The organism is Massilia varians (genome assembly GCF_027923905.1).
Lineage (GTDB): Bacteria > Pseudomonadota > Gammaproteobacteria > Burkholderiales > Burkholderiaceae_D > Telluria > Telluria varians_B.
Genome location: NZ_AP026966.1, coordinates 791,772 through 847,396 on the forward strand (window position 1 = coordinate 791,772; position 55,625 = coordinate 847,396).

Below are 55,625 nucleotides of genomic sequence, written 5' to 3' on the forward strand. Positions count from 1 at the left end.
CGCCGGGCCGCTGGCCCTGGCCCAGATCGGCGCGCAGGGCTTGCGCGCGCAGGACATCGCCATCGTGCCGGCCGCAGCCGGCGGCCCCAAAGGATTGATCTTCCAGGCGCTCGACCAATGGATGTTCGGCGAATGGCTCCCCGGCGCGCCGCGCGAGCGCGTGCTGATCGGTTCCTCGATCGGCGCCTGGCGCATGGCCGCGGCCTGCCAGCGCGACCCGGTCAAGGCCTTCGCGCGCCTGGGCGAGCTGTACGCGGGCCAGCGCTACACCAGCAAGAAGCCGACCCAGCAGCAGATCAACGAGGTGGTGCAGGGCCTGCTGGCTGAATTCGTGCGCGGCCACGAGGACGACATCGTCAGCCACCCGCACCACCGCCTGCACCTGCTGGCGGTGCGCGGCAAGGGCAGCTTGGGATCGCCGGCGCACGCGCGTGCCGAACTGCGCGGCTTCGCCGCGGCGGCGCTGCACAATGCCTGCTCGCGCGCCTGGCTGGGCCGCATGATGGAACGCGTGGTGATCGGCGATGCGCGTGCGCAGGCGCCCTGGCTGCGCGAGCGCTTCGACGCCTTCACCACGCATTTTTCCTCGCTCACGCGCCAGAACCTGGCGGCCAGCCTGCTGGCCTCGGGCACGCTGCCGCTCATCATGAAGCCGGTCACCGGCATCGCCGAGCTGCCGCCGGGCTGTTACTGGGACGGCGGCATCATCGACTACCACCTGGCCTTGCCCTATGCGAAAGCGGCGGGGGAGGGAAAGGGCAACCTGGTGCTGTACCCGCACTTCACGCAGCACATCGTGCCGGGCTGGCTCGACAAGGGCTTCCCGTGGCGCCGCGCGGGACGCGCGCACCGCCATTGGCTCGACAATGTGCTGATCGTTTCGCCATCAAGCGAATTCCTGCGCACCCTGCCGCGCGCCAAGCTGCCGGACCGGGCGGACTTCAAGTTCTATGGACTCGACCATGACGAGCGTATTCGCAACTGGCAGCGCGCGATGGGGGAGGGGCAGCGCCTGCGCGACGAGCTGGCCGCGTTCGTGGCCAAGCCCGACCTGTCATTGATCAAGCCGATCTAGGACGCGCAGCCCTCGTAATCGGTATCGAACCAGCCGTCGGGCGTGCAGCTGCCGAGCAGCAGCGCCTGGATACGCGCCGCGCGCTCGTCCAGCGCCGCCGCGTTGCGCGAGGGATGGTAGTGGTTGGGCGCCTTGATCATCGCTACCAGTCGGATGAATTCCTCGTCCGTCGTCGCATCGAGCGGCTTGCCCAGGTAGCTGCGCGCGGCCTGCATCAGCCCCTTGACCTGCTGCCCTTCATGCGTGCCCATGTAGACGGTGGCGGTATAGCGCTGCAGCTGTTCGCCTTTGGACATCCTGGCGTCCAGCACCAGCGCCATCACGTCGCGGCCCAGGTCGATGCGCTTGCAGCAGTCGAACACGCCACGATAAAACGTCTGCATCAGGCCGGGCACACCGTCGAGCCGGTCCTTGCCGAGGAACAGTTCACGCGCGAGCGCCGATGAAATGGTGGCCAGGCCCTGGCCCTGGCCGAGGCTCAATCCATGATGTCCGTAGAAATCCGGGTCTTCGACGCGCAGCAGGACTGCTGCCTGGCGGTTGGACAGTTCGATAGTCTCCGTCAGCGGAGCCTGGCGGCGCGCGTCGTCGAAGGCGCTCCATGCCCAGCTGGCGGCCACTGCCAGGTAGGCCAGCAGGAGCAGCGCCAGCAGCATGGGCAGGCGCCACCAGGCCTTGCGCATGCGACTCACCGTAGCACTCCCGATGCGGACAGGGTAGCGGTGATGCCTTGCCATGCTTGGAGCGACATAAGATTCCAGAAAATGTGGGTTTTTGATCTTATCAGCTATAAACCCGGCAAAAATACGCGCTTTTACACGCATTCCTCCCTGTAAGCGGACACAACAGCAGGGGCGAATCACGCCGTTTTTTTCGGCAACGTGGCCCGTCCGAGGTTACAATGTGGGGTTTTGGAGCAGGCATCAATCACGCTCCGCTTTCACCGAATAGAAAGAGTTCCCATGAGTCTCCAATGCGGCATCGTCGGCCTGCCGAACGTCGGCAAGTCCACCCTGTTCAACGCCCTGACCAAGGCCGGCATCCCGGCTGAAAACTATCCGTTCTGCACCATCGAGCCGAACGTCGGCGTGGTCGAGGTGCCGGATCCGCGCATGCAGGCGCTGGCTGACATCGTCAAGCCGGAACGCGTCGTGCCGGCCATCGTCGAATTCGTCGACATCGCAGGCCTGGTGGCCGGTGCGTCGAAGGGCGAGGGCCTGGGCAACCAGTTCCTGTCGCACATCCGCGAGACCGATGCGATCGTCAACGTGGTGCGCTGCTTCGAAGATGACAACGTGATCCACGTGGCCGGCAAGGTCAGCCCGATCGACGACATCGAAGTCATCCAGACCGAACTGGCGCTGGCCGACCTGGGCGCCGTCGAGAAAGCGATCCACCGCGAGAACAAGAAGGCGCGCTCGGGCGACAAGGATGCCGCCAAGCTGGTGGCAATCTGCGAACGCATGCTGCCGCACCTGAACGAAGGCCAGCCGGTCCGCACCCTGGGCCTGGACGCCGACGAGATGGCCTTGATTCGCGAACTGCACCTGATCACCGCCAAGCCAGCGATGTATGTCGCCAATGTGTCGGACACCGGTTTCACCGATAACCCGCTGCTGGACAAGCTGACCGAGTTCGCGAAGAAGCAGAATGCGCCGATCGTGGCCATCTCCGCCGCGATCGAATCGGAAATCGCCGAGATGGACGACGCGGACAAGAAGGACTTCCTGGCCGACATGGGCATGGAAGAGCCGGGCCTGGACCGCCTGATCCGCGCCGCCTACAAGCTGCTCGGCCTGCAGACCTATTTCACCGCCGGCGTGAAGGAAGTGCGCGCCTGGACCGTGAAGGTCGGCGCCACCGCCCCGCAGGCCGCGGGCGTGATCCACACCGACTTCGAGCGCGGCTTCATCCGTGCCCAGACCATTTCCTACGACGACTACATCACCTACAAAGGTGAAGCCGGCGCCAAGGAAGCGGGCCGGATGCGGGCGGAAGGCAAGGAATACGTCGTCAAGGATGGGGATGTGTTGAACTTCCTGTTCAACGTCTGACTGTTTGCAATGGACCGCACTGGACCTTCTGGACATAATTTTGCTATAACTTATTGTAATTCAAAGAGATTTTTGGATGTCAATGGTCGAGGAAGGTCCAAGAGAGATTCCAGTGTTCCAATAAATTTGGGGGTAGAGGTTGGGGTACGTTTACTGTAGAGTGGGGGTATGTAACCCTCTACCGAAGACGCTCATGCCCAAGGACCTCCTCACTGACGCCAAAATCAGAACAGCGAAGCCTGCCGACGCCGCCTACAAGCTAGGCGATGGTGGCGGGCTTTTCCTTTTGGTAAATAAATCCGGTTCCAAGCTATGGCGCCTCAAGTTCCGCCTCGGTGGAAAGGAGGGCCTGTTCGCCATCGGGACTTACCCCGCCGTCGGCCTCGCCGAGGCCAGAGCGGCGCGCGACGCCGCCAAAGAACTGATCAAGCAAGGGATCAACCCATCCCATCACCGGAAAGACGAGCGGCAGAGAAATATCGACGAGGCCGCAGCCCGGAAGCGCGCCATGAAGAGCTCGTTCGCCAAGGTGTCTGCCGCCTATCTTGCAGACGCCAAGCCTCACTACACCGAGGGCTCGTATCGAACGAAGGAGTCGCGGATCAGGAAATTTCTGTCACCCAAGCTCGACGCCCTCCCCATGAACGAGATTGGACCCAATGAAATCAGGCCGATCCTGCTGGCGTGCAAGGAACATGGCGCTTGGGCTGGTATCCACGTTAAGGGTGATCTCTCGGCGATCTTCGAGTACGCCGTCGTCCATGGTCTGGCCGATTTGAATCCCATCCCTGGGCTGAAAGGGCTGCTGCGCATTCCGGCCAGTCAAAGCAAGGCGGTGATGACCCCGGCTCAGATTCGCGAGTTCTACCACAAGCTGCGCGCCTATCGTGGCTACCCTGAAACCGCAATCTGTCTTCGGCTGATCGCACTGACGGCTTGCCGTCCCGGTGAGGCGGCGGACGCAGAGTGGTCGGAATTCGATCTCGAAGCCCGTTTGTGGCGGCGTCCGGCCGAGAAGATGAAAGCGCGCCGTGATCATGTCAGTCCACTGTCCGAGCCCGTCTTGCGCCTGCTCGACGAGCTTCGCCCGATTACCGGCAATGGGCGCTATCTGTTTCCCCATCGAAGCGGCGAGGGCTTCACCACACCCAACCGGTTGACCTATGCGATGCGGGACATGAACCTCGGTCCGCAAACCACTCCGCACTGCTGGAGGACGACCTTCTCGACCTGGGCCAACGAACAAGGATTCAGGCCCGATGCGATCGAGCGCCAACTGGCGCACGTCGAGAGCAACAAAGTCCGCGCGACGTATAACAAGGCGCTTCTGGTAGAAGAGCGACGCAAGATCATGGATGCCTGGGCGGAGAATCTACGTGCGGCTGAGGAGCATCGGCTCACTTGAAGAAGCCGAAAATGGAGCGTTCACATTCTTCGAACTCCAACTCGAAAGCTTCTCGCTCATTTTTCAGCCGGTCTCCCAGAATTAGCTTTCTACGCAAAATACGATGGCACGCCTGCCATGCGGCAATAATGCGTAATTGCGCCCAAAGTGCGGATCGATGTCGGTTGATCATACGCTCGAGACGTTGAGCGTCACCTTTGCAACGTTGTTGGTTATGGGCGGCAAGCAGTTTGTGGGCCTGGAAGAGTACTTCAAACAAGCGGCCAAAGGACATTGGTGATCCATCTGCCTTGTCATTCGATGCATGGGATGGCAGCAATCCCTGGTCCGATAAGCACGAGCCATCGGAATCGATACATAACCAGCCGGCGGGTGAATATCCAATTGCTGAGAAAGGCAACCCTTCGGCAGTGAAGAAAATTTTTCGAGGTATCCATCCGCTGCGGATTGGCGCATCTATCTCAGAAGAAATTACTTCACGATCACTCGCTGTCGCTGGTCGCGCGGGTTGAATAGCAACAATTTCCAGTAGTTCGTTTCCGGACACACTACTTCGCAGCTCCTTGGCCCTTCGATCTGCGGCTACCTCTTGTCGGGCCATTTGCCTCCGCGTTGCTGCCCAGCGCTCCCAGCGCAGAGCCTCTCGCCCGGTTCGGGCACGAGCCACGGTATATTTTCGCCAATTAGCGCCGTTTTGGTCAGTCTCAAGGATCAAGCTTTCTAGCTGGCATCGGGACAAATGAGGAAGGATCGCCTCGATATACCAGAACACTTCCGCGACCAAGGCACCAGGAACTGACGGTTCTTGATCGCGCAGCCGCGTACGCCCTTCCGCAAGCAGCGCTACCGCGTATCGTCGCGCCTGATCATATAAAGATTCGTCGATGGGCATGGCCAGTTACTCGTTCTAATTCTCCTTGTTCGGCAGCCTTATTGTACGTGCCACTGGTTCACAGATGAACATGGAGGCACAAGAATGGCTCAACAGGATCAACAGACATCCCGAGTATTGCGCAGGCCGAAGGTCCAAGAGCGCACGGGCCTTTCCAAGAGCGGGATTTATTTAGCAATTCAAAACGGGGAGTTCCCCCGCCCCATCCAGATTGGAAAGCGGGCCGTTGGGTGGCTCGAATGCGACATTGAGGCTTGGCTACGGGAGCGGATCGCACGGCGGGCTGAAGCGTAAGCTGGGGACGCGTCATGTCAAATCGTTTCCTCGTGGGCGATCCGCCCGGTGTCTTGCTTTTGTGGCGCGAGGGTTACCGCCATTATCTGATCAGCAAAGGCATGCCGCCAGAGGTGGCGTCCGCTATTGCGGCCAGGATGCCATATCGGGTCGATCTGTACCCTGTTCTCGACCATGATGGGCGATCGCCGGCCAAAAGCTGCGACGTTGGCTCGAACACCGTTCAGCACGCTACCGGAAAAACCTCTGCAACCGCTTCATGTTCCACGACTGCACGTATGCGCCGTTTGTTGGAGGCCGCGTCCGAAATCGCGGTCGAACCACCCAGCGGCGATAACATCGTGTTCCTCCATTCGACAATGTGCCAACTTGGGCTGCCCAGATCGGAAGTCCAGGGCTCAGTCTTCGAGCGGCGGTGTGGTAACAAGGCGCTCCGCGTGACTGCAGGCTGCCTTTGGGATGGTGAGCGCTTTGTGCAACAGCCCGTTCCATATGGGTCTTTCCCGCGCTTAATACTTTCAAGGATCAATGCGGCGGCGAAGCGCCTCGATTCCCCGGAAGTATCACTTGGCAGAAGCGGGCGTGAGCTCCTGCGCACGCTCGGCAAGGACACGTCCGGCGGCAAGAAAGGGGCGTACACGATGCTGAAGCGCCAGATGCTCGCGGTCGTCGCGAGCCGCTTGATGCTGGGCTTCAATGCTGGCGAGAAAGCGATTACCAGAGACAGTTCGCCGTTCGAGCAAATCGAAGCATGGCAGGTGAAGGGTGAGCAGCCGCTCGAATGGCCACAAACCATCATCCTCTCCGAATCCTACTTCACGGAGCTGGCCGAGCGCGCTGTGCCACTCGACTGGCGCGCGCTGAAGGCGTTAAGAGGATCAGCCCTTGCTATGGATGTATACACGATGCTCGCCGAACGACTTCACCGTATTTCGGGGCGGTCGTTAGTCTATTGGAGCAACTTCTTCGAGCAGTTCGGTCAGGAGTATCAAGGAAAGCATCCGCTCGAAGATTTCAAGAGGGCATTCCGGCTGGCTCTGCGAGATGCGCTTACCGTCTATCCACAAGCGCGGGTCAAAAAGGTCACGGGTGGCTTGCTGCTGCTACCATCGCCCCCTCCGGTACCGTACAAGGAAAAGTAGCATACAGGTGGATGCGGCAGTTGTGGATAACCCTGTGAAGGGCCGATGTTATCCACGCGGAATCACCCCGCGTAACTTCGCGGAATTACCCCGAACGGGCACGCAGAAATCGCCGGACGAGCACGCGGAATTCACCCGTCGGGCGCGAGGAATCACCCCTCCCTAACCTGTAAGGTGCCTTTAGCATTTGCCTTTAGTCTCTTTACTCATTGCTGATAATGAGGTGTCTTGGCTGGGGATATCGTCTTGAGGTCAATGATAAGGATCATGTGCGAGCCTTGTTCGCGTCCATCCACGCCAGCCAACCGGCGCGATGCGCTCTGGCGTCGTGCAAGGAGTGGTGCCAGTGGCTACCCGGCCGCTCGTGATAGCGGCATGCTGCCGCGTGGAAGGTGGTCGTGTCGATCAGCGGACGCACATCCTTGACACCGGCCAGATTGGGCGGGATTTGTCCATCCAAGGCGTCGATCAACAGTTCGTAGTCGGTGCGGTCGTCGCAGGCGACAACGACACGGCGCGGCAGCGCCGTGAACCAGGTGCGGAGCCGGATCGCCAGCTCCACCCGGCTCAAGACATTAGCGGGCGGTGCATCCAGCAATGGCAACACGACCGACTTCACGAAGGCATTACAGTCATCGGTCCGGTAATCGCTGCGCTCGGCGTAGAACTCCACGCTGCCATCTTCGGACACCATACCGATGCTGATGAGATCGATCTGAATCGGGTCGGTGTATTCGGTGTCGAGAAAGATCAACATGATGCCTTACCTTTCTGCTCGGCCAGGCACAGACGAAAATCGCGGGCGGTGTCGCGCAGTTCGGTGGCGCGCCGCGCGGCGTCGAACGCTGGCTTCATGATCTCGCCCCCGTCGCAATTACCGGTTCACGCACCCCGGTCGCGGCGTGCACCAGGGCGCGCGCTTCCGACGGAAAGACTAGCAACTCGCTGCCATCGTCGAGCTCAATCCGGCACAAGTCGTTGCCGGTGCATAGCATTTCGCGACGCGCGTAACTCGCCAGTTCCGCCAGGTCGTGTAGAGCGACTTCGGGTAGCGGCAGCGGCTCGCGTGGGGTGCCGAGCGGCGTCAAGTACACGAGTTCCAACCCGGCACGCTGAAACACTCGCGCTAGCAATGTGCGTGGCAGTGGGCTGCCCAGGCAGCCGGGCAGGCCCGCCATGATCTGCTCTAGTCGCAACGGCCGGCGGCGGGCCATGATAAAGTCGCGTAGCCGATCGAACACGTCGGCGAGCGAATTCAGGCCACGGGCGTCCACGTCGCGCTCGCCGTTGAGGTCCAGGTACGCCTCGCTGCTGAGCCAGGCGTGGCGGGTCATGGTGTCCACTACGCAATGCAGGATGTTGCAGGTCGCCCCGTCCACGCGTTCGGTCAGGCCGAACTCGATCACTGTCGAATCGTTCAGCGCGACCGTAGCGGTCAGACCATTGTCGGCGTCGCCACGCAGATACTGGCGGGCCATGCCCTGGAAAGGGATGACGAAGCCGAGCTCTTCCAGCTTGCCCGGCAGTAGTTCAGTCAGCGAATTCATGACGACCTCCAGTTCGGGTTGCTGCGTGGATGGCGTGGGTGTGGCCGGCTCTTCCAGCGAGGGCAGCGCGCTGCCGAAGCGCGCCTCGTACCAGCGTTCGAGGATTTCCGCGGCGAGCTGCGACTCGCGGATGCCGCGAGATTTCGCCTCTTCCTGAATCGCATCGGTGAGGCGCGCGTCCAGCATTAAATTGGTCTGCGCCAGCGCCTGCTGCGCCTTCTTGCGCTCGCGGTAACGGCGCTGGTACTCGGCGGGGGTCTGTCGTCCAGTACAAGGGCGGGCCATGTTCGTTTCATTAAGATCACTAGTTGAATTAACTATTGTCCAAAAATGGGTCGCAGATGCAAGGGCCGACGTGCGGCGGCTGCAGTAATTACGGATCACGATAATTACCGTAATCGACCGGTCCCCGGCTCAACTTCGCACGTGGCTCCGACCGCAGGTGTGGCAGAACCAGGTGTTTTGCCACTGCCGCTTGGCGGCGTTGTACGCCTGGGCTTGCAGGTACCAAGCCTTCATCAGCAGCCAACCCACCGCGATGACACCCAGGCCGACAGCGGCCTGTATCCAGTTGTGGCGCAGTGCAGCCGTACCCACATAAACGCATTCACGAGCCAGCAAGGGGCAAACCGTCATCGCCATATAGATCAAGACGCCGCCGATACCGTAGGCGATGACGAACGGCATCGGCGACGGCGGTGCTGGCGGCGCGCAATGCTGGGCCAGCGCCGTGGTCTGGGTGCCGTAGCTGGTGACCTGTGCGAATTCCCCGCCGACGGTGCCGGCATGATTGAGCCGGATGCGCTGAGTGCCGTCCGCATGCGCGACGGCATGCGGCTGAACCTGGGTGCTGCCACAAGAAGGACACTGCAATTGCATGTTCAGCCCTCCGCGCCTTCGGTATCGACCGTGCAGGTCAGCGTGGTTTCACCGTTCTCGTTCCCCAGGATCAGCACGCCCAGCTTGGTCGCGCGGCCGTAACTCTTGCCGTCCTTGCCGAGCTTCAAGGATGCCGCCTTGACCACCTGCTGCGAATTCACACCTGGCAGGAAACTGCGATAGGTCTGCTCGCCGCCGTCGCGCGAGATGGCGATTTTCGATGTGTTCAATCCGTAGACCTTGAGGGGTTCCGGGAGCGCAATCGGCGATACGCCCTGCTCGGGCCGCCAGCCCGCCTGTTTGAGCGCAGCTTCGGCGAAGTTGAAGCGCTTGCTGATGGCCGTGCAGGCGAGCGCCTGTTCCAGCAGCGCTCTGGCCTTGCCGCCCAGGGACTTGTTCGATGCCACCGTCGTCGCGTCGGCAGGTGCGGCCTTGGCGGCGCTCGGGTCATAGCCGACCAGCCAGAGATTGGTCGGCGCGCCGGCCTGCCAGCCGGTATCGAGCAAGAGCTGCTCGATGAAGCCCTGGAAGGCGAGCTGCTTGCTTTCACCGAACGGCTTCCTTTCCGGGATAGCAAGCATCGGCGGCTTGGGACCGGTGGTGCGCACGTTGCCGCTGTGCTCGACGGCCATCTGTTGCATGAATAGGTGCAGGTTGGCGGCATTGTTGACGGCGAAGCCGACCGACTTTCCCCAGCAAACCGCGAACGGCGCGATCGACTCAGACCTGGCCTTGCTCCACCAGATCGTCGCCACGGCGATCCAGCAGTCATTGCGCGACCAGTCGGTCACGGTCACCGCTAAGCGCGGGAAGTAGGTCTTGGGTGTGCCGTCATAAGGGTGCTTGGCGAAGATGCCGGTCAGTGTGCCGGCGCGAAGAGACGGTGGCAGCGCGGTGTTCGACTTCGGTTCCGTATTGACCGCTGCCTTCGCCGGCACCGTGACTGCGGGCTGAGGCTGAGGCTGGGGCTTTGGACCAAGGACATCGGCCAACGACACCTTCACCTTGGTCGATCCGTCAGGCTGTTGTTGCGTGGTAACGCATCCCGATAGGCCCGAGAGCATGAATGCCGCTCCCAAGGCGCCCAAACAGTGCCACATCCACACGCCACGCCTCTGTCCGACCATCATTTCCTCCGAAATTGTCCACTATGAGTACCAATCTTGCCACATCGGTATGCGATTGTCACTCATAGGGCGTGGCCTGATAGTGGCTCTCTTCTTAGCATCTTTTCCATTTGGGCGAGGAAAAGATGACCGAAAAAGACCCGCGCATTTTGTTCGGGCGAAGGTTGGCGCAGGTCAGGAAACAAAAAGGCTGGTCACAGGAGAAATTGGCACTGGAGAGTGGCATCGCCCGTAGTTATCTCGGCGGCGTCGAGCGTGGGCAACGGAATATTGCGCTGCTCAATATTTGCAAATTGGCTGAAAAATTGCAGGTTCCCGTCGGCGAATTGTTCGATTTCGACTCGTTAGACGGCTAGTCGATACCTGTATTCCTGAATCGCACCAAATAGCTGGATGCCGCAAGAAGAAACTCGTTCTATCTCATCCGATAATCTGATTCCAAAATTCCCGTCGTCGAACTCAATCGCACGGGAGCGCTGCATATGGACAAGGGTCGGATCGCCGAGTTGATCGCGCGCTTCGCCTGGAAAGACACCATTCAGGAAGGCGGCTGGCAAGGCTTCGGGTGGCGGCAGTCGGTCTTCGCCGGCGTTGATCATTTTCATATCCAGGCAACCCCGCAACCGGATTTCTTGACCTACGGCGAGCATGGTCTGCTCGTCATGGCTGTCACTGCCAACACCTGCTTGGTGACCAGGGAATATTGCGACGGACGCAGGGCCGATTTCGCTGTCGCGACCAGCATCCGGGGCGTGGCCGATCTACTGGTCGCGGAAACCAACCACAAGGTAGGTGTCGCCGCCGATGCTGTACTGGAAAAACTGAGCCAGCGGCACATGCTCACCACGATGCAGGTCATCGGCCATGTATGACCTCCATCGAGCGATCATCGCGGCCGGAATTGCCGGCTTGACACAGTCATCGCCACCTATTTCACACACTGTCAGCGCAGTCCTCGCACATTGCTCGCCATCGAGATCGCACACTGTCGGCACATTTATCGACATCAAGCTGACACATAGCGGCACAATCGACGGCGACATCTTCACACAGTGTTCATACATTGCACGGAGGGGTCCAGGGGCAGCGAGCCCTTGGCCGACATTTGTGGAGCGCTCGCGCGGAACAAATATAGTCGGTCACTATATTTTGTCCGCAGCACGCCGGGGCTGAAATCATGCCCACACAGTTTGTCCACATCGAGTGTTATTCGCTGACACCACCGAAAAAGGCCAGAAAGAACGCAGCAGCAAAGTGGTCGGCCGGCGACGTCCTGGCAGAAGCTGCGCGCAGACCGGGCGCATGCGATCACGTCACGACCCCGCTGCCGCCTGCGCTGATTTATGGTGTCACCCTGGAGCAAATCGAAGCCGAGCTCACCGATATCCAGTCGAATGCCCGAGATGCCGCCGGCCGCCGACTGCGGAAAGATGCAACCGTACTGTTGGCTGGCGTAGCGAGTTACCCGGCGGATGGGAACGACTACGAGGTGTGGAAGCAGCTCACCGTCGAGTGGCTGCGATGTCGGTTCGGCGAAAACCTCCGCGCTGTCGTCGAACACTTGGACGAGTCGCATCCGCATCTGCACTTCTTCATCATCGATCCCATCGCAGGGAACGTCAAAGGCTTGCACCCTGGCTTTGTCGCCGCCAAAGGCATGGCGAATCCGGTGCTCCAGCGGATGGCGTACACCGAGGCGATGCGGGCATTCCAGGACGAATATTGGGGACACGTAGGCGGCCCCACGGCCCTGGCGCGAGTTGGTCCTCGGCGGCGGCGGCTGACGAGGGCCGAATGGGCGCAAGAACAAGCGGACCTTCGAGCGCAGGCTGCTACTTTGCAATCGGTTCGCACCAGGTTGGAAGAGGTGCGAGTACGTGAAGAACGCGTCACCGAACTCGCCCGCCGCACGCTCGAGCAAGCAGAGTGCTTGATCTATAGGCTGAATGAACTTGACTCTCATCCGTCGGAACCAGAAGTTCCGGATTGATGAGTCTTTCTAGCGCCAACTGTCTGCCTTGGCACAGGCCCAGTTGTAGTATGAGGTGTACTGTCAATAGTGGACACGTCCGTTTCAAGCAGCCAGCTGCTGTCTGCTGAATTCTTCGGCAAACGATGCTGGCGATAGGTACCCGAGACGCGAATGGCGCCGCTGGCGGTTATAGAAAATTTCGATGTATTCAGTGATTGCGGACTCCGCCTCGGCCCTGGTCGCATACCTCTGGTGATGGATCAATTCGTTCTTCAAGCTACCCCAGAAGCTCTCCATAGGCGCGTTGTCGTAGCAGTTCCCCTTGCGCGACATGGAGGCCGTCATGCCGAACTGCTCGAGCAGTTTGCGATAGTCATCTGCGCAGTACTGGCTGCCGCGATCCGAATGGAGAATCAGGCCTGGCGCTGGCCGCTTGTTGCGTACTGCTCGCCAGAGCGCCTGCGCCGTCAACTCCTGGGTCATCCTGGCCCCGAGCGCATAGCCCACCATCTCGCACGTAAAAATGTCCTTGATACCCGCCAGGTAGAGCCAGCCTTCGTCGGTGGCGACGTACGTGATGTCGCTCACCCAGGCTTCATTTGGCTCCGTCGGCGCGAAGGTCTGTTCCAACAGATTCGGTGCGACCGGGTAGGCGTGTTTCGAGTTTGTCGTTGCCTTGAATCTGCGCTTTTGCTTGCAGCACAGGCCAAGCTCTCGCCGCAGCCGCACGATCCGATCACGTCCCGCCTCGAAGCCTTGCGCAGCCAGTTCCGGCTGCAAGCGCAACGGTCCATAGGTCTGACGAGTTTGAACATGAGCAGCCTTGATGGCGATCTTCAGCTTCTCGTCGTTCTGCGCACGCTGCGATGCGGGACGATCCAGCGCTGCGTAATAGCCGCTGCGCGACACGTCAAAGACACGGCACAACAGGCCAAGCGGGTACTCGAGTCGCATCGATTTTATGAACGCGTACCGGGCAGCGACTCCCTGGCAAAGTACGCGGTGGCCTTTTTTAGGGTTCTTCGCGGGGAATGGGGGAAGACGGGGTTGACGATCTAATCGGGAGGTGGTGGCGGTGGCCTGATGTTGGTAGATTGATAGTCGCCAAACAAATCAGTCTATCAAACCACCGCCATGCTCAATGCTATGTCGTCTGTCCCGTTTTGGGAAGGCCATATTGTCGACACCGTCCAAGAACAAGAAGACGGATCACTGTTAATCGTTCTCGATACCTGCCCGGCAAGGGATGCTGTGTGCGGAGCGTGCCACCAGCCTTGCGCCCTGGTGCATGAGCGCCGAAGGCGTAAGGTGCGCGATCGCGACGTTCTGGACAAGCGCGTCTGGCTCGATGTGCCGGTACGGCGGCTGGACTGCCATCACTGCAATGCACGAGTGGCCGAGCACATTGTTTGGCTCGACCGCCGGGCGCGCATCACGCACCGCGTGCGTCTGTGGGTCGAGGCGCTGGCGCAGTTGCTGCCCATAGCCCATATAGCCCGGTTGACCGGGCTGCACTGGCATACCATCAAAGAGATTGATCATCGGCGACTAAAGCAGCTGCACGGCGACTTCTCGGCGGTGGGCGTACGCCGCTTGGTCATGGACGAATTTGCCCTGCACAAGGGCCATCGCTACGCTACCGTGGCCATGGATGCCGAGCGTATGCGCGTCTTGTGGGTTGGGGAAGGCAACAGCCGGGAAGCGATCCGGCCATTCTTTGAGCTGCTGGGCGAGCAAGGCTGCCAGCGAATCGAGGCGGTGGCCATGGATATGAACACGGCCATGGACCTTGAAGTGCGTCAGCAATGTCCAAACGCGGAGGTGGTCTACGATTTGTTTCATGTCGTGGCCCGCTTCGGCCGCGAAGTCGTCGACCGGGTGCGCGTCGATCAAGCCAATACGTTACGGGCCGAACCAAAAGCGCGCCAGGTCATCAAGCGTAGCCGCTGGCTGTTACTACGCAACCGCGACAACCTCAAGGCCGAACAGGCCGTCAAGCTCGAAGAACTGCTCGCCGCCAATCAGCCGCTGGCAACGGTCTACCTGCTCAAGACCGAATTGAAAGAGATCTGGTATGCGCCATCGGTCCGGGAAGGTGCTCGTCGATGGAAGGCTTGGCTCAAACTCGCCTTGGAAAGCCATATCACACCGCTGATCCAGTTTGCCAAACGGCTGGCCAAGTACCGGCGCGGCATTCTGGCTTCGGCCATCTATCCGATGAACTCATCGATCCTGGAAGGCGTCAACAACCGCATCAAAGTCATCAAGCGCATGGCCTACGGATTTCGGGATGCATCCTACTTCTTCCTGAAAATCAAGGATGCGTTTCCCGGCAAAACGCGATGAACCTTTTTTAGCACTTCCTTTTCCATCCGCTCCACGGCCAGTTCTTTACGCAGCTTTGCCAACTCGGCTTCTAGTTCCACGACGCTTCGGCTGCCTGGTGGTGCCGCCGGGTCTGTGCTGCGCTTCGCCGCGCTCACCCAGTTGGCCAGCGTCCCTTTCGGCACTCCGATCCGCTGGGCAGCCTGTTCCTGCGACAAGCCCTGTTCCAGCACCAGCTTGACGGCTTCGGTCCTGAACTCAGGTGTGTATGTCTTCAATTTCATGTGTTCGCTCCTTCCGATAATTTTATCAATCGGAAGTGTCCGAAAAAGTCAGCGTACCTCACTCTGCCCGCAGATCAACGCGGCGCTCCACAAGGTCTACGCGCAGTTGCTCAATGGGTTCAGCGAACAGGAAGCGCTGGCCTTCAAGCATGCGCTGGAAAGAATTCTGCTCAATGCGAAACAGTAGTTTCCAGGAACAGGGAATACAAGCACCACTTCGCCATTGATAGAAAAGTCAACCCGAATACGTCAGCTCGCGTCTGCGCACCGTCCTTGATCGACGGCTGCCTGTCGCATTCACTTTCTCAGGAGGACTCATCGCAATGAGTCAAGAAACCAGCAAGAATCCAGCAGCGCCTGCCAGCAGCAAGCGCTTCTCCCGGCGCAAGTTCATGGGAACCGCTGTCGGCGCCGCAGCCCTGGCCGGCGGCTACTCGCTCGCATTCGGGGGGGCAGTTCCGTGCCGCCAAGGCAGATCGCACGGTTGACGTGCTGCTGATCGGCGGTGGCATCATGAGCGCGACGCTTGGTGTCTATCTGTCCGAACTGGAGCCAACATGGACCTTTGAAGTGTTCGAACGTTTGGACAAGGTTGCCGAAGAAAGTTCCAATGGCTGGAACAACGCGGGCACAGGTCACTCGGCGCTCTGCGAACTGAACTACACCCCGATGGACGATAAAGGGCAAGTGCAGATTACCAAGGCGATCGAGATCAACGAGAACTTCCAGATCTCGCGCCAATTCTGGTCGCACCAGGTGCGCAAGGGCGTGCTGGGCAATCCGCGCGAATTCATCAACTCGACGCCTCACATGAACCTGGTGTTTGGCAAGGAGAACCGGGACTTCATGCACAAGCGCGTTGCGGCCTTGAAGGCATCGCCGCTGTTCGCCGGCATGGAATTGACGACCGATCCGGCCAAGATTACCGAGTGGATTCCGCTCATGATGGAAGGCCGCAAACCGGACGACATGGTGACCGCCACCCGTTCGCCGCTCGGCACCGACGTCAACCTGGGCGCGATTACCCGCCAGTTCTACAAGATCTCGGCCAGACTGTGGGCAGCAAGATCTCGACCGGGTACGAGGTCCGCTCGATCACGCGCAACGAGGATGGCTCCTGGCGCGTGTCGGCGTTCGACGACAAGGACAGTTCCAAGGTCCAGACGGTCGATGCGCGCCACGTCTTTATCGGTGCAGGTGGCGCAGCATTGCCGCTGCTGCAATTAACAGGCATTGCTGAAGCGAAACAGTATGCTGGCTTCCCGGTCGGCGGCGAATTCCTCGTCACCGAGAATCCGGCAATTGCCTCGCGCCATCTGGCCAAAGTGTACGGCCTGGCGGATACGGGTTCGCCACCGATGTCGGTGCCGCATCTGGATACCCGCGTGCTGGACGGTAAAACGGTACTGCTGTTCGGGCCATTCGCCACCTGGTCCACCAGATTCCTCAAGAATGGGGCGTATTCCGATATCGTGAAGGCGACCACGCCCTCCAATATCATTCCGCAACTTCAAGTCGGCGCCCATGAGTTTGCACTTGTAAAATATCTCGCGCAGCAGTTGCAGCTGTCCAAGGAAGAAAAAATGGCGGCGCTGCGCCACTACATGCCCGAGGCAAAGGACGAAGACTGGCGTCTATGGCAAGCTGGCCAGCGTGTGCAGATCATCAAGAACGTGCCCGGCAAGGGCGGCGTACTGAAGCTTGGTACGGAAGTGGTGGTTTCCGAAGACCGCTCGGTGTCTGCGTTGCTGGGAGCGTCACCAGGTGGCTCTACATCGCCTGCGATCATGCTGTCGCTGCTGGAGAAAGTTTTCCCGGATCAAATGAAGACGGCCGCCTGGCAGGAAAAAATTCGCGACATCGTCCCGTCCTATGGGAAAAAGCTGAACGAAAATGTGCAGCTGCTGGCGGACACCTGGGCAAGCACTACTGAAACACTGCAGCTGGCGATCGCGCCGCCAAGCCTGGAGAACTTCGTTCCAGGCGCGGCTGCCATCGTTCAACCTGGGAAAGTGAAAAAAGTGTCTGACATGGCGCTGTAGTGCTGTCTAGCCGTACTGCACGTACTGCAATATGCGCCACCTTCGGGTGGCGTTTTTGTTTCAGACCTTCAATCTTTCTTTTCCCTGAATTCACCCTCGATCACCCTGTCGTCGTTGCGGTTGAAAGGGCGTTGGCCGGTGAACCTGGAGACGGACGCGACGATCCGATCGAACATAACTCGCCTCAACCAGGGATAGCCGAGAAGAAACGCCAGGGTAAAGCCCGTGAATATCGCGGACACGCTGTCGCCCAGCCACACGAAGTTCAGCAAGCACAGTGCGAGAATGCCGGCGAGGATTGGCCGGCGTACAGGTTTGGGCAAGAGGCCGACGATGCGCAGCTTGCCCTTGCTGATCCAGGGGAATCTTGCAAACAGGGCCGCAAGCAGAAGTCCCGCCAGAAACCGGCTCGTGTCGAGATGAGCGGCCAGCACCCCGACCACCAGGAAACCGGTATAGGTCATCGTACCGGCCAGGGCTGCCAGCAGCAGCAAGGCAATGGCGAGCGTTAGCTTGGGCGTACGTATTGCCGCATTGATCAAAAGACGTAGGATTTGTGTACTCCTGCAGAGGGACGTTAAAAAGCCAAAGCGAGTTTTAACAATACTCTCTGGCGTCGGCGCTGTTCAGGAACGTTCCTGCCCGGCACTTGACCTTGCCCTTGCTCCCATCGCCCCGCGCAGCCGCTTCTGCTACCATAGTCCCCTGGCGCGCGAGCATCCATCGCATGCGCCGACAACAACATCGAGACACCGATCCATGAAATCGGTGTTTCTGTCTTCGGGTAGCCCCCCCCCTCCATACGGCGAGGCGGATCCCACGAGGTGACGCCTGCCGCACTACGACGAGCCACCGGCAATGCGCCGGAGCTTCGTCGCACTCGCCGCTCCCGTGCATCACGTCGACGCTGGTCGTCGATGGAGCTGCCTGGACTCAGACATTCTCGATCTTGGAAACCACATGAAATACCTGTCCGTACATCAGTTCTTGCAACACGTTGCCGACCGCAATCCCGGCCAGCCTGAATTCCTGCAGGCCGTCACCGAAGTCATGGAGAGCCTGTGGCCCTTCATCGAACAGCATCCCCGATATGCCGAGCAAGGCCTGCTCGACCGCCTGGTCGAGCCTGATCGTGTGGTGATGTTCCGGGTTTCGTGGGTGGACGACCATGGACAGGTGCAGGTGAACCGCGGCTACCGGATCCAGCACAGCATGGCGATCGGCCCGTATAAAGGGGGCCTGCGTTTCCACCCCTCCGTCAACCTGTCGGTACTGAAGTTCCTTGCTTTTGAGCAGACCTTCAAGAACGCCTTGACCACCCTGCCCATGGGCGGCGGCAAGGGCGGTTCCGACTTCGACCCCAAGGGCAAGAGTCCGGGAGAAGTCATGCGCTTCTGCCAGGCCTTCGTGAGCGAGTTGTTCCGCCATGTCGGCGCCGACACGGACGTTCCGGCCGGCGACATCGGCGTCGGCGGGCGCGAAGTGGGCTACATGGCCGGCATGATGAAAAAGCTGAGCAATCGCGCCGACTGCGTGTTCACCGGCAAGGGCCTGAGCTTCGGCGGTTCGCTGATGCGCCCAGAAGCCACCGGCTACGGGACCGTGTACTTTGCAGAGGAGATGCTCAAGACGCGCGGCCGTTCCTTCGAGGGTTTGCGCGTGAGCGTGTCCGGCTCGGGCAACGTGGCGCAATACGCGGTGGAAAAGGCAATGTCCCTGGGCGCCAGGGTCGTCACCGTGTCCGACTCGAGCGGCACGATCATCGACATGGATGGCTTTACCACCGAAAAGCTGGCCGTGCTGATGGAGGTGAAAAACCACCTGTATGGCCGCGTCGGCGATTACGCCCAGCGCACCGGCACCCGCTTCGAAGCAGGCGTGCGCCCGTGGCATGTGCCGGTCGACGTGGCGCTGCCCTGCGCCACCCAGAACGAGCTGGATGCCGACGACGCCGCCGTCCTGATCCGCAATGGCGTCCTGTGCGTGGCCGAAGGCGCCAACATGCCCTCGACCATTGAATCCGCAAAAGCATTCGAAGCGGCCGGCGTGCTGTACGCGCCGGGCGAGGCCAGCAATGCCGGCGGTGTCGCGACTTCGGGGCTGGAAATGAGCCAGAATGCGGCGCGCCTGTCCTGGCCGAGCGAGGAAGTCGACGGCCGCCTGCTGCAAATCATGCAGGGCATCCATGCGTCGTGCCTGAAATACGGCAAACGCGCCGACGGCAGCATCAGTTATGTGGATGGGGCGAACATTGCCGGGTTCGTCAAAGTGGCCGACGCCATGCTGGCCCAAGGGGTGATTTGAACTTGATCTCTGGCCTTGGCTCGAGCGGCGCTGGTCGCGCTGTACCTGAGAACGGTCGCTTCCGATCTGTCGCGGCCCTTTCGCGGCGCCGGCAGCGGATGCCCGGTGCGGAACGTCGCCGACATGCTGCGCGTGCCCAACCGGTCACGCCCCGCCGACAGCGGCAGCTTCCGGTCATGGGGCGGCGGTCCGTTGTCCTGTTTGCCTAGACAGCCTGCCCACGCCGGCGCCAGCCGCGCAGGCCCAGCACGATGAACAGCAGCGCCAGGCCCGCCAGGGCCAGCACTTCACGGCGCAGTTCGGCCAGCGAAGCGCCCATCTGGTTGGCCGCGATGAAACCCTGGATCGCGGCGGTCGAGGGCAGCAGCCAGCGCAGCCCTTGCAGCGGCCACGGCAAGGCGCTGGCGGGCCAGGCCAGGCCCGCCAGGAACAGCACCGGCATCGAGCTGGCCACCAGCAGCTGGACGCTGCGCTCGCGGGTACGGAAGAACAGACCCATGAAAATCCCGAGCGCGGCCACGCAGACGCTGTACAGCAGGCTCAGCACCAGGGTGGCCGCCGGGTTGCCGCCGCGCGGATAGTCCTGCCACCAGAACACGAAGCCGAAGTAGTACGCGGCATTGAGCAGCACCACGCTGGCAAACGCGGCGAGCGCGCCGGCATAGGCGGCGGTGCCCGCCGCATAGGGGAAGGCCCTGGCGCTGGCCCAGCTGCCGAACAACAGGCCGATCCCGAGCAGGAAGGTCTGCTGCATCAGCAGCACCACCACGCCCGGGACGATGTACGAGGCATAGCCTTCGCTGACATTGAACATCGGCAGGGCCTCGACCGACAAGGGCTGGCGCTGCGCAGCCGCCTGCTGCGCCGACGGCGTGCCCGCGCCCAGGCGCTTGAGCTCGACGCCGGCCGACAGCGTGCCCACCACTTCGGCCAGGCCGTTGAGCGCCACCTTGTTCAGCAGCGGATAGGCCCCGATGCCGCCCACCTCGACCTCCGGCTGCCTGCCGGCCAGCAGCTTGCCGCTGAAATCGGCAGGAATGACCATCACGCCCGCGGCCTCGCCGCGCCAGATCCATTCCTGGGCCTGCTCGGGGCGGGTGGTGACGCCGGCCACGCTCAGGCCCGGATGGGCGCCGGTCCAGCGGATCAGCTGGCGCGACAGGGCCGAGCCATCCTGGTCGACCACCGCCACCGGCACCCGGCGCACCGTTTCGCCGCTGTAGGGCAAGGGATAGAAGAAGGAGTATACGATGCCGGAGATGAAGAACAGCAGCAGCGCCGCCTTGTCGCCCAGGATCGCGCGCCAGGTGAGGCGCCAGGCCTGGAACGCGGCGGCCAGGCGGCTCATGCCTTGCCCCAGCTGTCGGGCTGGCGCATGCGCGCGGCCAAGCGCAGGTAGCCGGCCGCGCCCAGCACGGCGCTGAAGCCGGCCAGGGCCGCCAGCGCGCCGGCGCTGAAGCGCAGCGGCGCGCCCGCCAGCCAGGTGTTGTTGACCAAACCCAGGAAATGGGTCAGCGGCAGCGCTTCGGCCCACAGGCGCGCCGCGGCCGGCATCGCCAGGGTCGGAAAACCCTGGCCGGAAAAGGCGAAGGCCGGCGCGGTGACGAAGGCGCAGGCCGACAGCGCCGAGCGCAGCGAGCCGGAGAATGCGACGATGCAGGTGCCCAGTGCCAGGCAGGCCGCGACGAACAGGACGGTGCCGAGCGTCATCGCCAGCACGCTTCCCAGCACCGGCCAGCCCAGCAGCGCGCCGAAACCGATGCCCACCAGGACCGCGTGCAGCAGGAAGACCACTGCCGGAATCGCCAGCTTGGCCAGCAAGGCCACCGCCGGCCGGCCCTGGGCCGTGGCCAGCCAGTCGGGCACCGTGGCGGCGCGCAGTTCGCGCCCGATCGCGGTCAGCGCAGCCAGGGTGGCGCAGATGTGCAGCAGGCTCCACACGGCCGGCAGCGCCAGCGCCGGGACCATGCTGCCGTTCTCGTTGAACAGCGCCACCGCGCGGGTGGCGACCGGCTCGACCTGCTGCGCGGCCTGCATCGGACCGGCGCCGCGCCTGGTGCGCCCCTGCAGCTCGGCGCCCGCCGACATGGTCGCCACCACGGCGCGCACGTCGCGCGTCATCGCGCCGGTATGGGATGGGTACTGGGCGTTGTACGCCCATTGCAGGCCAAGCGCTTCGCCGCGCAGCAGGCGCTCTCCCATCCGCGCCGGGATCGAGACGATGCCGAACACCTCGCCGGCGCGCAGCGCCGCCAGCGCCTCGGCATCGCTGGCAAGCGGCAGCGGCCGCAGCCCCGGCGACTGGTCCAGCATGCGCACCAGGCTGCGCGACTGCGCGGACTGGTCGAGGTCGCGCACCGCCAGCGGCAAGTCGCGGGCGATGCCGGCGGAAAAAATCCACCAGGTTAGGAAGTACAAGGCCAAGGGAATCCAGCCCAGCATCGCCAGGTCCCAGCGGTCGGCGCGCAGGCGCGCCCACTCGCGCGCGAGCGAGGCCGACCAGGCGGAAGCGGCGGGAGCGGGCATGGGCGGCTCAGCGCTCGAACACCACCGTCATCCCCGGGCGCAGGCCCGGCAGCGGTGCCGTGGGCCGCAGCCGGAGCTCGAAGGTGCGCAGGTCGGTGCCGCCGGGGCGCGCGGCGCGCCAGGTGGCGAAGGCCGGCAAGGCAGATACGGTCTCGACCTTGAAATCCGCGCCCGCCTTCAGCGCCGGTACATAGCCGCGGTGCAGGCTTCCCTTGGCAAAGGGCTTGAACATGTCCTCGCGCACCGCCAGCACGGCCCAGACGTCGTCGAGGTTGACCAGGGTCACCACCGGAAAGCCCTGCGGCGCCAGTTCGCCGGCCTGGATCGCCAGCTTGCTCACCTCGCCGGCGGCCGGCGCCAGAATGCGCGTCTCGGCCAGGGCCGCATCGGCTTCCGCCACCACCCCGTCCACCTGGCGCGCCTGGGCCTGCGCCGCCTGCTTGTCCTCGGGCCGCGCGCCCTGGCGCGCCAGCTCGTACTGGGCGCGCGCGGCGGTCGCCAGCTCGCGCGCCGAGCGCGCCTGGGCGCGGGCGTCGTCGCCTTTCTGGCGCGCCAGCACGCCCTCGGCCACCATGGCCGCCACCCGCCTGTCGGTCAGCTCGGCCAGCCGCGCACCGGCCTCGGCGCGTTCCCAGTTGGCGCGCGCGGCGACGACCTCCTCGGGCCGTGCGCCCGCCTGCGCCTTGCGCGCCACGGCGGCGGCGGCGTCGCGCGCCGCCTGCGCCTGATCGAGCTTGGCGCGCACTTCGGGACTGTCCAGCTCGAACAGCAGCTGGCCACGGCTCACCGCCTGTCCCAGCTGCACGTGCACCCGGCCGACGCGCCCGGGCACCTTGGACGACACGTTCACTTCCTGCGCTTCAATCTGCCCTTGCAGCGCTTCGGGCACCGGCTGGAATGCGCGTACCAGGCCCCAGGCCAGCAGGGCCAGGACCAGCACGCCGGCCAGTACGGCCGGCACGCGTTTTTTGCGGCTTGTCTCGCTCATCGGGTGGACTCCTTCGCGGGATCGAGCTGGTGGGGTGCGGAGCGCGCATGCTCGGCCAGGCGCTCGGGCCGGCCGGTGGTGGCGAGCAGGCGCGCCAGCGCCAGCACATAATCGTGGGCGGCCTGGGTCCGCTCGATCCCGGCCTTGGTCAGGTTCAGGGAAGCGTCGTCGACGTCGGCCGTGGTCGCCTGACCGTTGCGGAACGATACCTGCGCCAGCCGCAGGCTTTCGCGCGCCAGCTCGATCGCCGAGGCCATGGCCAGGTAATGCTGGCGCGCATCTTCCATGGCGCGCCACTGGGTTTCGGCCAGGGTCGGGATGTCGCGTCCAGCCTGTTCCGCGGCTGCTTCGACGCGCTGTTGTTCGAGCCGTGCGGCGGCCGTCAGGCGCGCGCGGTCGACCCGGTCGACCAGCGGCATGCTCAGCGCCACCCCCACCAGCCAGTTGGCGCGCGCGGCCCCGCCGCGGTTCAGGTTGTAGTTGGCGATGCCGACCAGGGTCGGGCTGAAGGCCTTGCCCTGCAGCTTGAAATTGGCGGCCGCCTGGGCGCGCTTGCTGTCGATCTGCTTCCAGGCGGCATTCGCGTGCATGGCGGCTTCCACGAACGAGGCCAGCGAGCCGACCGGCTGCTCGTGCACGAACAGCGGCGTTGCGGGCTCGACCGCCTGCTCCTCGCCCAGCAAGCGGCGCAGGGCCAGCTCGGCGACCTCCGCGTCGCTGGCGGCCTTGGCCGCCTCGCGCGCGGACTTGTCGACGGCGACGTCGGCCTTGAGGCGTTCGACGCGCGCGATCAGCCCGGTCCGCTCGAGCTTGCGCGCCATCTCCTGGTGTTCGCGCGCCACTGCCAGCGCCGTGCTGCGCAGCCGGGCGGCATGGCGCGCCAGCTGGACGCCGAAGTAACGCTGCGCCAGCAGCAGCGCCGCTTCGTCCTGCGCCGCCTGCATGCCTGCAGCGGCCTCGGCGGCGCGCCCGGCGGCCACCTCCTTGAGCGCATCCAGGCGTCCGCCGGTGTACAAGGGCCAGACCGAGGCCAGGCCGAGCGAGCGTACCGTGAACGTGCGCTCGGCCTCGAGGCTGGCGGGCAGTTCCGGCAAGGCCAGCCCGGGCAGCGGCGGCAGCACCTCGAGCACCGGTTGCAGGGCCGGCTCCAGGGATTGCGCCAGGCGGCCGGTATCGATATTCAGCGAGGTCGAGAGACGCCCGGCGAATCCGTTCAGGCGCAGGTCCGGACCGTCGATGCGGCGCAGCGCCTCGGCCTGCAATTGCCTGGCTTGATAGTCGAGCTCGGCGCCGCGCACCGCGCCCGAACGCGCCTGCATCCGGCGCCACGCTTCGCCATACTCGAGGGCGCCGGTCTGCTGCGCCCGGACCGGCAACACGGCGCAGCAGGCCAGCACCAGGGCGAGCGGTGTAATACAGGTCTTGGACGGCTTCACCGGTCTCTCCGCAAACTCATCAGTATTTACCGACGATTATAGCGCCGCTTCGCCACGACCGGCCACACGACTGGCAGGCGCGCCGTGTCCCGGGCACCACCGTATTATTTACTAGCCGCTGCTTTTCCCGGTGCCGCCCTGCGCCTGCGCCATCTCCAGCGCCGGCAAGGTCACCGTCAGGAAGGACGACACCTGGCCGACCAGCTCGGCGGCCTGCTGGCGCACCTGCCCCATCTGCAGGATCGACAGCTCGGCCTGGCGCACCGCCTGCTGGATCAGCGTGCGGCGCTGCACCAGGGCGTCCGACAGGCTGGCGTCCGTCGCGCCACCCGCGAGCTTCGACACGACGGCAAGCACCGCCGCATGCAGGCCCAGGTTGCGCGCCGACGCCTCCAGAGCGCGCACGGCCGCGTCGCTGTCGGCGATGAGCTGCAGCAGCTGCGCACGGCTCGAAGCCAGCTCCGTCTTGTACTGGGCGGGCGACTTCGGGCGGCGGAACAGCTTGTCGAACACGCCTGCCGGCGTCCTGGTGCTCTCCAGTGCGGCCTCGAGCTGCGCGGGCACCGCCATCTGGGTGAATCTCAGCACCAGCTCGGTGATGGGCTGGAGCAGCGCGGCCTGCTCCATCAATGGCCCTTCTGCCCACTCCGCGACCACCGGCAGCTTCAGCGGCAGGATGCGGCGAAACAGCGCGGCCAGGCGCTGGCCGGCGTGTTCGGACAAGGCCGGATAATCGGCGTGCGCGATCGCCAGCGCATCGCGCACCGCCGGATGATCCTCGCTCTCGAACAGCACCTTGGCTACGGCTTTCGAGGGCACGGCGGAAGCCGGTGCTGCGGGAAGGTCGTCGAAGGACAGCGCCGTCGGGGGACCGTTGCCAGCGGGCGGCGCAGCAGCGGCTTGCTCCGCATCGCCGAAATCGAAGGCCTGCGGCACCGGCGCAGCGCCGGCCGGCTCGGCGGGGAGCTCGGGCTCCGCGCCGAAGTCGAATGCCCTGGGCGTTTGCTGTGTCATCGGCTACCCGGCATCGAGCAGGAGCACGTGCTCCTCAGACGGTGCCGCCGAGCTTGCGGATGAAGGTCGCCAGATTCAGCTTGAAGCCGGCGCCGACGGCCTGGAAGCGCCATTCGCCATCCTTGCGGTACAGCGAGCCGAACTGCAGCGCGGTCTTGTCCGCGTAGTCTTCGTCGAGGTCGTATTCCGCGATCGTCTCGCCAGTCTCGTCGTTGTACACCTTGACGTAGGCGTCGGTGACCATGCCGAAGGTCTGCCTGCGCACATCGGCATCGTGGATGGTCACGACGATCGGCATCTCCACCACTTCCGCCTCGACCTTGGCCAGGTCGACGGTGATGACTTCGTCGTCGCCATCCTTGTCGCCGGTCCGGTTGTCGCCCGAGTGCACGACCGCGCCGTCCGGGGAGGTGGCGTGGTTGTAGTACACGAAGTGGGCATTGCTGATCATGACCGGGTGGTCGCTCGCATCCCGCCTGCACAGGAATACCGACGCGTCGAGGTCGAATGGCTGGCCCTCGACCGCGTTGACCTTCCATCCGAGGCCGATACGCACGCGCTTCAAGCCCGGCGCGGTTTTTTCGAGGTTGATGCGGTGGCCAGTGTGGAGCGTCGTCGACATGGACTTTCCTTTTCCTTATGGGGTGAACATTGGATTCAAGCGCCGGTGGGCGAAAAGCGCGCAATCAGCTCGCGCTCCAGCTCCTGCAGTTTCGGCAGCTCGGCCTGGCGGCGCTGCTGGCCTTCGTTCGAGATCTGCTCGAGCTTGTCGAAGGCGGTCACCAGCTGCGTCTGCACGTGCTGGGCGGTTTCCAGGCTGACCAGCGAGCGCTGCTTGGCGCGGGCCACGGTCTCGGTATTTTCCAGCAGCATGTCGGCCTGGGCGCGGAAGGCCGCGTCGGTGGCGTCGTAGGCGGCATTGGCGACCGCGGCGCTCTGCTTGGCCTCCAATTGCAGCAGGTAGAGCGAGAACACGTTGCGCCAGGCCGGAATCGAGACGTTGACGATGTCCGTGAAGGTGTCCGTCAGGGCGCGTGCATTGTCTTGTGAGGTGTACTGTCAATAGTGGACACGTCCGTTTCAAGCAGCCAGCTGCTGTCTGCTGAATTCTTCGGCAAACGATGCTGGCGATAGGTACCCGAGACGCGAATGGCGCCGCTGGCGGTTATAGAAAATTTCGATGTATTCAGTGATTGCGGACTCCGCCTCGGCCCTGGTCGCATACCTCTGGTGATGGATCAATTCGTTCTTCAAGCTACCCCAGAAGCTCTCCATAGGCGCGTTGTCGTAGCAGTTCCCCTTGCGCGACATGGAGGCCGTCATGCCGAACTGCTCGAGCAGTTTGCGATAGTCATCTGCGCAGTACTGGCTGCCGCGATCCGAATGGAGAATCAGGCCTGGCGCTGGCCGCTTGTTGCGTACTGCTCGCCAGAGCGCCTGCGCCGTCAACTCCTGGGTCATCCTGGCCCCGAGCGCATAGCCCACCATCTCGCACGTAAAAATGTCCTTGATACCCGCCAGGTAGAGCCAGCCTTCGTCGGTGGCGACGTACGTGATGTCGCTCACCCAGGCTTCATTTGGCTCCGTCGGCGCGAAGGTCTGTTCCAACAGATTCGGTGCGACCGGGTAGGCGTGTTTCGAGTTTGTCGTTGCCTTGAATCTGCGCTTTTGCTTGCAGCACAGGCCAAGCTCTCGCCGCAGCCGCACGATCCGATCACGTCCCGCCTCGAAGCCTTGCGCAGCCAGTTCCGGCTGCAAGCGCAACGGTCCATAGGTCTGACGAGTTTGAACATGAGCAGCCTTGATGGCGATCTTCAGCTTCTCGTCGTTCTGCGCACGCTGCGATGCGGGACGATCCAGCGCTGCGTAATAGCCGCTGCGCGACACGTCAAAGACACGGCACAACAGGCCAAGCGGGTACTCGAGTCGCATCGATTTTATGAACGCGTACCGGGCAGCGACTCCCTGGCAAAGTACGCGGTGGCCTTTTTTAGCACTTCCTTTTCCATCCGCTCCACGGCCAGTTCTTTACGCAGCTTTGCCAACTCGGCTTCTAGTTCCACGACGCTTCGGCTGCCTGGTGGTGCCGCCGGGTCTGTGCTGCGCTTCGCCGCGCTCACCCAGTTGGCCAGCGTCCCTTTCGGCACTCCGATCCGCTGGGCAGCCTGTTCCTGCGACAAGCCCTGTTCCAGCACCAGCTTGACGGCTTCGGTCCTGAACTCAGGTGTGTATGTCTTCAATTTCATGTGTTCGCTCCTTCCGATAATTTTATCAATCGGAAGTGTCCGAAAAAGTCAGCGTACCTCAGACCTCTCTGAACCAGGCTCGCAATCCCGTGTGACGTCAAGGCTGGTGTCCCTTGTAATGAGCTACAAGCACCACGGTCGGATGAGTTCACCCATTTTTGCTTGTTGGCACTTGGAATTGTGGCCGCCGCGGTCTGTCAGAGCTAACTTGGGTATGCGTCTCTTTCAGGGGGTATCGTTGGGGGTATTTTTGACGAACTCGCCGAGAAGGCTGCCAGAAAGCGCCGATAAGTACTAGCTTTTTCTGGCGTTTTAAGAATTAATGTGGGACTCTTCCGTTTTAACGTCTGATTCCGCGCCGCTGGAACGCATATGACCCCCGCCTTCGAGCGGGGCTTTTCATTTCGGGATTGCGTTCGTCCCACATGGACCCCTGTTCATCCCATAACGGTTTTCCGATCGCCGCTTTCGTGTTCCACTAAGGCCGAGCAAGCAGTTCCCACTTACTCGATCAATGAGCGCATCATGAAAACAAGCCTCTTCATTACCATCTTCATGCTGGTCGCAAACGGCGCCATGGCACAGGACGCGATCAACTGCGGCTCCTGCGCCGAATGGAACCAGCCCGCCAAGCCCTTCAACATCCACGGCAACACGTATTACGTCGGCACCGCCGGCCTGTCCGCCATCCTGGTCACCAGCCCCCAAGGCCACGTGCTGCTCGACGGCGCGCTGCCCCAATCCGCCCCGCTGATCCAGAAGAACATCGAAGCCCTCGGCTTCAAGATGCAGGACGTGAAGCTGATCCTGAACTCGCACGCCCACTTCGACCACGCCGGCGGCATCGCGGCCCTGCAGAAGGCCAGCGGCGCCACGGTCGCCCACAGCCCGCACGGCGCCCAGGTGCTGCGCGACGGCACGCCTGGCACCGACGATCCGCAGTACGACCCGAAGGAACGCTTCCATATCCCCAAAGTCGCGCAGGTGAAGGAAGTCGCGGACGGCGACACCCTGTCGGTCAGCCCGCTGCGCCTCACTGTCCATTACACGCCCGGCCACACACCCGGCGGCACAACCTGGACCTGGCAATCCTGCGAAGCAGGGCGTTGCCTGGACATGGTGTATGCCGACAGCCTGACCGCGGTGTCCACCAACGGCTTCTACTACACCGGCGGCGCCGGCTACCCGGACCGCTCAGCCAGTTTCCACCAGACGATCGACAAGGTCGCCAAGCTGAAGTGCGACATCGTAATCGCCGCCCATCCGGGCTTCAGCGATTTGTTCGACAAGGCGGCGCGCAAGTCCGTGGACACGAACCCCTTCATCGATCCGGAAGGCTGCCGCAAACTGGCCGCCGGCGCCGCCAAGAGCTTCGAAGCGCGCCTGCAGCGCGAGCGCATCGAAAAGGCCACGGCCACCAAGGGCTGAGGACACGGACCTGGTTTGCTGCCATACTGTCGGCCTTCATCCGCACGCTCCGACAGCATGGCCACCGTTACTGAACTCCACATCTACCCGATCAAATCCTGCGCCGGCATCCAGGTAGAGGAGGCGCAATTCCTCGTCTCGGGCCTGGTGGCGCAGGGCGTGCACGACCGCGAGTGGATGCTCGTCACCCGCGAGGGCCAGTTCCTGACCCAGCGCGAGTACCCGCGCATGGCGCTCCTCACGCCGCGTATCGATGGCGATGCCGTCGAGGTGAGCGCACCCGGCATGCCGCCGCTACGCCTGCCGCTCGCGCACGATCCCATGGCAGCGAAACTGACCGTCCAGATCTGGGATCACAGCGTGGAGGCCGCCGACTGCGGCGCCGCCGCCGCCGGCTGGTTCGCCGATGCCATCCAGGGGCCGTGTCGCCTGGTGCGCTTCCGCCCCGACGCGCACCGTCCCACCAGCACCAAGTGGACTGGCGGCGTGCCCGCCGCAACCCGCTTCGCCGACGGCTACCCGATCCTGGTCATCGGCCAGGCCTCGCTCGACGACCTCAACGCCAGGTTGCAAGCTGCCGGCCGCGCGCCGCTGCCGATGAACCGCTTCCGTCCGAACCTGGTGGTCGACGGCATCGAGGCTTTTGAAGAAGACTACGTGGAATCCTTCACGGGGGACAGCCTGGCGATCCGCCCGGTGAAACCCTGCGCGCGCTGCCCGATCCCGGCGATCGACCAGGCCACCGGCATCCCCGGTCCCGATCCGCTCGATATCCTGCAAACCTACCGCGCCAACCCGCGCATGGAAGGCGCGGTCTGCATGGGCATGAACTGCATCGTCGCGGCGGGCGAGGGCGCGTCCTTACGCGTCGGCCAGCAGCTCGACACCGCCATCGCGTTCTGACCCGGCTACCTGGGTGTTGCAGTGTCGTTAAATCGCCCACCCGGGCGATTTTTCGTTTCCAAGGCAAGAAAGATGGCGTAATGTTACGGTTATTGCTGAAAGGAATTTTCAATGCACGAGCCGGATGCGCAGACGCGAGAACTGATGCTGGAGAACGAGACCCTGCGTTCCCGCATGGCGTACCTGCTCGAGCAGGCCGAGCGCAACCACTCGATCATGACCCGCCACCAGGCTTTCGACCTGCAGATCGTGGGGGCGAGCTCGTTCCAGGAGCTGGTGTCGACCATCTTCGGCACACTGCCGATCATCTCGGAACTCGATACCGTGACCCTGTCGCTGGTCGATCCGGAGGCCGACATCTACACCGTCATGCACAAGCTGGGCGTGGACTACGAACAGCTGCCCAATCTGCTGTTCTGCGAACATGCCGATGAACTCGGGTTCAAGGTGGCGGAAGGGCGCCGTCCGCGTCCGGTGCTGGGGCCGTATGCGCCTTCGCGCCACGGCGCGATGTTCCCGCAGCCGCCGAAGAACCTGCAGAGCGTGGCCCTGGTGCCGCTGCTGCGCAATACCCGCCTGATCGGCAGCCTGAACCTGGGCAGCGCGGACCCGAGCCGTTTCACGGCGGCCCTGGGCACCGATTTCATCGAGCACATGGGATCGATCGTCGCGATCTGCCTCGAGAACGTCATCAGCAACGAGATGCTGAAGTTCATCGGGCTGACCGATGCGCTCACCGGCGTCTACAACCGCCGCTACATCGACCGCCGCCTGGTGGAAGAGATCGCGCGGGCGCGCCGCCAGGGCTACCGCATCTCCTGCATGTACATCGACATCGATCATTTCAAGCAGGTCAACGACAGCGTCGGCCATGGCGGCGGCGACGACGTGCTGCGCGAAGTGGCCAACCGCATCAAGGCCGAACTGCGCATGTCCGACGCGCTGGCGCGCTTCGGCGGCGAGGAATTCGTGGTGCTGCTGATCGATGCGGACCTGGAAAACGCCAGCATGGTGGCGCAGCGCATCCGCGCCAGCGTGGCCCTGAACCCGGTGCTCCTGAGCACGGGCGAGGAGGTGCCGGTGACGGTGTCGATCGGCGTGGCCTCGCTCGACGATTTCGAGCGCGACCATGCGATCGAGGGCGTGGCGCTGGATCTGGTGGCGCAGGCAGATATGGCGCTGTATCAGGCGAAGGCCAATGGCCGTAACCGGGTGGTGTCGCTCTCGTAACCGATCACGTTTTCGTAGGGTGGACGGCTCCGCCGTCCGCGCGTTCAACCAGCCTCAGAGCAATCGCAGTGCGTCGACTCATGTGTGATTTGAACGCGCGGTCGGCATAGCCGACCACCCTACAGTAATCGGCTCTCGGCCCGGCTGACCGCCTCTCCCTCACCCCGCAGCACCAGCACATCGCCCGCCAGCAAGGTCGTTTCCGGATCGAAGTGCAAGCTCTGCCCGTTCCGGCGCAGCGTCGTCACTTCCGCCCCGACTTCCTCCAGCGCCAGCTCGCGCAGATGCCGGCCGATCGCCGCGGCGCCGCTGTGCAGGGTCACCGAATGCAGGCGCACGTAGCTGTGCTCCAGGTCGTCGGCGTAGTCGCTGGCGCCGTGGAAGTAGCCGCGCAGCGAGGCGTAGCGCTCGTCGCGCGCCACCTGCACCCGGTGCACCACGCGGCGCAGCGGCACGCCCATGGTCACCAGCGCGTGCGAGGCCAGCATCAGGGAACTCTCTAGCGCTTCCGGCACCACCTCGGTGGCGCCGGCGCGCTTGAGCACGTCGAGGTCGCTGTCGTCGTGGCTGCGCACGATCACCGCCAGGTTGGGGGCCAGCTCATGCACCAGGTGCAGCACCTTCAGCGCCAAGCGCGTGTCGGCGAAGGTGATCACCAATGCGCTGGCGCGGTTGATGCCGGCCGCGATCAGGCTTTCGCGGCGCGCCGCGTCGCCGTAGGAGACGTTGGCGCCGGCGCGCTGGGCTTCCTGCACCCGTTCCGGGTCCAGGTCGAGCGCGTACCAGGGCAGTTTTTCTTCGGAGAGCAAGGTTGCCAGGCTCTGGCCGCTGCGTCCGAAGCCGGCGATGATCACGTGCTTCTGGGTCTTCATGGCGCGGCTGGCGATCTGGGTCAGCTGCAGCGACTGCATCATCCATTCGTTGGCCGCCACCTTCATGACGATGCGGTCCATGTTGTCGATGATGAAGGGCGCGAGCAGCATCGACAGCACCATCGAGGCCAGCACCAGCTGGATCAGGAAAGGGTCGACCAACTTCGAGCCCATCGCCAGGTTGAGCAGCACGAAGCCGAATTCGCCCGCCTGCGCCAGCGCCAGGCCGGTGCGCATGGCCACGCCGTCGCTCGATCCGAAGACCTTGGACAGCAACGCGATGATCGCGAACTTGAGCAGCACCGGGAAGATCACCAGCGCCAGCACCAGCCACCAGTGCTGCAGCACCAGCTGCAGGTTGAGCAGCATGCCCACCGTGATGAAGAACAGCCCGAGCAGCACGTCGCGGAAGGGCTTGATGTCTTCTTCCACCTGGTGCTTGTACTGGGTTTCGGAGATCAGCATGCCGGCGACGAAGGCGCCCAGCGCCAGCGACAGGCCGGCCTGCTCGGTGATCCAGGCCAGGCCGAGCGTCACCAGGAGCAGGTTGAGCATGAACAGCTCCTGCGAGCGGCGCTTGGCGACGATGGTGAACCAGTTGCGCATTAGCTTCTGGCCGAAGATCAGGAGCAGGGCCAGGACGAACGCGGCCTTCAGCGCCGCCCAGCCGAGCGTGATCGCCAGTTCCTCGGCCGGGCGTGCCAGCGAGGGGATCATGATCAGGAGCGGCACCACGGCCAGATCCTGGAACAGCAGGATGCCGATGATGCGGCGTCCGTGCTCGCTCTCGAGCTCCAGTCTTTCCGTGAGCATCTTGACCACGATCGCGGTCGACGACATGGCCAGCGCCCCGCCCAGCGCGAACGCGGCCTGCCAGCTGACGTGCAGTACGGCGGGCGCCCACCAGGAGATGAACAGGCCGAACACCATTGCGGCCAGGATTGTCAATACGACTTGAGCCAGACCCAGGCCGAACACGATGCGCCGCATCGATTTGAGCTGGGCCAAGGAGAATTCGAGTCCGATCGAAAACATCAGGAACACGACCCCGAATTCGGCCAGTGTATGGGTGGCGGGACTGTCTTCCGCAAGGGCCAGCGCATGGGGGCCGATCAAGACGCCGACGGCCAGATAGCCCAGCATCGGCGGCAGGTGCAGCATCCGGAAGGCGACCACGCCCAGCACGGCACAGCCCAGCAAAAGCAGGGTCAGTTCAAGTCCGGAATGCATCTTCCACAGTTGTTTTTTCGTTATCGTTGTAGTGGTTTGTTACGACTGGCAAGTTTTTTGCTTATCCAATTCGGATATACTGCCACTATGAGTTTAACCGATGAAAAAATAATGCTGAAAAGTTTTGACGCGGACCAGGCCCGCCGTGTACTGGAGCTGGGCCGCGAGACCCTCGCCATCGAAGCCGACGCGATCCGCGCCCTGCATGCGCGCCTCGGCGACGACGACAGTTTCGTGCGCGCAGTCCAGCTGCTGTACGGCTGCACCGGCCGCGTGGTCGTCTCCGGCATGGGCAAATCCGGCCACATCGGCCGCAAGATTGCCGCCACCCTGGCCTCGACCGGCACCCCGGCCATGTTCGTGCACCCGGGCGAAGCCGCCCACGGCGACCTGGGCATGGTGACCACGCACGACGTGTTCATCGCCATCTCGAATTCCGGCGAATCGTCCGAGCTGCTCGAGATCCTGCCGGCCATCAAGCGCATGGGCACGCCCGTCATCTCGATGACCGGCAAGCCGCACTCGCGCCTGGCCAAGCTGTCCGAGATCCACCTCGACATCTCGGTGGCCAAGGAAGCCTGCACCCTGAATCTCGCCCCGACCACCAGCACCACCGTCACCCTGGCCATGGGCGATGCGCTGGCCGTGGCGCTGCTGGATGCGCGCGGCTTCCGCGAGGAAGATTTCGCCATGTCGCACCCGGGCGGCGCCCTCGGCCGCCGTCTCCTGACCCACGTGCGCGACGTGATGCGCAGCGGCGACGCGGTGCCAAGCGTATCGCCTGATACGCCGCTCACGCGCGCGCTGCTGGAAATCAGCCAGAAGGGCATGGGCATGACCGCCGTCGTCGACGAGCAGCAGCGTCCGGTCGGCGTCTTCACCGACGGCGACCTGCGCCGCCTGATCGAGCGCGTGACCGATTTTTCGAACATCAGCATCCGCGACGTGATGCACGCCAACCCGCGCCGCGTCCATCCGGAACAGCTGGCGGTGGATGCCGTCGCCGTCATGGAAGAATTCCGCATCAACCAGATGCTGGTCGTCGATCAGGACGGTCGCCTGGTCGGCGCGCTCCACATCCACGACCTGACCCGCGCCAAGGTGATCTGATGAGTGGTTTGATCACTGCAACCGAATTCATGCAGCGCGCCGCGCGCGTCAAAGTGATGATCTTCGACGTCGACGGCGTGCTGACCGACGGCAGCCTCACCTATGGCCCGGACGGCGAAGTCACCAAGACCTTCTACGTGCTCGACGGCCTCGGCATCCAGCTGCTGAACAAGACCGGCGTCAAGACCGCCATCATCAGCGCGCGCAAGTCGCCGATCGTGGTCAAGCGCGCTAGCGACCTGGGCATCTCGCACGTCTACCAGGGCATCCACGACAAGCGCGTCGGCTTCGCAGAATTGCTGCAAGCAACGGGCGTGACGCCGGAGGAATGCGGTTACATCGGCGACGACGTGATCGACCTGCCGCTGTTTACCCGCGTCGGCTTCGCCGTCACCGTGCCGTCGGGCCACCCGGAAGTGCAGCACCGCGCGCACTACGTTACCAAGAACGCGGGCGGCCGTGGCGCCGTGCGTGAGGTCTGCGACCTCGTCATGCGCGCGCAGGGCACCTACGAACAGGCGCTGGCGCCGTATTTCGCTTAATACGGCGATATCGGACACGGGACACGACATGGTCACCTACAAGCGCACCGCCCACCGCTGGAAGCTGCTGACGATCATGATGATCGCGACCTTCTGCGCCTTCGGCAGCTTCTGGCTGGTGCAGGTGATGGAAGGCGAGGGTGGTGACGCCCGCCTCGGCGGACCAGGGGACGAGCCGGACTACATCGTCGAGAACTTCTCCTTCGTACGCATGACGGAACAGGGCAAGCCGAGCTACGTGGTGTCGGGCAAGCGCCTGGCGCATACGCCAGTGGGCGACGTGTCCCAGGTCGAGGCGCCGGTGATGCAGGGCATCACGCCCGGCCGCCCGCGCATGACCATCGTCGCCAACCGCGCCGAGCTTTACCATGAAGAACATCGCGTCGAACTGCTCGGCAACGTCGACATCCAGCGCCCGGCCACGCCCACCAGCGAAGCGCTGCGCGTGCAGACGCAGGCGCTGACCGTGCTGCCCGACGAAGAAATCCTCAAGACAGACCAAGCGATCGAAATGCAGCTGGGGGCCGCCACCGTGACCGGCACCGGCATGGTGGCCAACAACGCGACCCAGAAGCTGCACCTGGCCAGCCGCGGCCAGATCGTCTATCCGCCACGCGCGCAGCGGCAGTAGCGCCGCGCCGCGTCAACCCAGGACAAAGCAAGAACATGAAAAAAATCATCGCTGCCGTATTCCTCAGCCTGGCCGCCTTCGGCGCCTCGGCCGAGCGTGCCGATTCGCTCAAGCAGGCCGTGATCAACTTCGATTCCCTCGACGTCGACGAGGTCACCCAGACCCGCATCCTGACCGGCAACGTCGTGCTCACGCGCGGCACCCTGGTGCTGAAGTCCGACCGCGCCCTGGTGAAGGAAACGCCGGAGGGCTACATGAGCGTGACCCTGACCGCCAACAACGGCAAGCTGGCGACTTTCCGCCAGAAGCGCGACGGCGGTCCCAACCTGTGGGTCGAGGGCCAGGCCCAGCGCATCGAATACGACGAGCGCGCCGAACTGGTCAAGCTGTTCAACAACGCCGAAGTGCGCGAGCTGGAGAACGGCCGCTTGGCCAACGAGATCAAGGGCCCGTTCATCTCCTACGACAACCGCCGCGAAGTCGCGCAGGTGCGCAACGATCCCACCGGCCAGAGCAAGGTCGGCGGCGGCCGCGGCACCCTGATCATCGCGCCGCGCCGTACCGCGGCGCCCGCCGAAGGTGCCAAGCAATGACGGCAGCCATGAGCGCAGGCATGAACGCGGAAGCGGCGACCGCGGTCGACGGCTGCAGTACCCTGATCGTCAAAGGCCTGCAAAAGAGCTACGGCAAGCGCCTGGTGGTGCGCGACGTATCGCTGCAGGTGGAGTGCGGCGAAGTGGTGGGCCTGCTCGGCCCCAACGGCGCCGGCAAGACCACTTCCTTCTACATGATCGTCGGCCTGGTGCCGTCGGATGCCGGCACCATCGACATCAACGGCACCGACATCTCGAGCCTGCCGATCCACCGCCGTGCGGTGCTGGGCCTGTCCTACCTGCCGCAGGAAGCCTCGGTGTTTCGCAAGCTGACGGTGGAGGAGAACATCCGCGCCGTGCTGGAGCTGCAACGCAACGAGGACGGCAAGCCACTGGGCAAGGACCAGATCAACGAGCGCCTCGACACCCTGCTGGCCGAACTGCAGATCGAGAAGCTGCGCGAGAACCCGGCGTTGTCGCTGTCGGGCGGCGAGCGGCGCCGCGTCGAGATCGCGCGCGCGCTCGCGACCAATCCGCGCTTCGTGCTGCTCGACGAGCCCTTCGCCGGCGTCGACCCGATCGCGGTGATCGAGATCCAGCGCATCGTGCGCTTCCTGAAGGAACGCAACATCGGCGTCCTGATCACCGACCACAACGTGCGCGAGACGCTCGGCATCTGCGACCGCGCCTACATCATCAACCAGGGAGCGGTGCTGGCCTCGGGCCGCCCTGACGACATCATCGCCGACGAATCCGTGCGGCGCGTGTACCTCGGCGAGCACTTCAGGATGTAATCAGAGCATCGGGCATGAAACAGTCTCTCCAGTTACGCACGTCGCAGCACCTGGCGCTCACGCCGCAGCTGCAGCAGTCGATCCGCCTGCTGCAGCTTTCCACGCTCGAACTGCACCAGGAGATCGAGCAGATCCTGCACGACAACCCGCTGCTCGAACGGCTCGACGATCCGCTCGACCGCTCGGTGCGGCTGCTGGCGGACGGCGCGATCAATACCGCGCCGGCCAATGGCGAAGCGCCGCCCGCCCCGCCGGATTCGGTGGCGCAGGAGGGCGCGAAGGCCGAGCACGAGGGCGCCGATGGCGAGGGCAACGGCGAGCGCGGCGATGCCGAGATGGACTGGGGTGGTGAAGGCGGCGGGGCGCGCAGCGGCGACGACGAAGACGGCCGCCCGCAGCTGGAAGCCGACGGCATCACGCTGCGCGAGCACCTGGCCGAGCAGATCCGCCTGAGCGCCTGCGGCATGCGCGACCGCGCGCTGGCCGAGCTGGTGATCGATGCGCTCGACGACAACGGCTACCTGGAAGAGCCGCTCGACGAGATCCATGCACGCCTGCCGCAGGAACTCGAGATCGAGATGGACGAACTGCGCTGCGCGCTGGCGCTGGTGCAGAGCCTGGACCCGGTGGGCGTGGGCGCGCGCAGCGCGGCCGAATGCCTGGCCCTGCAGATCCGCCGCATGCCGGGCGTTCCCCTGGTGACGCGGCGCCTCGCCCTGAAAATCGTCGAAGGCTATCTGAGCTGGTTCGCCCAGCGCGAATACACCAAGCTGAAAAAGGCGCTCGACTGCGACGACGAAGACCTGCGCGAGGTGCAGGCCGTGGTCCGCCAATGCAATCCGCATCCCGGCGCGGCCTTCTCCTCGGGCGTATCGGACTACGTGGTGCCGGACGTGATCGTGCGCCGCGCCAAGAACGGCTGGCAGGTAACGCTGAACCCGGAAGTCATGCCGAAGCTGCGCGTGAACAGCCTGTACGCCAACCTGCTCAAGCAGGGCAGGAGCGAAAGCCAGATGGGCGCGCAACTGCAGGAAGCCAAGTGGCTGATCAAGAACATGCGCCAGCGCTTCGACACGATCCTGCGTGTGGCCGAGGCAATCGTCGAGCGCCAGCGCAACTTTTTCAGCCACGGCGCGGTTGCCATGCGCCCTCTTGTTTTGCGTGAGATAGCTGATACACTAGGCCTACACGAGAGCACGATTTCACGTGTAACCACGCAGAAATACATGCTGACCCCGCACGGCATGTTTGAGTTGAAGTACTTCTTCGGAAGCCACGTCGCCACCGAAGCGGGGGGAGAAGCCTCCTCGACGGCGATCCGCGCGCTTATTGCGCAATTGACAGGAGCAGAAGACCCTAGGAATCCTCTATCCGACAGCAAGATCGCGGAGATGCTCGGGGAACAAGGTATGGTCATTGCGCGCCGGACGGTTGCCAAATACCGCGAAGCGCTCAAGATTCCGCCCGTCAGCCTCCGCAAATCCCTGTAAAGCACCTGCCCACTCTCACCTTGTGGCGCGGGCAGGGCACCTTCCCAAAGGAGTGTGTATGAACCTCACAATCAGCGGCCACCATCTCGAAGTCACCCCCGCCATCCGTGAATACGTTCAGAATAAGCTCGAGCGCATCACCCGCCATTTCGACCACGTGATCGACACCCACGTGTTCCTCGCCATCGATAACCTCACTGAAAAAGAAAAACGGCAAAAGGCCGAGATCAACCTACAGGTATCGGGAAAAATTCTGCACGTGGCGAGTGCGGCCCAGGATATGTATGCGGCCATCGACACGTTGATGGACAGGCTGGACAGGCAGGTTCTGAAACACAAATCCATGCTGCAAAATCATAACCACGTGGCGCACAAGCGCCTTCCGGACAACGGAGAAGCCGCCGCTGCGTAACGCACCGTTTGCGAACCAGCTGTAGCACAACAGCAAGGGCGTCTGAGGGGACGCCCTTTTTGCTTTTGTACAATACCTGTTACTTTTTCTTGCTTCCGTATTTGTACAAATGTTCTGTAGAATGCATGTCTTTTCGACCACAGAAGACCATCATGACCGATACCGTCCTGACCCGCGCTGCCAACCGCACCGGCGTCATCACGCTCGACCGGCCGAAAGCCCTGAACTCTCTCTCGCTTGACATGGTGCGCGCCCTGAGCGCCATCCTGCTGCAATGGAAGGATGACGCGGGCATCGACGCGGTGGTCATCACCAGCAGCAGCGAGAAGGCCTTGTGCGCGGGCGGCGACATCCGCTTCTTCCACGAGATGGGCCAGGTCGGCCCGATGGGCGGCAGCGCGCTGCTGGAAGACTTCTTCACCGAAGAATACGCACTGAACCACCTGATTCATTTCTATCCGAAGCCGTACATCGCGGTGATGGACGGCGTGGTGATGGGCGGCGGCATGGGCATCGCCCAGGGCGGACCAGGCTGCGGCCTGCGCATCGTGACCGACCGCACCAAGATGGCCATGCCCGAGGTGAACATCGGCCTGTTCCCGGACGTCGGCGGCAGCCACTTCCTGTCGCATGCGCCGGGCCAGCTGGGCCAGTACCTGGGCCTGACCGGACTGACCATCGGCGCGGCCGATGCGCTCTACGTGGGCCTGGCCGACGTGTTCGTGCCGGGCGCGGAGCTCGGTGGATTGCAGGCGCTGATCGACTCGACTCCCGGCGCGCAGCTGCCGGCGGCGATCCGCGCCTATGCGGCGCAATTCGCGGGCCAGCTGGGCGCGAGCGAACTGCAGGCGCAGCGCGGCGTGATCGACGCGCACTTCGGCGCGGCCTCGGTGGGCATGATCATGGCCTCGCTGGGGCGCGACGAGAACCCGTTCGCGCAGAAGGCGCTCAAGGCGATGCGCCAGCGCTCGCCCCTGATGATGTGCGTGACCCACGAACTCCTGCAGCGCGGCGCCTCGCTGGGCGTGGCGGAATGCCTGCGCATGGAGCGCAACCTGGTGCGCCGCAATTTCGAGCACGGCGAAGTGCTGGAAGGCGTGCGGGCGCTGGTGATCGACAAGGACAACCAGCCGAAGTGGAATCCGCCGGCGCTGGAGGACGTGACGCCGGAAATGGTGGCGCGCTTCTTCGAGCCGGTGTGGCCGGATTACGCGCACCCGCTGCGGCATTTAGCTTGACGTTTCTCGTGGGGTGGTCGGCTCTGCCGACCGCGCGTTCAACTCACCGATGAATTGACGCTGCGCTGCAGATCAAGGACTGTTTGCACGCGCGGCCGGCGAAGCCGTCCACCCTACCTTATCGCGACAAATTAAACAGCCGCGTGGGTCGGCTGCTCGCGGTGACGAATGATGACCCGTTCGGTCTGCCCGAAGTAGGCCCCCAGCCTTTCCGCCATGTAGACCGAGCGGTGCTGGCCGCCGGTACAGCCCACCGCCACGGTGAGGTAGGACCGGTTGTCCGTCTTGAACGAGGGCAGCCATTTTTCCACGAACTTGCGGATATCTTCCAGCATCTCGGTGGCGCTCGGCTGGGCGTCGAGGAAGGCGATCACCGGCTGGTCGCGGCCCGTGAGCGGGCGCAGCGCCAGGTCATAATAGGGATTGGGAACCGCGCGCACGTCGAACACGAAGTCGGCATCCAGCGGCACGCCCACCTTGAAGGCGAAGGATTCGAAGAACAGGGTCAGCGGCGCATGTTCGAGGTCGGCCAGTTCCTTGACCCAGGCGCGCAGCTTGTTGGCGGACAGTTCCGAGGTGTCGATCACGTGCCCCAGGTTCTCGATCGCCGACAGGCGCTCGCGTTCCTCGGCGATGCATTCGATCAGGGTGCGGCGCGCGGCCGGATTCTCGCCCGGGCGCAGTTCGTGCGACAGCGGGTGGCTGCGGCGCGTTTCGGAGAAGCGTGCCACCAGCGAATGCGTGCTCGAGGTCAGGAACATCACCTTGACGTTGTGGCCTTCCTCTCGCAGGTGGCGCACGCTCACCGGCAGTTCGACCAGCGATTCGGCGCTGCGCGCATCCACTGCGACGGCGATTTTTTTCGTGCCTTTCTCACTGACCGCATACACCAGGGCCGGCAGCAGGGCCGGCGGAAGGTTGTCGACGCAGTAGTAGCCTGCGTCTTCCATGACATTCAGGGCAACCGACTTGCCCGAGCCGGAAATACCGGTAATGAGGACGATGTGCATGGTGGGGATGATACCCCAAATGGCGAAGTGATCGTACCTCAGTCCCCGCTCATCGCTTGACGCTGTCTTTCCATGAATTCCTGCAGCGTGTCGATGCCGCGTAGCTGCAGGATGGTGTTGCGCACGGCGGCCTCGAGCAGCACCGCGATGTTGCGGCCGGCCGCGACCGGAATGACCACCTTGCGGATCGGCAAGCCCAACACGTCCTCGGTCGGGTGATGGAAGGGCAGGCGTTCGACCTCTTCGTCCAGCGCGCCGCGCTTGACCAGGTGGACGATCAGCTTGAGGCGCATCTTGCGGCGCACCGCGGTCTCACCAAAAATCGCCTTGATGTCCAGCAGGCCCAGGCCGCGCACTTCCAGCAGGTTCTGCAGCAGCGGTGGGCAGCGGCCCTCGATCATGTTCGGCGCGATGCGCGAGAATTCCACGGCATCGTCGGCCACCAGGCCATGCGAACGCGAGATCAGTTCCAGGCCCAGCTCGCTCTTGCCCAGGCCCGAGTCGCCGGTGATCAGGACGCCCACGCCCAGCACGTCCATGAACACGCCGTGCATGATCACGCGCTGCGCCAGCTTCTTGGATAGATACACGCGCAGGAAGTCGATCACCTGCGCCGCCGGCAGGGGCGTCGAGAACAGGGGAATGTTCTGCTCGTCGCAGATGGCCAGGATGTCCGGCGGCGTTTCCAGACCCTGCGCGATGATCAGGGCCGGCGGACCGCCGCCGATCAGCTCGCCGATCACGTGGGTGCGCGAGCTGGACTTCAGGCGGTGGTAATAATTCAGTTCCTGGTGTCCGAACACCTGGATGCGGCCCGGGTGGATCAGGTTCAGGTGGCCGACCTGGTCCGCGGCCGAGGCCGCGTCGCCCGCGATCTGCCGCTCGCCACCGGGGAAGCCCGCGAACCAGCCTAATTGGAGGCTGTCGCGGTTGTCATCGTACAAACGCTGGATGGTCAGCGGAGTCTGCAGCATTGGCATGTCGTTCCGTACGCGGCGAATTGCCGCGTAGACAGTCTAATACAAATAGGCGCTTCGAAGAACCGTAGCGAGCACCGCAGTCCGCCAGTGCAACGCGCAGTAGGTTGTTCGAGGCGCCTTAGCCCAAAGCTTGCAGACTGGGTTGCCAATTGATGATGCGTTCGTGGACCGACTTCGGATCCGGGTCGGTGGCCAGCGCGGTGCGCACGGCCTCGTCCGAGAACAGCTCGGCGATTTCCGACAGGATTTCGAGGTGCTGCTGGGTCACGTGGTCCGGGATCAGGAGGAAGAACAGCAGGCTGACCGGCTGGCCGTCGGGCGATTCGAAGGGAATCGGCTCCTTCAGGCGCACGAAGGCCGCTAGCGGCGACTTCAGGCTCTTGGAGCCCTTGATCCGCCCGTGCGGCACGGCGACGCCATGGCCGAGACCAGTGGAGCCGAGGCGCTCGCGTGCGAACAGGTTGTCCGACACGGTCGAACGGGCGATGCCGCAGTTGTTCTCGAAAATCAGACCGGCTTGCTCGAATGCACGCTTTTTGCTGGAAACTTCCAGGTCCAACTGCACGTTCTCGAGCGAGAGGATTTTGCTAAGGTTCGTCATAACTTATAGCCATGCACAGGGTGGGGTGTGCTTGCGAGGCGGAATTATAGGCCGGTTTCAGGATGGTGACATTCGATTTCGCCATCTGTACAGGCATACAGTCACCTACATGGGGACAGTATGGCGAAAGCGTAGTGTTTTGCCATGAAACCGGCTTGGCAATTAAACGCAATTTCCTAAGTGAAATCGCCAGGAAAGCGCCGCAAATCGAGGTGCGAAGGCGTTCGCACCATCTTTTCCATGCACTGTGCCCGTTTTTTGAGCACGCGGTCCGGATGCCGTTTTTGTATCAAAAACCTGGGCCCGGTGTGGCTGAAAACGCACAGCCGGCTTGCAAACGTGCGCGCTTTCGGGTTATTGACGCGCGGTGCGCAGGTTGTCCGGCTTGCCGGTGCTGAAATTGGCGCGCCAGGGATTGATGTCGAGGCCGCCGCGACGGGTATAGCGTGCATACACCGCCAGCTTGGTCGGCTTGCACTGGCGCAGCACGTCCATGAAAATGCGCTCGACGCACTGCTCATGGAATTCGTTGTGTTCGCGGAAGCCGATCAGGTACTTGAGCAGGCCCTCCTGGTCGATCTGCGGACCGACGTAACGGATCTGCACCGTGCCCCAGTCCGGCTGGCCGGTGACCAGGCAGTTCGATTTCAGCAGGTGCGACACCAGGGTTTCCTCGACTGGCGCCTCGTCCATGTTCGCGCTCAGCAGCTGGGGCGAGGGGACGTACTGGTCGATCTCGACGTCGAGGCGGTCGAGCAGGGTGCCGTCGAGTTCGCCCATCTTCAGGCTGCCGAAGGCGTCCGGCGTGGTGATGGTCACGTGCACCGGCGCGCCGAAGGCGTTCGACAGGTCCTGGCGCAGCAGCTCGGCCAGGGCGTCGGTGCCGGCCACGCGGGTCTGGTTGAAGGAATTCAGGTAGAGCTTGAACGACTTCGATTCGACGATGTTGGGCGAATCGGCGGGCGCCGTGATGGTCGCGATCGCCACCTGCGGCTTGCCGCGCATGTTCAGCCACGACAGTTCATAGGCGTTCCAGATGTCGACGCCGAAGAAGGGAAGCGTACCCACTCCCAGGCCGATCTCTTCGCGCTTCTGCAGGCGCGGGATCGGGAACAGGAGCTCGGGGGCGTACTCGCTCTGGTACGCGGAGGTTTTGCCAAGTGGCGATTGATCAGGAGTATTCATAGAATTCTGGATGCTTGTGGCATCCGTAGGGTGGTCGGCTTTGCCGACCGCGCGTTCAACGAAAAGTTGCGCACCACAATATGGATAACACTGCGGTGCGGAATGTAGGGGTGCGATCAGCCGGAGGCTAGGCGCCCAGGAACAGCTTGTACACCGGATTGGCACTCTCGTCCCAATACCGGTAGCCCAGCGTCGCCAGGAACTGCCGGAACTCATCCATTTCCGCCGCCGGCACCTGCAGGCCGACCAGGATGCGTCCCACGTCGCCGCCCTGGTTCCGGTAGTGGAACAGCGAGATGTTCCAGTTCGGCGCCATGCTGTCGAGGAAGCGCATCAAGGCCCCCGGCCGTTCGGGGAACTCGAAACGATACAGCAATTCGTCCTGGGCTTGCGCGCTTTTCCCGCCCACCAGGTGGCGGATGTGCAGCTTGGCCAGTTCGTCGTGGGTCAGATCGAGGGTGCGGAAGTCGTGTTCCTCGAAGGTGCGCGCCAGCAGGCCCGACTCGCTGCGGCTGCCCACCTGCACGCCGACGAAAATGTGGGCCTCGCGCGAATCGGCCATGCGGTAGTTGAATTCGGTGACGTTGCGCGGGCCGACCAGGGCGCAGAAGCGGCGGAAGCTCCCGCGCTGCTCGGGGATGGTCACCGCGAACACGGCCTCGCGCGATTCGCCCAGCTCGGCGCGCTCGGCAACGAAGCGCAGGCGGTCGAAGTTCATGTTGGCGCCGCAGGCCACCGCCACCAGGGTCTCGTCCCTGACGGGATTCTTCGCCATCTGCGAGCGTTCCACATAGGCCTTGGCGCCGGCCACCGCCAGCGCGCCGGCCGGCTCGAGGATGCTGCGCGTGTCCTGGAACACGTCCTGGATCGCGGCGCAGATCGCGTCGGTGTCGACGATGATGATCTCGTCTACCACTTCCTTGGCAATGCGGAAGGTTTCTTCGCCCACCAGGCGCACCGCCGTGCCGTCCGAGAACAGGCCGACGTCGCTCAAGGTGACGCGCTGGCCGGCCTTCAGGCTCCTGGCCATCGCATCCGAATCGATGGTCTGCACGCCGATCACCTTGATGTCCGGGCGCACCGCCTTCACGTAGGCGCCTACGCCGGCCACCAGGCCGCCGCCGCCGATGGCGACAAAGATCGCGTGGATCGGCGCGGAGTGCTGGCGCAGGATCTCCATGCCGATGGTGCCCTGGCCGGCGATGACGTCGGGGTCGTCAAAGGGATGGACGAAGGTCAGGCGCTGCTCCTTCTCCAGCAGCAGCGCGTGGTTGTAAGCGTCGGTGTAGGAGTCGCCATGCAGCACCACCTCGACGCTGGCGCCGCCGCGCGCCTTGACCGCGTCGACCTTCACCTGCGGGGTGGTGGTCGGCATCACGACCAGGGCACGGCAACCGAGGCGGCTTGCTGACAGGGCCACGCCCTGGGCGTGGTTGCCGGCCGAGGCGCAGATCACGCCGCGCTTGAGTTGCTCGGGCGTGAGGTTGGCCATCTTGTTGTAGGCGCCGCGCAGCTTGAAGCTGAACACGCTCTGCATGTCTTCGCGCTTGAAGTAAATGCGGTTGTTCATCCGCTGGGACAGCGTGGGCGCGTACTCGAGCGGGGTTTCTTCGGCGACGTCGTAGACGCGGGCGGTCAGGATTCTCTTGAGATAGTCGGTAGTCATGGTCGGCAATCGGGATAACAGGTCCGGCGTGGGATGGGCCGGAGGGCCGGACGACGCGCACTGTGTTGCTCGGAGGGTGACCGGGGCGCTGAGTGCGATACGGCGCGCCGGGTAGCGGCTGCGGCGTATCGTGTCGTTACGATAAGTGATCCTCATTATAATGGACACCTATCGCTACTGCTCAAGGCCCCCATTTTAATGATCGAAAACGCCGTCCTCTGGCTGCTGAACGTCCTGGCCGCGCCGGCCATCGGGCTGACCTCCATCTTCATCGTCAGCTTCATCTCGGCCACGCTGCTGCCGCTCGGCTCCGAGCCGGCCGTCTTCGCCGTGGTGAAGGCGAATCCCGCGATGTTCTGGCCGGCCATCCTGGTGGGCACGCTGGGCAACACGCTGGGCGGCGTGGTGGATTACTTCATCGGCTACCGCGCCAAGATCGCCTTCGCCAAGGAGCGCCAGAGCCGCTGGTTCGGCTGGCTCAAGAAGTACGGGGCCAAGACCATGCTGCTGTCCTGGCTGCCGGGCGTGGGCGACCCGCTGTGCACCCTGGCCGGCTGGCTGCACCTGCCGTTCTGGCCGAGCGTGATGTACATGGCGATCGGCAAGTTCGCGCGCTACGTCACCATGACCGCGATCCTGCTGTACATCCCCGACGGGTTCTGGAAGACCGTGGGCGATTTCTTCGAACGCCTGATCGGATGACCAGCATGGACCGTGGCGCACTGCAGGCCTACCTCGGCGCCAGCACCCACATCGATGCCGGCCATCCGGCGGTAGCGGCCACCGCCCGCCGCCTGGCGGCCGGGGCGCATTCGGAGGCCGACATCGTGCGCGCCTGCTTCGTCTTCGTTCGCAACCAGATCGCCCATAGCGCCGATTTCCGGCGCAATCCGGTCACCTGCCGCGCGTCGAGCGTCCTGCGCCACGGCACCGGCTTCTGCTACGCCAAGAGCCACTGCTGGCGGCCCTGCTCAGGGCCAACGGCATCCCGGCGGGCCTGTGCTACCAGCGCCTGGCCACCGGCGATCCCGCCGCGCCGTATTGCCTGCACGGGCTGAACGCGGTCTGGCTGGCGCCGCATGGCTGGTATCGGCTCGACCCGCGCGGCAACAAGCCCGGCATCGACGCCCGCTTCGACCCGCCGCGCGAAGCGCTGGCTTTCAGCCTGAGCGATCCGCACGAGCGCGACCTGCCGGGCGTGCTGGCCGAACCGCTGCCGGTCGTCGTCGAGGTGCTGGAGCGCTGCACCAGCGTCGAGGAGGTGCTGGCCGGCCTGCCCGACCTGGCCGGCGATCCGCCCTGAGGGCCAGGTCGGGTATCATGCCGGCTATGAACAAGCCTCCCAGCCTTCTCTCCCTGTTCCTTGCCCTGGCCGCCCTGGCCGTGTTCGGTTTCCTCGGCGCCAGGTATATGCTGAGCTCGCACAAGGACTCGACCAGCCAGCAACTCGGCCTGGTCTGGCCGGACATCGCCGCCATGCCGGAAGGGGACCGCAACTTTCTCGTCGAACTCGCCCATACCTGCAACCTGACGGTGCGCGAGCCGGTGCGTGCCGAAGTCGTCGACTGCCTGCGCTCGGTTCCGATGACCCAGCAGGCGAAAGGGCGCCTGGAAGGGCTGATCAAGCAGGCGCCGCAAACCCCCACGCAAGGCTGAGCCTATTGTTGCAAAGCTGCTATGCGTGGCATGAGGCGCCCCAGCCCAGCCTTATGGAATAAGCAGTTTCCTGTCGCCATGCAAACGAATGATGCATGGTGCGGGTTTTTTTCAAATGAAATTTGCATGGATGGCCGTGCATTGGCATTTCCTTGCGCGGCCTTCTGGCCATTCTTGCATGAGCCCAGCGTGGTGCAGCGCAATAAGCTAGAATGAACGTCCTTCGGACCCGTCCGACCGACGCCCTGCATCTCATGAACGCGCCCGCACACATCCATACCCTGCTCGCCGACAATGCTCCTGCACGACTGCGCGAGATCCCCTACAACTACACCTCGTTTTCCGACCGCGAGATCGTGATCCGCTTGCTGGGCGAGTCCTCGTGGCGCCTGCTCGACGCACTGCGCGGCGCCCGCCAGACCGGTCGCTCGGCGCGCATGCTGTACGAGGTGCTGGGCGATATCTGGGTGGTGCGCCGCAATCCCTACCTGCAGGACGACCTGCTGGACAACCCCAAGCGCCGCCAGAAGCTGATCGACGCCTTGCACCACCGCCTGGGCGAAGTCGACAAGCGCCGCCTGAGCGTGGACGCCATCGAAGGCGATGCCGAAGCGTCCGCATCGCGCTCGAGCGCGGTCGAACAGCTCCTGGCCGCCGCGCGCAAGGCGGTCGACGATTTCGCGCGCGAGTTCCGCGAGACCTACGACCTGCGCAAGCGCGCCAGGCAGGTGCTCGGCGCCTACACGGATAAACGCAATATCCGCTTCGACGGCATGCACCGCGTCTCGCACGTGACCGACGCCACCGACTGGCGCGTCGAATACCCCTTCCTGGTACTGCTGCCCGATAGCGAGGAAGAGATGGCCGGCCTGGTCAAGGGCTGCATCGAGCTGGGCCTGACCATCATCCCGCGCGGCGGCGGCACCGGCTACACCGGCGGCGCGATTCCGCTCACCCCGATGTCGGCCGTGATCAATACCGAGAAACTGATCGGCATCGGCGAGGTCGAACTGAAGCGCCTGCCGGGCGTGGACCGCGAATACGCGACCATCCATACCTACGCCGGCGTGGTCACCCAGCGCGTGTCGCAGGCGGCGGAAAAGGCCGGCTTCGTGTTCGCGGTCGACCCGACCTCGGCCCACGCGTCCTGCATCGGCGGGAACATCGCGATGAACGCGGGCGGCAAGAAGGCCGTCCTGTGGGGCACCGCGCTCGACAACCTGGCTTCCTGGCGCATGGTCGACCCGAACGGCGACTGGCTGGAAGTCACGCGCATGGACCACAACCTGTCCAAGATCCACGATGCGCCGGTGGCGACCTTCAAGCTGGAATGGACCCATCCGAGCCCGCGCGGCGCGGCGAAGGGCGCGCCTTTCCGCACCGAGACGCTTGTCATCGAAGGCCGCCGCTTCCGCAAGGAGGGCCTGGGCAAGGACGTCACCGACAAGTTCCTGGCCGGCCTGCCGGGCATCCAGAAAGAGGGCACCGACGGATTGATCACGTCGGCGCGCTGGATCCTGCACAAGATGCCGAAGTTCACTCGCACCGTGGCGCTGGAATTCTTCGGCCAGGCGCGCGATGCGATTCCGTCGATCGTCGAGATCAAGGACTACCTCGACAGCCTGCCGAAGAACGGCGACCCGGCCTATTCGACCATCCGCCTGGCGGGCCTGGAGCACCTGGACGAGCGCTACCTGCGCGCGGTCGGCTACGCGACCAAATCCAAGCGCGGCGTGCTGCCCAAGATGGCGCTGTTCGGCGACATCGTCGGCGACGACGAGAACGCGGTGGCGATTGCCGCCTCGGAGGTGGTGCGCCTGGCGAACACCCGCGTCGGTGAGGGCTTCGTGGCCGTGAGCCCGGAAGCGCGCAAGAAATTCTGGCTCGACCGCGCCCGCACCGCGGCCATCGCACGCCACACCAACGCCTTCAAGATCAACGAAGACGTGGTGATCCCGCTGAACCGCATGGGCGAGTACACCGACGGCATCGAGCGCATCAACGTCGAGCTGTCGATCAAGAACAAGCTGCAGCTGGCCGGCGAGCTTCACAGCTACCTGTCGAACGAGCACCTGCCGATCGAGAAGAGCGACGACGCCACCGGCGATACGGTGGACCGCAACGAGATCCTGGGCGACCGCCCGCAGCAGGCGGTGGCGCTGCTTGGAATGGTGGCGGCGCGCTGGCGCTTCATCCTGGCCAACCTCGACCAGAAGCTGGTCGACGTGCGCGGCAAGCTCGACGAGCTGGGCCTGGATCACTTGTCCTCGACCCTGGACCAGCGCATCGGCGCCCAGCCGGACGCGCTGCTGTTCGACGTGGTGCAGGACCACAGCATCCGCGTCTCCTGGAAGCAGGAGCTGCGCGCGCCGCTGCGCCAGATCTTCAATGGCGCCGCCTACAAATGCATCCTGGACGAATGCACGGCCATCCACAAGCGCGTGCTGCGCTCGCGCGTGTTCGTGGCGCTGCACATGCACGCCGGCGACGGCAACGTGCACACCAATTTGCCGGTGAACTCGGACGACTACGCGATGCTGCAGGATGCGCATGCGGCGGTCGAGCGCATCATGCGGCTGGCCCGTTCGCTGGACGGCGTGATCTCGGGCGAGCACGGCATCGGCATCACCAAGCTCGAGTTCCTGACCGACGAAGAGATCCGCGAATTCCGCGAGTACAAGGAACGGGTCGACCCGGAAGGCCGCTTCAACAAGGGCAAGCTGCTGGGCACGACGGCGGTGTCGGCCGACCTGCGCAACGCCTATACGCCGTCCTTCGGCCTGATGGGCCATGAATCGCTCATCATGCAGCAGAGCGACATCGGCGAGATCGCGGGCAGCATCAAGGACTGCCTGCGCTGCGGCAAATGCAAGCCGGTCTGCACCACCCACGTGCCCCAAGCTAACCTGCTGTATTCGCCGCGCGACAAGATCCTCTCGACCTCGGCCCTGATCGAAGCCTTCCTCTACGAAGAGCAGACCCGCCGCGGCGTCTCGATCCGCCATTGGGAAGAATTCGAGGACGTGTCGGACCACTGCACCGTGTGTCACAAGTGCGTGACGCCGTGCCCGGTCAACATCGACTTCGGCGACGTCTCGATGAACATGCGTAACCTGCTGCGCAAGATGGACAAGCGCAGCTTCAAGCCGGCCAACCGCGCCGCCATGTTCTTCCTGAACGCGACCGATCCGACCACCATCAACGCCACCCGCAAGGTGATGGTCGACCTGGGCTACAAGGCCCAGCGCATGGGCAACCAGCTGCTGCGCGGCCTGGCCAAGCCGCAGGTGGAAGCGCCGCCCCCGACCACCGGCAAGGCGCCGGTGCGCGAGCAGGTGATCCACTTCATCAACAAGAAGATGCCGGGCAACCTGCCGAAGAAGACCGCGCGCGCGCTGCTGGACATCGAGGACGACAAGGTCATCCCGATCATCCGCAATCCGAAGGCGACCAATGCCGACACCGAGGCCGTGTTCTACTTCCCGGGCTGCGGTTCGGAGCGCCTGTTCTCGCAAGTGGGTCTGGCGACCCAGGCGATGCTGTGGGAAGTGGGCGTGCAGACCGTGCTGCCGCCGGGTTACCTGTGCTGCGGCTATCCCCAGCGCGGCGCCGGCCAGTACGACAAGGCCGACAAGATGGTGACGGACAACCGCGTGCTGTTCCACCGCATGGCCAACACGCTCAACTACCTCGACATCAAGACGGTCGTGGTGTCGTGCGGCACCTGCTACGACTCGCTGGCGAACTACGAGTTCGACAAGATCTTCCCGGGCTGCCGCCTCATCGACATCCACGAATACCTGATGGAAAAGGGCGTCAAGCTGGAAGGCGTGACCGGCACCCGCTACATGTACCACGACCCCTGCCACACCCCGATGAAGATGCAGGATTCGCTCAAGACCGTGAACGCGCTGGTCTCCACCGTGGACAACGTGAAGATCGAGAAGAACGACCGCTGCTGCGGCGAATCCGGCACCTTCGCCGTGAGCCGTCCGGACATCGCCACCCAGGTGCGCTCGCGCAAGCAGGGCGAGATGGAGAAGGGCGCCGACAAGCTGCGCGACGACGGCTTCAAGGGCGAGGTCAAGATCCTGACCAGCTGCCCATCCTGCCTGCAGGGCCTGTCGCGCTACAACCATGATGCCGGCACCACCGCCGACTACATCGTGGTCGAGATGGCGCGCCACCTGCTGGGCGAGAACTGGATGCCCGACTACGTCGCCCGCGCCAACAACGGCGGCATCGAAAGGGTGCTGGTATGAAGGAAGTCGAGCGCCAGCCCGGTTGCGAACTGTGCGACCTCACTGTCCCTGTCGTCTGGCAGGGCGAGAAGTTCAGCGTCATCCAGGTCGATGACGCGGCCTATCCCGGCTTTTGCCGCGTGATCTGGCGCGCCCATGTGCGCGAGATGAGCGACCTGGCGCCTGAAGACCGCCTGCTGCTGAATGAAGCCGTGTACCGGGTCGAGGGGGCGGTGCGCGAGGTCATGCAGCCGCTCAAGGTCAACGTGGCCAGCCTCGGCAACGTGGTGCCGCACCTGCACTGGCATATCATTCCGCGCTATGCGGACGATGCGCACTTCCCGGCGCCGGTGTGGGCGCAGGCCGCGCGCCAGACCGAGGAAAGCGTCCTGGCCGCGCGCCGCGCGCTGCTGCCGGCGCTGGCCGCCGCGATCGCGAAGCACTTCAACGAATAAGAGGGGAGCCCATGCCTAACCCAACCGACATTGCCGTCCGCCAGAAATCGCGCCTGCTCGACATCGCCTTCGACGATGGCAGCAGCTTTTCCATCCCCTTCGAACTGATGCGCGTATATTCGCCCTCGGCCGAGGTCAAGGGCCACGGCCCGGGCCAGGAAGTGCTTCAGGTCGGCAAGCGCGAGGTCGGCATCACCGGCGTCGAGCCGGTCGGCAATTACGCGATCAAGCCGCTGTTCGACGACGGCCACGGCAGCGGCATCTTCACCTGGGATTACCTCTACAAGCTGGGCAGCGAGGGGGCTTCGTTGTGGCGGCAGTACCTGGACCGCCTGCATGCGGCCGGCTTCGCGGGCGACAGCGGCCGCGAGCCCGGTACCGAATTGCCGGGTGCGGCGCCGAAGTCGGGCTGCGGGCATCACCATTAATGTAGGGTGGACGGCTCCGCCGTCCGCGCGTTCAAATCCGGCTCGAACAGAGGTTACGGCTGATTGTCAGCTGGCTGAACGCGCGCACGGCAAAGCCGTGCACCCTACGTGAACAGGACCCATAAAAACAAAGAGCACGTCAATGACGTGCTCTTTGTTTTTGGCGCGCTCCCGTGGGAGCGCAGCAGTGGTATCTCAGGCCTGCGGCTGGATATTCGCAGCCTGCTTGCCCTTCGGGCCGGCAGTGATGTCGAAGCTCACGCGCTGGTTTTCCGCCAGCGATTTGAAGCCTTGGGTGTTGATGGCCGAGAAGTGTGCAAAGACGTCTTCGCCACCGCCGTCCGGGGTGATGAAGCCGAAACCTTTTGCATCGTTAAACCACTTTACAGTGCCAGTCGCCATGGTAATTCCCTCAATGAAGTTTATCTATGTTATTGCTTTGTCGGACGTCAGGAGGTAGTGGATCCAGCGGCGTGCTCAACATTGCAAAAATGATTATAGAGACAAATTTTTAAAAGGGAAGGAACTTTTTCAATTGTGCGCTTCCCTTTTTTAGTGTGAGCCGCCGGTCTCCGGCAGCGGCCCGCTAGCTAGTAGAAACCTGGTAAAAACCCATCAGAAACTGAGCGGCATCCGTATCGTCAGCGACACGTCGGGGGTGTCGCGCGTCACGCCGGCGCCCACCGCCACCGACAGCGAGCGCTTCTCGTTGAAGCGGTAGGAGTAACCCAGCAGCAGGGTGCCGAGCTGGGTCCGTACCGAGCCCGGTACCGTGCGGCCATTCTGCTTCATGCGCGCCACCGTGCTGTGGTCGTAGCCGAGGCTGAGCGAGGCCTTGTCGTTCAGCGCCAGGCCCATGCCGAAGTTGAAGCCGATGATCGCGCCCGGCGCCAGTTCGCCCAGCGGTTCGCGAATGCCGTTGCGCACCAGGCGCTGCACGTTGCTGCGCTTGAAGTTGTGCAGGTAGCTGAGGTTGCCGAAGAAGACCGCCGGGTCGGATGGGAATAGCCAGGTCAGGCTGCCCTGCAGCGAATGGAAGCCCGAGCCGGTCGGCAGCGACAGCGGCAGGCCGGTGCCGGTGACGTTCTCGCCGATGCAGCGGGTCTGGCAGTCGGTGACGACTTCGAACGGATCCTTGCCGGTGGTCGACTTGTAGCGCAGGCCGCCGATGTAATAGGCCTTGTCCGGGCCGCCGTTGTTCAGCTGGTAGCGGCCGGCGATTTCGACGTCGCCCAGGGCCTTGCCGCTGGTGTCGAACACGCGCTCGGCCGCGGTGCCGGTGAAGATCTCGCGGCTGACGGTGGCATCCGAGCGGTACACATAGGGTACCTTGACCTCGACTTCCATCCGGTTGTTCAGGCCGGTGCGGGCGGTGAGCGAGCCGGTGAAGGTGTTGCGCTTGACCTCGCGCACGTCCACCAGGCCGATCAGGAGGGCCGGGATCACGGTGTAGCCGACCAGAGCCACCCGGTTGCTCGACGAATAGCCGAACTGCAGGGCGGGTTCGAGGATGTACTTGCCGCGCGGCGTCAGCACGCCCGGGGCTTCGAACAGCGGCGCCACCTCGGGCGGGCGCTGGTCCTTCTGGTTGTTCTGGATCCGGCTGGCGGCGACTGCCTGGGCCGGCGGACGCGCGGCCGTCGGGGCCGGGCCGGGCACGACCGGCGCCGGGGTCGAGGGCGGCCGGCCGTTGTTCGGCGCGTTGCCGTTCTGGGCGGTCCTGGGCGCAGTGTTCTGCGCCGGCGCTTGCTGGGTATTCTGTCCACCGTTCTGGCCGCCGGTGCCGCGCTGCTCGGACAGCAGCAGGTCATCGACGCGCGGGGGCAGTTCCAGGCTCCCTGCCAGGACCGGGCGGGCCTCGTCGCGCTTCTCTTCGATGCGTTCGATCTTGGCGCGCTGCGCCTGCAGTTCGCGCATCAGGCGGTCGACCAGTTCGCGCTGGGCGGCCAGTTCGGCCTTCAGCGTGGCCAGTTCGGCGGCCTTGTCCGGTTCGGCGGCAGGCAGGCCCTGGGCCTGGGCGACAGGCCCCAGCAGCATTGCCGCCAGGCTCGCGGCGCCTAGGCGCGCGACGTGAGTGGGCATGCGTTTCTCCATCGACAGATTAATAATATTGCAATGCTACAGGCTTCCTGCCGAGCGCACGATTGCATCACGAATTGTTGAGTGAAAATTGAGGTCTTTAATCAGCGCCATGCTGTTGACCGTCGAGCTGATGGTGGTCTGGGCCATGATGGCCTGGTGGTCCAGGCTGTTCTGGACCAGGGTGGCGCCGCTGCCCAGGCCGATGTCGCCCGGCGCGAAGTTGCCGCCGCCGACCTGGATCAGGCGCGCCGTGCCAAGCGCGTCGCGCGCCTGCATCAGTTGCTCGGCATTCATCGACGCCACGTCGGGGATGGCGACGTTGGTGCGTGACAGGATTTCGCCGTTGACGGACACCACCCGCTCGATCCCGAGCGAGATGTTGAGGCCGCCCGGGGTCTCGAAGCCGCCGCGGTTGGCGTCGAGCGTCCCTTCGTCGACCGGCGCCCATTCCTCGGCGGCGATGACCGCCACCTTGCCCTGGGCGAGCGCTGCACCGCAGGCTCCGGCCAGCAGCGTGGCCGCGAGGGCCCGGCGTGCGAATTTCGGCCAGCTTATGAGCCAGTCCATGGCATTCCTTTCAAAAATCGCCGGGGCCGAACTTCGGCAGGCCCTGGCTATATTGTTCCTGGTTGATGCCGGTGCCGATCGGCGCGCGCGGAGCGGCGCGCCAGTCGTCGGCGCCGTTGAAGCTGGCTTTGGCGATGGTGTTCGGGTAGCGGTGCACCACGAACAGCAGCTTGTTGGCCCACAGTTCCATGAAGCGTTCGCGCGTCACGGAGCGGGCGCCGCTGGACGGGTCGCCCAGCAGGATGCGCCCATCCTCGGCGCCCTTGATCACCACGAAGTGGTTGTAGCCGCGGTCGCTGATCAGGACGATCGCCGGCAGCTTTGCCTCGAGCAGCTTGTCGAGCGGCTGCTGGAAGCCGTCGCCGACGAAGCCGCGGGTGGCCAGGTAGCGCTTCATGTCGAGCATGGAAAAGCCCTGCTGGCGGATCTTGGCCTGGTCGCCGGTCAGGTACATCTTCTCGAAGACTTCCTTTTCGGTGACCGGGGTGTCGTAGTGGTAGGTCAGCAGCGTGGCCAGGGCGGCCGAGCCGCAGCTGAAGTCGAACTGCTGGCGGGTGGTCTTGCGAAACTTGATCTCTTTGAGAGAGGTGACCGGCACCGTGGCGCGCTGGCCCACGGCCAGCTCGATGCCCGATGCCAGGCACCCGGGTGCCAGCAAGATGCCGCAGGCGGCGGCACAGGTGGCGACAATCGTTTTCATAAAGCCTTCATGCCTATTGCAGGCGCAGG

At 63.8% G+C, this 55,625-nt stretch carries 53 protein-coding genes and 4 pseudogenes (2 of these 57 cut by a window edge); 29 read left to right on the forward strand and 28 right to left on the reverse strand.

All coding sequences use genetic code 11. The annotated features are described in order from the left end of the window. On the forward strand, positions 1-1,075 hold the 3' portion of the coding sequence (locus tag MasN3_RS03645) for a patatin-like phospholipase family protein (protein ID WP_281912404.1). It extends 20 nt beyond the left edge of the window; only the last 1,075 of its 1,095 coding nucleotides appear in the window; the start codon falls outside the window, past its left edge; its stop codon occupies positions 1,073-1,075. On the opposite strand, the gene MasN3_RS03650 is transcribed toward MasN3_RS03645, so the two are convergent. Then, entirely contained in the window at positions 1,072-1,758 is a 687-nt protein-coding gene (locus MasN3_RS03650; protein WP_281914625.1) for a transglycosylase domain-containing protein, read from the reverse strand. The genes MasN3_RS03645 and MasN3_RS03650 overlap by 4 nt on opposite strands. Before the next feature lie 279 nt (positions 1,759-2,037). Between MasN3_RS03650 and ychF the strand changes: the two genes are divergently transcribed. Both ychF and MasN3_RS03660 read left to right on the forward strand, forming a co-directional pair. Continuing rightward, positions 2,038-3,129: a redox-regulated ATPase YchF gene (gene ychF / locus MasN3_RS03655; protein ID WP_281912406.1), complete on the forward strand. Its 1,092-nt coding sequence runs from the start codon at positions 2,038-2,040 to the stop codon at positions 3,127-3,129. A 193-nt stretch (positions 3,130-3,322) separates the two neighbouring features. Beyond that, on the forward strand, positions 3,323-4,534 hold the full coding sequence (locus tag MasN3_RS03660; protein ID WP_281912409.1) for a tyrosine-type recombinase/integrase: 1,212 nt from the start codon (positions 3,323-3,325) through the stop codon (positions 4,532-4,534). Here MasN3_RS03660 and MasN3_RS03665 read toward each other — a convergent pair. Continuing rightward, a complete protein-coding gene (locus tag MasN3_RS03665) occupies positions 4,527-5,426 on the reverse strand; it encodes a hypothetical protein (RefSeq protein ID WP_281912411.1) in 900 nt (299 codons plus the stop codon). The two genes, MasN3_RS03660 and MasN3_RS03665, sit on opposite strands and share 8 nt — an antisense overlap. A gap of 84 nt (positions 5,427-5,510) precedes the next feature. Here MasN3_RS03665 and MasN3_RS03670 point away from each other — a divergent pair, with 84 nt between their 5' ends. Both MasN3_RS03670 and MasN3_RS03675 read left to right on the forward strand, forming a co-directional pair. Then, positions 5,511-5,720 carry a helix-turn-helix transcriptional regulator gene (locus tag MasN3_RS03670; RefSeq protein ID WP_281912413.1) on the forward strand — a complete coding sequence of 70 codons (210 nt, stop codon included), beginning with the start codon at positions 5,511-5,513 and terminating at the stop codon, positions 5,718-5,720. Between the two features lie 14 nt (positions 5,721-5,734). Further along, positions 5,735-6,862, forward strand: coding sequence for a replication protein RepA (locus MasN3_RS03675; protein WP_281912415.1), 1,128 nt, complete (start codon positions 5,735-5,737; stop codon positions 6,860-6,862). Between the two features lie 265 nt (positions 6,863-7,127). Here MasN3_RS03675 and MasN3_RS03680 read toward each other — a convergent pair whose 3' ends face one another. The 4 genes from MasN3_RS03680 to MasN3_RS03695 all read right to left on the reverse strand — a co-directional run bounded on the left by MasN3_RS03680 (position 7,128) and on the right by MasN3_RS03695 (position 10,226). Then, positions 7,128-7,619: a 3'-5' exoribonuclease gene (locus MasN3_RS03680; RefSeq protein WP_281912417.1), complete on the reverse strand. Its 492-nt coding sequence runs from the start codon at positions 7,617-7,619 to the stop codon at positions 7,128-7,130. A gap of 94 nt (positions 7,620-7,713) precedes the next feature. After that, positions 7,714-8,694, reverse strand: a complete 981-nt coding sequence (locus MasN3_RS03685; protein WP_281912419.1) for a hypothetical protein — start codon at positions 8,692-8,694, stop codon at positions 7,714-7,716. Positions 8,695-8,823: 129 nt separating this feature from the next. Further along, the gene (locus MasN3_RS03690) at positions 8,824-9,288 is read right to left on the reverse strand and encodes a hypothetical protein (RefSeq protein WP_281912421.1); all 465 of its coding nucleotides are present in this window, start codon (positions 9,286-9,288) and stop codon (positions 8,824-8,826) included. Between the two features lie 2 nt (positions 9,289-9,290). Then, complete coding sequence (locus MasN3_RS03695; RefSeq protein ID WP_281912423.1) at positions 9,291-10,226, reverse strand: hypothetical protein; 936 nt, start codon at positions 10,224-10,226, stop codon at positions 9,291-9,293. A 314-nt stretch (positions 10,227-10,540) separates the two neighbouring features. Between MasN3_RS03695 and MasN3_RS03700 the strand changes: the two genes are divergently transcribed. The 3 genes from MasN3_RS03700 (at position 10,541) to MasN3_RS03710 (ending at position 12,405) form a co-directional block, all read left to right on the forward strand. Continuing rightward, positions 10,541-10,771, forward strand: a complete 231-nt coding sequence (locus MasN3_RS03700) for a helix-turn-helix domain-containing protein (protein WP_281912425.1) — start codon at positions 10,541-10,543, stop codon at positions 10,769-10,771. Positions 10,772-10,897: 126 nt separating this feature from the next. Continuing rightward, complete coding sequence (locus tag MasN3_RS03705) at positions 10,898-11,287, forward strand: hypothetical protein (protein ID WP_281912427.1); 390 nt, start codon at positions 10,898-10,900, stop codon at positions 11,285-11,287. A gap of 305 nt (positions 11,288-11,592) precedes the next feature. Beyond that, positions 11,593-12,405, forward strand: a complete 813-nt coding sequence (locus MasN3_RS03710) for a plasmid recombination protein (protein ID WP_281912429.1) — start codon at positions 11,593-11,595, stop codon at positions 12,403-12,405. Positions 12,406-12,489: 84 nt separating this feature from the next. On the opposite strand, the pseudogene MasN3_RS03715 reads toward MasN3_RS03710, so the two are convergent. Then, positions 12,490-13,401 (reverse strand): annotated as a pseudogene (locus tag MasN3_RS03715) (IS3 family transposase); the annotation flags it as partial. A gap of 132 nt (positions 13,402-13,533) precedes the next feature. On the opposite strand from MasN3_RS03715, the gene MasN3_RS03720 reads away from it, so the two are divergent. Next, positions 13,534-14,733: an ISL3 family transposase gene (locus MasN3_RS03720; RefSeq protein ID WP_370662345.1), complete on the forward strand. Its 1,200-nt coding sequence runs from the start codon at positions 13,534-13,536 to the stop codon at positions 14,731-14,733. Here MasN3_RS03720 and MasN3_RS03725 read toward each other — a convergent pair. Then, positions 14,721-14,996 (reverse strand): annotated as a pseudogene (locus tag MasN3_RS03725) (transposase); the annotation flags it as partial. The gene MasN3_RS03720 and the pseudogene MasN3_RS03725 overlap by 13 nt on opposite strands. A gap of 489 nt (positions 14,997-15,485) precedes the next feature. Here MasN3_RS03725 and mqo point away from each other — a divergent pair. After that, positions 15,486-17,038: pseudogene (gene mqo / locus MasN3_RS03730) on the forward strand (malate dehydrogenase (quinone)). 68 nt (positions 17,039-17,106) lie between these two features. Here mqo and MasN3_RS03735 read toward each other — a convergent pair. Next, on the reverse strand, positions 17,107-17,580 hold the full coding sequence (locus MasN3_RS03735; RefSeq protein ID WP_281912431.1) for a hypothetical protein: 474 nt from the start codon (positions 17,578-17,580) through the stop codon (positions 17,107-17,109). A 418-nt stretch (positions 17,581-17,998) separates the two neighbouring features. Between MasN3_RS03735 and gdhA the strand changes: the two genes are divergently transcribed. Further along, positions 17,999-19,342, forward strand: coding sequence for an NADP-specific glutamate dehydrogenase (gene gdhA, locus MasN3_RS03740; protein WP_281912434.1), 1,344 nt, complete (start codon positions 17,999-18,001; stop codon positions 19,340-19,342). A 205-nt stretch (positions 19,343-19,547) separates the two neighbouring features. On the opposite strand, the gene MasN3_RS03745 is transcribed toward gdhA, so the two are convergent. The 8 genes and pseudogenes from MasN3_RS03745 to MasN3_RS03780 form a co-directional block, all read right to left on the reverse strand. Beyond that, positions 19,548-20,690 carry an ABC transporter permease gene (locus MasN3_RS03745; protein WP_281912436.1) on the reverse strand — a complete coding sequence of 381 codons (1,143 nt, stop codon included), beginning with the start codon at positions 20,688-20,690 and terminating at the stop codon, positions 19,548-19,550. Beyond that, entirely contained in the window at positions 20,687-21,868 is a 1,182-nt protein-coding gene (locus MasN3_RS03750) for an ABC transporter permease (RefSeq protein ID WP_281912439.1), read from the reverse strand. The genes MasN3_RS03745 and MasN3_RS03750 overlap by 4 nt, the downstream gene beginning before the upstream one ends. 7 nt (positions 21,869-21,875) lie before the next feature. Further along, positions 21,876-22,856 (reverse strand): HlyD family secretion protein, encoded by a 981-nt coding sequence (locus MasN3_RS03755; protein WP_281912441.1) that lies wholly within the window; start codon positions 22,854-22,856, stop codon positions 21,876-21,878. After that, on the reverse strand, positions 22,853-24,292 hold the full coding sequence (locus tag MasN3_RS03760; protein ID WP_281912443.1) for a TolC family protein: 1,440 nt from the start codon (positions 24,290-24,292) through the stop codon (positions 22,853-22,855). The genes MasN3_RS03755 and MasN3_RS03760 overlap by 4 nt, the downstream gene beginning before the upstream one ends. A 111-nt stretch (positions 24,293-24,403) precedes the next feature. Further along, positions 24,404-25,306 carry a hypothetical protein gene (locus MasN3_RS03765; protein ID WP_281912445.1) on the reverse strand — a complete coding sequence of 301 codons (903 nt, stop codon included), beginning with the start codon at positions 25,304-25,306 and terminating at the stop codon, positions 24,404-24,406. 34 nt (positions 25,307-25,340) lie between these two features. Further along, the gene (locus tag MasN3_RS03770) at positions 25,341-25,928 is read right to left on the reverse strand and encodes a TerD family protein (protein WP_281912448.1); all 588 of its coding nucleotides are present in this window, start codon (positions 25,926-25,928) and stop codon (positions 25,341-25,343) included. Positions 25,929-25,963: 35 nt separating this feature from the next. After that, a pseudogene (locus MasN3_RS03775) lies at positions 25,964-26,341 on the reverse strand (toxic anion resistance protein); the annotation flags it as partial. Between the two features lie 45 nt (positions 26,342-26,386). Next, a protein-coding gene (locus tag MasN3_RS03780) for an IS3 family transposase (protein WP_370662284.1) occupies positions 26,387-27,552 on the reverse strand; the annotation gives its coding sequence in 2 pieces (ribosomal slippage) (positions 26,387-27,276 and positions 27,276-27,552; 1,167 coding nt in all). Positions 27,553-28,077: 525 nt separating this feature from the next. Between MasN3_RS03780 and bla the strand changes: the two genes are divergently transcribed. From bla to MasN3_RS03795, 3 genes are all read left to right on the forward strand, one after another. Next, positions 28,078-28,980: a subclass B3 metallo-beta-lactamase gene (bla, locus tag MasN3_RS03785; protein ID WP_281912451.1), complete on the forward strand. Its 903-nt coding sequence runs from the start codon at positions 28,078-28,080 to the stop codon at positions 28,978-28,980. A 57-nt stretch (positions 28,981-29,037) separates the two neighbouring features. After that, positions 29,038-29,883, forward strand: a complete 846-nt coding sequence (locus MasN3_RS03790) for an MOSC domain-containing protein (protein WP_281912453.1) — start codon at positions 29,038-29,040, stop codon at positions 29,881-29,883. A gap of 111 nt (positions 29,884-29,994) precedes the next feature. Beyond that, positions 29,995-31,113: a GGDEF domain-containing protein gene (locus MasN3_RS03795; protein ID WP_281912456.1), complete on the forward strand. Its 1,119-nt coding sequence runs from the start codon at positions 29,995-29,997 to the stop codon at positions 31,111-31,113. A 119-nt stretch (positions 31,114-31,232) separates the two neighbouring features. Here MasN3_RS03795 and MasN3_RS03800 read toward each other — a convergent pair whose 3' ends face one another. Then, complete coding sequence (locus MasN3_RS03800) at positions 31,233-33,215, reverse strand: monovalent cation:proton antiporter family protein (RefSeq protein ID WP_281912458.1); 1,983 nt, start codon at positions 33,213-33,215, stop codon at positions 31,233-31,235. Between the two features lie 87 nt (positions 33,216-33,302). Between MasN3_RS03800 and MasN3_RS03805 the strand changes: the two genes are divergently transcribed. The 8 genes from MasN3_RS03805 (at position 33,303) to MasN3_RS03840 (ending at position 40,025) form a co-directional block, all read left to right on the forward strand. Beyond that, complete coding sequence (locus tag MasN3_RS03805) at positions 33,303-34,325, forward strand: KpsF/GutQ family sugar-phosphate isomerase (RefSeq protein WP_281912460.1); 1,023 nt, start codon at positions 33,303-33,305, stop codon at positions 34,323-34,325. Next, positions 34,325-34,867, forward strand: a complete 543-nt coding sequence (locus tag MasN3_RS03810; protein WP_281912464.1) for a KdsC family phosphatase — start codon at positions 34,325-34,327, stop codon at positions 34,865-34,867. The genes MasN3_RS03805 and MasN3_RS03810 overlap by 1 nt, the downstream gene beginning before the upstream one ends. Before the next feature lie 28 nt (positions 34,868-34,895). Further along, on the forward strand, positions 34,896-35,498 hold the full coding sequence (gene lptC, locus MasN3_RS03815; protein ID WP_281912466.1) for an LPS export ABC transporter periplasmic protein LptC: 603 nt from the start codon (positions 34,896-34,898) through the stop codon (positions 35,496-35,498). A 35-nt stretch (positions 35,499-35,533) separates the two neighbouring features. Beyond that, positions 35,534-36,091, forward strand: coding sequence for a lipopolysaccharide transport periplasmic protein LptA (gene lptA / locus MasN3_RS03820; protein WP_281912468.1), 558 nt, complete (start codon positions 35,534-35,536; stop codon positions 36,089-36,091). A gap of 20 nt (positions 36,092-36,111) precedes the next feature. Next, positions 36,112-36,885 (forward strand): LPS export ABC transporter ATP-binding protein, encoded by a 774-nt coding sequence (gene lptB, locus MasN3_RS03825; protein WP_281914626.1) that lies wholly within the window; start codon positions 36,112-36,114, stop codon positions 36,883-36,885. A 14-nt stretch (positions 36,886-36,899) separates the two neighbouring features. Next, positions 36,900-38,375, forward strand: a complete 1,476-nt coding sequence (locus tag MasN3_RS03830) for an RNA polymerase factor sigma-54 (RefSeq protein WP_281912470.1) — start codon at positions 36,900-36,902, stop codon at positions 38,373-38,375. Positions 38,376-38,433: 58 nt separating this feature from the next. Continuing rightward, the gene (gene hpf / locus MasN3_RS03835) at positions 38,434-38,787 is read left to right on the forward strand and encodes a ribosome hibernation-promoting factor, HPF/YfiA family (RefSeq protein ID WP_281912474.1); all 354 of its coding nucleotides are present in this window, start codon (positions 38,434-38,436) and stop codon (positions 38,785-38,787) included. Between the two features lie 152 nt (positions 38,788-38,939). Beyond that, the gene (locus MasN3_RS03840; protein ID WP_281912477.1) at positions 38,940-40,025 is read left to right on the forward strand and encodes an enoyl-CoA hydratase/isomerase family protein; all 1,086 of its coding nucleotides are present in this window, start codon (positions 38,940-38,942) and stop codon (positions 40,023-40,025) included. A 131-nt stretch (positions 40,026-40,156) separates the two neighbouring features. Here the strand turns inward: MasN3_RS03840 and rapZ are convergent, their stop codons facing one another. From rapZ to ilvA, 5 genes are all read right to left on the reverse strand, one after another. After that, the gene (gene rapZ, locus MasN3_RS03845) at positions 40,157-41,035 is read right to left on the reverse strand and encodes an RNase adapter RapZ (protein ID WP_281912480.1); all 879 of its coding nucleotides are present in this window, start codon (positions 41,033-41,035) and stop codon (positions 40,157-40,159) included. A gap of 38 nt (positions 41,036-41,073) precedes the next feature. Further along, the gene (hprK, locus tag MasN3_RS03850) at positions 41,074-42,009 is read right to left on the reverse strand and encodes an HPr(Ser) kinase/phosphatase (protein WP_036208776.1); all 936 of its coding nucleotides are present in this window, start codon (positions 42,007-42,009) and stop codon (positions 41,074-41,076) included. 124 nt (positions 42,010-42,133) lie between these two features. After that, positions 42,134-42,616: a PTS sugar transporter subunit IIA gene (locus tag MasN3_RS03855; RefSeq protein WP_281912483.1), complete on the reverse strand. Its 483-nt coding sequence runs from the start codon at positions 42,614-42,616 to the stop codon at positions 42,134-42,136. Between the two features lie 354 nt (positions 42,617-42,970). Beyond that, entirely contained in the window at positions 42,971-43,801 is an 831-nt protein-coding gene (queF, locus tag MasN3_RS03860; protein WP_281912485.1) for an NADPH-dependent 7-cyano-7-deazaguanine reductase QueF, read from the reverse strand. A 127-nt stretch (positions 43,802-43,928) separates the two neighbouring features. Continuing rightward, positions 43,929-45,467, reverse strand: a complete 1,539-nt coding sequence (gene ilvA, locus MasN3_RS03865) for a threonine ammonia-lyase, biosynthetic (protein WP_281912488.1) — start codon at positions 45,465-45,467, stop codon at positions 43,929-43,931. A gap of 198 nt (positions 45,468-45,665) precedes the next feature. Between ilvA and MasN3_RS03870 the strand changes: the two genes are divergently transcribed. The 7 genes from MasN3_RS03870 (at position 45,666) to MasN3_RS03895 (ending at position 52,247) form a co-directional block, all read left to right on the forward strand. Continuing rightward, positions 45,666-46,169, forward strand: coding sequence for a YqaA family protein (locus MasN3_RS03870; RefSeq protein ID WP_281912490.1), 504 nt, complete (start codon positions 45,666-45,668; stop codon positions 46,167-46,169). A 5-nt stretch (positions 46,170-46,174) separates the two neighbouring features. After that, a complete protein-coding gene (locus tag MasN3_RS03875; protein ID WP_281912492.1) occupies positions 46,175-46,525 on the forward strand; it encodes a transglutaminase-like domain-containing protein in 351 nt (116 codons plus the stop codon). Continuing rightward, positions 46,480-46,770 carry a hypothetical protein gene (locus tag MasN3_RS25265; protein ID WP_370662383.1) on the forward strand — a complete coding sequence of 97 codons (291 nt, stop codon included), beginning with the start codon at positions 46,480-46,482 and terminating at the stop codon, positions 46,768-46,770. Before MasN3_RS03875 ends, MasN3_RS25265 begins: the two co-directional genes overlap by 46 nt. A gap of 26 nt (positions 46,771-46,796) precedes the next feature. After that, entirely contained in the window at positions 46,797-47,123 is a 327-nt protein-coding gene (locus tag MasN3_RS03880) for a hypothetical protein (RefSeq protein WP_281912494.1), read from the forward strand. Between the two features lie 254 nt (positions 47,124-47,377). After that, complete coding sequence (locus MasN3_RS03885) at positions 47,378-51,385, forward strand: DUF3683 domain-containing protein (protein ID WP_281914628.1); 4,008 nt, start codon at positions 47,378-47,380, stop codon at positions 51,383-51,385. Then, positions 51,382-51,819 carry an HIT family protein gene (locus MasN3_RS03890; RefSeq protein ID WP_281912496.1) on the forward strand — a complete coding sequence of 146 codons (438 nt, stop codon included), beginning with the start codon at positions 51,382-51,384 and terminating at the stop codon, positions 51,817-51,819. Before MasN3_RS03885 ends, MasN3_RS03890 begins: the two co-directional genes overlap by 4 nt. Positions 51,820-51,830: 11 nt before the next feature. Next, a complete protein-coding gene (locus MasN3_RS03895) occupies positions 51,831-52,247 on the forward strand; it encodes a DUF971 domain-containing protein (RefSeq protein WP_281912497.1) in 417 nt (138 codons plus the stop codon). Positions 52,248-52,442: 195 nt separating this feature from the next. Here MasN3_RS03895 and MasN3_RS03900 read toward each other — a convergent pair whose 3' ends face one another. From MasN3_RS03900 to MasN3_RS03920, 5 genes are all read right to left on the reverse strand, one after another. Then, positions 52,443-52,649, reverse strand: coding sequence for a cold-shock protein (locus tag MasN3_RS03900; protein ID WP_027865721.1), 207 nt, complete (start codon positions 52,647-52,649; stop codon positions 52,443-52,445). 213 nt (positions 52,650-52,862) lie between these two features. After that, on the reverse strand, positions 52,863-54,329 hold the full coding sequence (locus tag MasN3_RS03905) for a hypothetical protein (RefSeq protein WP_281912502.1): 1,467 nt from the start codon (positions 54,327-54,329) through the stop codon (positions 52,863-52,865). 36 nt (positions 54,330-54,365) lie between these two features. Next, complete coding sequence (locus MasN3_RS03910) at positions 54,366-54,896, reverse strand: hypothetical protein (RefSeq protein WP_281912504.1); 531 nt, start codon at positions 54,894-54,896, stop codon at positions 54,366-54,368. A gap of 10 nt (positions 54,897-54,906) precedes the next feature. Further along, complete coding sequence (locus MasN3_RS03915) at positions 54,907-55,596, reverse strand: C39 family peptidase (RefSeq protein ID WP_281912506.1); 690 nt, start codon at positions 55,594-55,596, stop codon at positions 54,907-54,909. Between the two features lie 13 nt (positions 55,597-55,609). Further along, positions 55,610-55,625 carry the final stretch of a hypothetical protein gene (locus MasN3_RS03920; protein WP_281912508.1) on the reverse strand. Its footprint extends 374 nt past the window's final position, so the window shows 16 of its 390 coding nt (coding positions 375-390); its start codon lies beyond the right edge, outside the window; its stop codon occupies positions 55,610-55,612.

Bases quoted from the DNA above. Each gene is read 5' to 3' on its own strand.
- MasN3_RS03885 (WP_281914628.1), top strand. From the start codon at position 47,378: ATGAACGCGCCCGCACACATCCATACCCTGCTCGCCGACAATGCTCCT.
- lptB (WP_281914626.1), top strand. From the start codon at position 36,112: ATGAACGCGGAAGCGGCGACCGCGGTCGACGGCTGCAGTACCCTGATC.
- MasN3_RS03875 (WP_281912492.1), top strand. From the start codon at position 46,175: ATGGACCGTGGCGCACTGCAGGCCTACCTCGGCGCCAGCACCCACATC.
- MasN3_RS03805 (WP_281912460.1), top strand. From the start codon at position 33,303: ATGAGTTTAACCGATGAAAAAATAATGCTGAAAAGTTTTGACGCGGAC.
- MasN3_RS03915 (WP_281912506.1), bottom strand. From the start codon at position 55,596: ATGAAAACGATTGTCGCCACCTGTGCCGCCGCCTGCGGCATCTTGCTG.
- ilvA (WP_281912488.1), bottom strand. From the start codon at position 45,467: ATGACTACCGACTATCTCAAGAGAATCCTGACCGCCCGCGTCTACGAC.
- MasN3_RS03705 (WP_281912427.1), top strand. From the start codon at position 10,898: ATGGACAAGGGTCGGATCGCCGAGTTGATCGCGCGCTTCGCCTGGAAA.
- MasN3_RS03800 (WP_281912458.1), bottom strand. From the start codon at position 33,215: ATGCATTCCGGACTTGAACTGACCCTGCTTTTGCTGGGCTGTGCCGTG.
- MasN3_RS03720 (WP_370662345.1), top strand. From the start codon at position 13,534: ATGTCGTCTGTCCCGTTTTGGGAAGGCCATATTGTCGACACCGTCCAA.
- hprK (WP_036208776.1), bottom strand. From the start codon at position 42,009: ATGCTGCAGACTCCGCTGACCATCCAGCGTTTGTACGATGACAACCGC.
- MasN3_RS03710 (WP_281912429.1), top strand. From the start codon at position 11,593: ATGCCCACACAGTTTGTCCACATCGAGTGTTATTCGCTGACACCACCG.
- MasN3_RS03795 (WP_281912456.1), top strand. From the start codon at position 29,995: ATGCACGAGCCGGATGCGCAGACGCGAGAACTGATGCTGGAGAACGAG.
- MasN3_RS03855 (WP_281912483.1), bottom strand. From the start codon at position 42,616: ATGACGAACCTTAGCAAAATCCTCTCGCTCGAGAACGTGCAGTTGGAC.
- MasN3_RS03880 (WP_281912494.1), top strand. From the start codon at position 46,797: ATGAACAAGCCTCCCAGCCTTCTCTCCCTGTTCCTTGCCCTGGCCGCC.
- bla (WP_281912451.1), top strand. From the start codon at position 28,078: ATGAAAACAAGCCTCTTCATTACCATCTTCATGCTGGTCGCAAACGGC.
- MasN3_RS03905 (WP_281912502.1), bottom strand. From the start codon at position 54,329: ATGCCCACTCACGTCGCGCGCCTAGGCGCCGCGAGCCTGGCGGCAATG.
- MasN3_RS03665 (WP_281912411.1), bottom strand. From the start codon at position 5,426: ATGCCCATCGACGAATCTTTATATGATCAGGCGCGACGATACGCGGTA.
- lptC (WP_281912466.1), top strand. From the start codon at position 34,896: ATGGTCACCTACAAGCGCACCGCCCACCGCTGGAAGCTGCTGACGATC.
- MasN3_RS03700 (WP_281912425.1), top strand. From the start codon at position 10,541: ATGACCGAAAAAGACCCGCGCATTTTGTTCGGGCGAAGGTTGGCGCAG.
- MasN3_RS03830 (WP_281912470.1), top strand. From the start codon at position 36,900: ATGAAACAGTCTCTCCAGTTACGCACGTCGCAGCACCTGGCGCTCACG.
- MasN3_RS03750 (WP_281912439.1), bottom strand. From the start codon at position 21,868: ATGCCCGCTCCCGCCGCTTCCGCCTGGTCGGCCTCGCTCGCGCGCGAG.
- gdhA (WP_281912434.1), top strand. From the start codon at position 17,999: ATGAAATACCTGTCCGTACATCAGTTCTTGCAACACGTTGCCGACCGC.
- MasN3_RS03755 (WP_281912441.1), bottom strand. From the start codon at position 22,856: ATGAGCGAGACAAGCCGCAAAAAACGCGTGCCGGCCGTACTGGCCGGC.
- hpf (WP_281912474.1), top strand. From the start codon at position 38,434: ATGAACCTCACAATCAGCGGCCACCATCTCGAAGTCACCCCCGCCATC.
- MasN3_RS03790 (WP_281912453.1), top strand. From the start codon at position 29,038: ATGGCCACCGTTACTGAACTCCACATCTACCCGATCAAATCCTGCGCC.
- MasN3_RS03895 (WP_281912497.1), top strand. From the start codon at position 51,831: ATGCCTAACCCAACCGACATTGCCGTCCGCCAGAAATCGCGCCTGCTC.
- MasN3_RS03870 (WP_281912490.1), top strand. From the start codon at position 45,666: ATGATCGAAAACGCCGTCCTCTGGCTGCTGAACGTCCTGGCCGCGCCG.
- MasN3_RS03670 (WP_281912413.1), top strand. From the start codon at position 5,511: ATGGCTCAACAGGATCAACAGACATCCCGAGTATTGCGCAGGCCGAAG.
- rapZ (WP_281912480.1), bottom strand. From the start codon at position 41,035: ATGCACATCGTCCTCATTACCGGTATTTCCGGCTCGGGCAAGTCGGTT.
- MasN3_RS03685 (WP_281912419.1), bottom strand. From the start codon at position 8,694: ATGGCCCGCCCTTGTACTGGACGACAGACCCCCGCCGAGTACCAGCGC.
- MasN3_RS03765 (WP_281912445.1), bottom strand. From the start codon at position 25,306: ATGACACAGCAAACGCCCAGGGCATTCGACTTCGGCGCGGAGCCCGAG.
- MasN3_RS03675 (WP_281912415.1), top strand. From the start codon at position 5,735: ATGTCAAATCGTTTCCTCGTGGGCGATCCGCCCGGTGTCTTGCTTTTG.
- MasN3_RS03810 (WP_281912464.1), top strand. From the start codon at position 34,325: ATGAGTGGTTTGATCACTGCAACCGAATTCATGCAGCGCGCCGCGCGC.
- MasN3_RS03840 (WP_281912477.1), top strand. From the start codon at position 38,940: ATGACCGATACCGTCCTGACCCGCGCTGCCAACCGCACCGGCGTCATC.
- ychF (WP_281912406.1), top strand. From the start codon at position 2,038: ATGAGTCTCCAATGCGGCATCGTCGGCCTGCCGAACGTCGGCAAGTCC.
- queF (WP_281912485.1), bottom strand. From the start codon at position 43,801: ATGAATACTCCTGATCAATCGCCACTTGGCAAAACCTCCGCGTACCAG.
- MasN3_RS03910 (WP_281912504.1), bottom strand. From the start codon at position 54,896: ATGGACTGGCTCATAAGCTGGCCGAAATTCGCACGCCGGGCCCTCGCG.
- MasN3_RS03650 (WP_281914625.1), bottom strand. From the start codon at position 1,758: ATGCGCAAGGCCTGGTGGCGCCTGCCCATGCTGCTGGCGCTGCTCCTG.
- MasN3_RS03680 (WP_281912417.1), bottom strand. From the start codon at position 7,619: ATGTTGATCTTTCTCGACACCGAATACACCGACCCGATTCAGATCGAT.
- MasN3_RS03890 (WP_281912496.1), top strand. From the start codon at position 51,382: ATGAAGGAAGTCGAGCGCCAGCCCGGTTGCGAACTGTGCGACCTCACT.
- lptA (WP_281912468.1), top strand. From the start codon at position 35,534: ATGAAAAAAATCATCGCTGCCGTATTCCTCAGCCTGGCCGCCTTCGGC.
- MasN3_RS03690 (WP_281912421.1), bottom strand. From the start codon at position 9,288: ATGCAATTGCAGTGTCCTTCTTGTGGCAGCACCCAGGTTCAGCCGCAT.
- MasN3_RS03770 (WP_281912448.1), bottom strand. From the start codon at position 25,928: ATGTCGACGACGCTCCACACTGGCCACCGCATCAACCTCGAAAAAACC.
- MasN3_RS03900 (WP_027865721.1), bottom strand. From the start codon at position 52,649: ATGGCGACTGGCACTGTAAAGTGGTTTAACGATGCAAAAGGTTTCGGC.
- MasN3_RS03745 (WP_281912436.1), bottom strand. From the start codon at position 20,690: ATGAGCCGCCTGGCCGCCGCGTTCCAGGCCTGGCGCCTCACCTGGCGC.
- MasN3_RS03660 (WP_281912409.1), top strand. From the start codon at position 3,323: ATGCCCAAGGACCTCCTCACTGACGCCAAAATCAGAACAGCGAAGCCT.